Below are 57,671 nucleotides of genomic sequence, written 5' to 3'. Positions count from 1 at the left end.
AGCCTATAAGGGATTAGAACGATTTTTTCCTAAAGAAAAAATTAGAATTACAGGAAATCCAGTACGTCAAGATTTATTGAGTGTTACTGATAAAAGTGTTGAAGCTAAAAATCATTTCGATTTAAAGCATGGTAAATATACTTTATTGGTTTTAGGTGGAAGTTTGGGTTCAAGACGTATAAATCAATTGATTGAAAAAGAGCTCGATTTTTTGGATACTCAAAATGTGCAAGTTATTTGGCAATGTGGCAAGTTGTATTATCAACAATATAAGTTGCATGGAAACACTAATAATGTTCAGGTGTATGAGTTTTTAAATCAGATGGATTTGGCTTATGCGTCAGCAGATATTATTATTTCGAGAGCTGGAGCAAGTTCGGTGTCTGAATTATGTATTGTTGGAAAACCGGTAATTTTTATACCATCACCTAATGTTGCTGAAGATCATCAAACTAAAAACGCCATGGCAATTGTAAATCAGGACGCTGCGTTATTAATAAGAGAGAGTGATTTAGATGTTGATTTTGAAAACAAATTTTCACAATTAATAGCTTCGCAAGAAAAGCAAAAAGAATTAGGGAAAAATATTAGAACATTAGCATTGGTAAATGCTACAAATGAAATAGTTGACGAGGTAGAAATATTACTTAATAAATGAACTTAAATAGTGTACATAATGTCTTTTTTGTAGGTATCGGTGGTATCGGTATGAGTGCTTTAGCGCGTTATTTTAAATCTATTGGAAAGCATGTTTCGGGCTATGATAAAACACCATCTCAAATAACCAAAGATTTAGAAGTATTAGATATTTCTGTTCATTTTGAAGATGATATTAATAGAGTTGATAGTGTATTTCTAAATAGCGATAAAACATTAGTTATTTATACGCCAGCTATCCCAAAGCGGCATTCAGAATTAAACTATTTTATATCAAATGGTTTTAATGTGATGAAGCGTTCTCAAATATTAGGTTTAATTACAGAAAACACCTTTTGTTTAGCAGTTGCAGGAACTCATGGTAAAACTACAACTACCAGTATTTTAGGGCATTTGATGTATGAATGTGATGTGAAGCTAACTGCTTTTCTCGGTGGAATTAGCGAGAACTATAATTCGAATTTGATATTGAACGGAGATGAGGTTTCAGTAGTTGAAGCTGATGAATTCGATAGATCTTTTTTAACATTATCTCCAAATTTAGCCTGCATTACATCTATGGATGCAGATCATCTAGATATTTATGGGGATGCTTCAGAATTAAAAAAATCTTTTGAAGACTTTTCAAAAAAAATAAAACCTAACGGAAAATTATTTGTTAAAAATGGTTTACCCTTAAAAGGGGTTACATATGGTATTGAAGATGATGCAGATTATGCTGTTCAAAATATAAAAATAGAAAATGGAAGTTATGTTTTTGATTTAAAAACACCACAAACTGTTCTCAAGAATTTGAAATTTAACTTACCTGGGAGACATAATTTATCTAACGCTTTGATTGCTTTTGCAATGGCGTCGGAATATGGTTGTTCCAATCAAGGTCTTAGTGAGGCTTTAAAAACTTACAAAGGTGTTAAGCGTCGTTTTACTTATCAAATTAAAACAGATGATTTGGTTTTTATTGATGATTATGCACATCATCCCGAAGAAATTAATGCAGTTCATGGTGCTGTTCGAGAAATGTATCCTGGAAAAAAGTGTTGGCAATTTTTCAACCTCATTTATACAGTAGAACTAAAGATTTTATTGAGGAGTTTGCTAAAAGTTTAGCGCAATTTGATGAATTAATGTTGTTAGATATTTATCCAGCAAGAGAATTACCTATTGAAGGTGTAACATCAGGTTGGTTATTGAATAAAATTGATAATGCTCATAAAAAATTAGTAAATAAATCTGATTTAATTTCAGAAATAAATAAAAGCGAAGCTCAAATTATTCTTACTATAGGGGCTGGAGATATTGGAGAGGAAGTAAAACATATTAAAAAAGAATTAAGTATTGCGAGTTAACTGGAATTACATAAAAATGTTGGTTTTACTGCTATTGGTGGTAGTTTTGTATGCGTTTACTTCAGTCAGAAATAATAAGCGAGGAATTTCAAAGCCTAACATTTCATTTTTAGGCGATAACAATCTTTTTATAACTCATGAGACTGTTAGTAAATTGTTAATACAAAATCACGGTAGTGTTGAAAATGAGCCTAAAGAAACTTTAGATTTGAACGAATTAGAATCTGCCCTGAAATCTAATCCCATGATAAAATCGGCTGAAGTGTATGTTGCTGTAAATGGAGCACTTAACGCTGAAATTAAACAAAAACGACCTGTTGCGAGAGTAAGCACAAACGCATCATATTATATAGATGATGAAGGTAATTACATGCCTTTGTCATCAAATTATACTGCTCGAGTGCCTTTAGTTACTGGTTATGTTGAAAAAAACAACTTGCAACAAATTTTTAAAGTTGCACGTAAAATAGAGACGGACGATTTTTTAAAGCAACATGTTGTTGAGATTAATCAAAGCGCAAACGGAGCAATAGCTTTTAAAATTGAGACAATGCAATTTTATCGTGAATTTGGGAAGTTTAAAGCTGTTAGATAAAAAGATAAATAACTTAAAAGCGTTTTATAAAAAGAGTTTAAAAGAAAAAACGCTTGATAAGTATAGTAGAGTGAATTTGCAATTTGATAATCAAGTGGTTTGTACCAAAACGTAAAAAATGGAACATAATTTAGCAGTAGGTTTAGACATAGGAACCACAAAAATTGTGGCAATGATTGGTCGTAAAAATGAATACGACAAACTTGAAATTTTAGGTATTGGTAAATCTAAAAGTTTAGGTGTACACCGTGGTGTTGTAAATAATATTACGCAAACTATTCAGTCTATCCAGCAGGCTGTTCAAGAAGCAGAAGCAACTGCCGAACTTAAAATTGAAGAAGTTACCGTTGGTATTGCAGGTCAGCACATCCGAAGCCTACAGCATAGCGATTATATTACAAGGCCAAATTCTGAAACGGTTATTGATGAAGATGATATCGATAGATTAATCAATCAAGTGCATAAACTGGTAATGTTACCAGGGGAAGAAATTATTCATGTATTGCCTCAAGAATATAAAATTGATGGGCAAGCAGAAATAAAAGAACCTATTGGCATGTATGGAGGACGATTAGAAGCTAATTTTCATGTGGTTGTAGGGCAAGTATCGTCTATCAGAAACATTGGGCGTTGTGTCCAAAGTTCAGGTTTAAACCTTGAAGGTATCACATTAGAGCCCTTAGCTTCAGCAAATGCGGTTTTAAGTCAAGAAGAAAAAGAAGCAGGTGTTGCATTGATTGATATAGGTGGAGGAACAACAGATTTAGCCATTTTTAGAGATGGTATTATACGTCATACAGCAGTTATTCCTTTTGGTGGAAATGTGATTACTGAAGACATTAAAGAAGGCTGTTCTATCATAGAAAAGCAAGCTGAACTTCTAAAAATAAAGTTTGGTTCTGCATGGCCTGGAGAAAATAAGGATAATGAGATTGTTTCAATCCCTGGATTAAGAGGAAGAGAGCCAAAGGAGATAACACTTAAAAACTTATCGAGAATCATTCACGCTCGTGTAGTTGAAATTGTAGAGCAAATTTTTGCAGAAATTAAAAATTACGGTCACGAAGAGCAAAAGAAAAAATTAATTGCAGGAATCGTATTAACTGGTGGGGGAAGCCAATTAAAACACTTAAAACAATTAGTAGAATATATCACAGGTATGGATACTAGAATAGGTTATCCTAATGAACACTTAGCTGGCGATAGTGATAGTGATGTCACAAGTCCTTTGTATGCAACAGCAGTAGGTTTGGTGCTTGACGGACTAAAACGTAATGAACGTAAAAAAGTTGAAGAACACGAACAAGAAGTTTACGAAGAGCAAATAAAAGACGAGACAATTAGTGAAACCCAAATAGAAAAACCGGTAAAAGAGCGCAAGTCCTTTTTAGATAAATTAACTGAACGCGTTAAAGATTTTTTAGATAACGCGGAATAGTAAAAGAATTAACCATTGAATAATAGTAAAATTTAGAACCCCAGAAAAAAAGAATTTATGAGCAGCAAAAACGAATTCGAAAGCATTGCATTTGATCTACCTAAAAATCAATCAAATGTTATAAAAGTCATAGGTGTTGGTGGCGGTGGTAGTAATGCCATTAACCACATGTTTCAACAAGGTATTAAAGGCGTAGATTTTTATGTTTGTAATACTGATGCTCAGGCGTTACAAAGTAGCGGTGTGCCTAACAAAATACAATTAGGACTTAACTTAACCGAAGGGCTAGGAGCAGGTGCAAACCCAGAAATAGGAGAGCAATCTGCTGTTGAGAGTTTTGATGAAATCTCTCAAATGCTAGACAGTAATACTAAAATGGTATTTATTACCGCAGGAATGGGGGGTGGTACAGGTACTGGTGCTGCGCCAATTATTGCTAAAATGTCCAAGGATAAGGATATTTTAACTGTAGGGATTGTAACTATGCCATTTCAGTTTGAAGGAAAAATGAGGTTAGAACAATCTCAAAAAGGAATTGAAAGGTTAAGAAATGTAGTAGATTCTTTAATTGTGATTAATAACAATAAACTTCGAGAAGTTTATGGAAATCTTGGTTTTAAAGCAGGTTTCTCCAAAGCTGATGAAGTGCTATCTACTGCTGCTCGTGGAATAGCCGAAGTTATTACACATCACTACACTCAAAATATAGATTTACGTGATGCTAAAACAGTATTAAGTAATAGTGGAACTGCTATAATGGGTTCGTCTTTAGCTTCTGGTCAAAACAGAGCACAAGATGCTATTCGTAAGGCTTTAGATTCTCCATTATTAAACGATAATAAAATTACAGGAGCTAAAAACGTATTGCTACTTATAGTTTCAGGTTCTCAAGAAATCACAATTGATGAAATAGGTGAAATTAACGACCATATTCAAAATGAAGCAGGTCATGGTGCAAATATCATTATGGGTGTGGGCGAAGATGAAACGCTGGAAGAATCGATTTCTGTTACAATCATAGCAACAGGATTTAATATTGAACAACAAGATGAAATTTCAAATACTGAAACCAAGAAAGTAGTTCATGCTCTAGGAGAAGTATCTGAACCTAAAGCTAAACTTGAAACTAAAGAGCCAGTTGTTATTGAGCCAATTGTTGAACTAGAGAAGAAAGAGGAAACACCTGTTGTAAGACATACTTTAGATATTGAAGAGGTTGAGGAGGAAGTAACTTCTGCTGAAAAAATTGTTGTAGAAAAACCAAGAACGGGACAAGTGCCAAATGATATCACTTTAATTCCCACATCAGAATTAATAAAAAATATTGATGTTGTTTACGATGAAGTGAGAACCAATAATACTAAGGAAGAAGAAGATTTCATCATTAAACCAGTAACAACAATGGCTATTGATGAGCCTGAAACTGTTGAAACTGAAGATGAAGAGCAACAAATAACCTTAACTTTTGATTTGCCTTTATTTGCTGAAACTGAGGAAGAAGAAAAAGTAGAAGATACGGTTACTTTTAATTTAGATGATGATGCAAAAGATATTGCTGTAAACGATTTTGTAGAGCTTATTCCTGTAACCGAAACGAATGAAGAAGGTCGAGATATTCGTTATGCATTAGATGATTACATTGAAGCAGAATCGTCTATGAATAAGGTTGAAACAAATGTAGAGGAACTGGTTGAGGAAATTCCAGAAGATTTAGTATTTGAAAAAAAGGTTATTAAAGAAGAAACAGTCGAAGAATCTGTTGAGGAAGAGTTAGATCCAACTAATTTGCCAATTTCTGAAATTTTAAAACAACGCACAGCTGAACGTCGTCTTAAAATGAAAGACTTTAATTATAAATTCAATACATCAAAAATTGATGATATTGAAAAAGTACCTGCATACAAACGTCAAGGTGTTAATTTAGAAGAAAGTAAACATTCATCTGAAACTGATTTGTCAAGAACAAGTGTTGGCGTTGATGATAATGATGATATTCAGTTAAGAACAAATAATTCTTTTTTACATGATAATGTAGATTAATAAAGGCTATTACAAAATACTTCTGTGTTTAACCTCACTTTAGTTATGATCCCGAAAAGTAACCCTCATTCTTTTCGGGATTCTTTTTCTCTTAAGTCTAACTTCGCGCTTCTAACTTTTTGCTATCTTCGCACTTCTTTCAATTTAAAAATTATGAGTTTACAACAAGATATTATGTCGGCTTTAAAAGAAGCGATGAAAAGCAAGGATCAAACGGCTTTAACGGCTTTAAGAGCAGTAAAATCTGCCATTCTATTGGCGCAAACAGAAATTGGTGCAAAAGAAGACTTAACTGAAGCGCAAGAGCTAAAGATACTTCAAAAATTAGTAAAGCAACGTAAGGATAGTGCTGCTATTTATCTGGAACAAGACAGAAAGGATTTGGCATTACCCGAGATTGATGAAGCAGAGGTAATCAGTCAATTTTTACCCGAAGCCTTAAGTGAAGAAGAGATTGAAAAAGTAGTTGTTGCTACGATAGATCAAATTGGAGCTCAAGGTATGAAGGATATGGGTAAAGTCATGGGTATAGTGAACAAGGAATTGGCTGGACAAGCCGATGGCAAAACCATTTCTAACATAGTGAAGGCAAAGTTGTCATAATATTTATATCCACTTTGAGTGGTAAAAAAGGCTGCGTAGTTCAACTGGATAGAATATCAGATTTCGGCTCTGAGGGTTGGGGGTTCGAATCCCTTCGCGGTCACGAATTAATAGAAAAGCCAAAAACATTTTTTTGACTGAGCTCAAAAATGTTTTTGGTTTTTCTGTTTTCAAAGTTGAACCTTAAAAGTGATAAAAAAACCTAGGTGATTAAAATAATAGATTCCTAAAAAGTGAAAGGGATCTGGATCTCATCTATAAATGTTGTTAGCATAAATTATAGAGAATAATGAGTTGAAATTTTACACTATAGTGACCATAACACCTTTTTCTTCTAATCTTTTCTTGAAAGAAGAGGATATGCCATTGTCGGTAATAATTTCGTTAATAGCATTTAAATCACATATTTTTGCAAAACTCTTTTTTCCAAATTTAGATGAATCTGCTAAAACAATTGTTTTTTGAGCAGATGCTAACATTTTTTGGTTGAGTTGTGCTTCTTCTAAATTTGTAGTAGATAAACCGTAGTCTACATCTACACCGTCCACTCCTAAAAAGTTTGCTGCATGATACATTTTCTAAAATATGAGCTGCATAAGAGCCTATTACAGAAGCTGAACTATGGCGAATATAGCCGCCGAGTTGTAAAATTTCTATGTTTGTGTCATGAATTAAATGTAGTACTGCATAAAGTGATGATGTGATTACAGTTAGTTTATTTTTTGGTTTTATAAATTTTGAAAATGCTTGAACCGTAGTTCCTGAAGCAATCATTATAGAATCATTTTCTCTAATGCGTTTTGCAGCAGCTTGTGCGATGCCATTTTTTTCTTCAACCGAAATTTTTTCTTTTTCAACAACAGCTTTTTCGATGATATAAGGATTTTCTAAAGAAGCACCACCATGAGTTCTGAAAAGAAGTCCTTTTTCTTCTAAAAATTTTAAATCTTTTCGAATTGTAACGGCAGATACATTAAGTTGATTACATAAATCTAAAACTTCAACATGCTTCTCTTTTGATAGTATATTTAAAATGGTTTCGTGTCTTTGCATAAAACAAATATAATGAAATGAAAGAAAATAAAATGAAGCTATTCAGTTGTTTTTTTAATTTAAATATGAAAAATAAGTTTCGTTTAGTTTCGTTTTTTTATTATTTTTTAGTAAATTTGAAGCAAAATAAAATTAATCAAAACTAAAACAAGTTAATTTGTTCAATAGAAATACATTAATAAAGCAGTTACAGGAGCAGCCAAATTGGGATGTTGTAATTATTGGAGGTGGTGCTACAGGATTGGGAGTTGCGCTAGATAGTGCAACAAGAGGTTATAAAACGTTATTGTTAGAGCAGGTAGATTTCGCAAAAGGGACTTCTAGCAGAAGTACAAAATTGGTGCATGGTGGTGTAAGGTATCTAGCGCAAGGTAATATTGACTTGGTAAGAGAAGCGCTTTACGAAAGGGGGTTGATGCTCAAAAATGCTTCGCATTTAGTGAGTAATCAGTCATTTATTATTCCAAATTATAAATGGTGGGATAATTTGTTTTATACTGTTGGGTTAAAAGTATATGATTTTTTGGCTGGAAAATTAAGCTTTGGAAAATCTACTAGAATATCTAAAAGTCAAACTCAATTGCGTTTAGAAACTATAAAAAGTGAAAGATTAAAAGGGGGTGTTGTGTATCATGATGGTCAGTTTGATGATTCAAGATTAGCCTTAAATATTGCGCAAACAGCTGTAGAACAAGGTGCTACAGTTTTAAATCATTTTAAAGTAGAACAATTGCAGAAGGCAGATAACGGAACTGTTAATGGCGTTGTTGCAAAAGATATAGAGACCAATTCAATATATACTATAAAAGCAAAAGTGGTTATAAATGCTACCGGTGTTTTTACAGATGAAGTTTTAAAAATGGATAACACAGAGGCTAAGAATATAATTCGTCCTAGTCAAGGTGTGCATTTGGTTTTGGATCAATCATTTTTACCAGGAAAAGATGCTATTATGATTCCTAAAACCGATGACGGAAGGGTTTTGTTTCTAGTGCCATGGCATAGCAGAGTTGTAGTGGGAACAACGGATACGCTATTGGATAGTCATAGTTTAGAGCCAAAAGCGTTAGATGATGAAGTAGATTTTATTCTATCTACAGCTAATAAGTATTTAACAAAAACAGTAACTAAAGCTGACGTGTTAAGCATTTTTGCAGGATTACGACCTTTAGCGGTTCCAAAAGATAAATCTGAAAAAACAAAAGAGATTTCTAGAAGTCATAAAATTATTGTTTCAGAATCTGGTTTGGTAACTATTACTGGGGGAAAATGGACGACATATCGTCGTATGGCACAAGATACTATCGGTAAGGTTATTGAATTAGGAAAACTTAAATACAAGCCTTGTAAAACAGAAGGTTTATTGATTCATGGCGCTAATGGTGTTGTAGATGCATCAAATCATTTATATATTTATGGTACCGATAAAAAAGCCATTGAGGCACTTATCGAGGAATCTCCAGAATTAGGGGAAAAATTGCATCCAAGACTAGAGTTTTTAAAAGCAGAAGTAGTTTGGGCAATAAAAAACGAAATGGCAAGAACTATAGAAGATGTGTTAGCTAGACGAGTTAGGATTTTGTTTTTAGACGCCAAAGCTGCTATTGAAATTGCTCCAAAAATTGCTGCTTTTTTGGCAAAAGAATTAGATAAAGATAAAAACTGGGAGCAGCTACAAATTGCTGATTTTAGAGCAACAGCAAATCAATACATAATTAAAAATTAATTTATAACTAATAAAAAACCCTAGTTTAGTTTTCTTTTCAAGGGTAAGAGGTGCTTATATCATGGAAAAGTATATACTTGCATTAGACCAAGGTACTACTAGCTCTAGAGCTATAGTTTTTAATAAAAAGGGTAATGTTATTTCAGTAGCTCAAAAAGAGTTTACACAATATTTTCCAAAACCTGGTTGGGTAGAACACAATCCTATAGAAATCTGGTCAACTCAAGCAGGTGTTGCTACAGAAGCTATTGAGAAAAAAGGTTTAAATGTAGAAAACATCGCAGCAATTGGTATTACAAACCAGCGCGAAACTGTTGTTGTTTGGGATAAAAACACAGGAGAACCTATATATAATGCCATTGTATGGCAAGATAAAAGAACATCGTCATATTGTGACCAGCTCAAAAGCAAGGTTATGAAAAATCTATAAAGGAAAAAGCAGGATTGGTAATAGATTCCTATTTTTCAGGAACAAAAGTAAAATGGATTTTAGATAATGTTGAAGGCGCAAGAGCGAAAGCTGAAAAAGGCGATTTAATTCTAGGAACTATTGATACTTGGTTAATCTGGAATTTTACAAAAGGCAAAGTACATGTAACAGATGTTACAAATGCATGTAGAACATTAATATTCAATATAAATACAATGGGTTGGGATGAGGAATTACTTGAATTATTGACCATTCCAAAGAGTATGTTACCGAAAGTAAAACAATCTAGTGAGGTTTATGGTGAAACAAAATCTACATTTTTCGATGCTAATATTCCAATCTCTGGAATTGCAGGCGACCAGCAAGCTGCATTGTTTGGACAAATGTGTACTAAAAAAGGTATGGTAAAAAACACCTACGGGACAGGTTGCTTTATGTTAATGAATATTGGGGATAAACCTATTGTTTCAGAAAACAATCTATTAACCACCGTAGCTTGGAAAATAAATGGAGAAACCACTTTTGCGCTCGAAGGTAGTATATTTATAGCGGGAGCAGTAGTGCAATGGTTGAGAGATGGGTTGAAAATTATTAGAAATTCTTCAGATGTTGAGCAATTGGCTAGTTCAGTTGAAAGTTCAGATGGTGTGTATTTTGTGCCAGCTTTTGCAGGATTGGGAGCACCACATTGGAATCAGCAAGCTCAAGGCACTATGTTCGGATTAACAAGAGGTAGTACAGATGCTCACATTGCACGAGCTGCTTTAGAATCTATTGCTTACCAAACCATGGATATCTTAAAAGCTATGGAAGCTGATTCTGAAATTTCAATAAAAGAGTTACGTGTAGATGGAGGTGCGACAGTAAATAATATGCTGATGCAATTTCAATCAGATGTTTTAAATACTGAAACTGTACGCCCTAAAGTGATAGAGACAACGGCAATGGGAGCTGCATTTTTAGCAGGATTAGCAGTAGGATATTGGGATAACTTTGAAGAAATTCAAGAAATTTGGCAGACAGATAAACATTTTAAACCGGCTGAAGACAGATCAACTATTGATAAGAATATAAAAGGCTGGTATAAGGCTATTGATACTTTAGAATTTTGGTCGAAAAGTTAGTTTAAAACAAATAAACTTTAATTTTATTTTTAATAGAAATTAAGTTCTTTTGAGATTCAGTACTTGCTAATGAGATATTTAATACAATAATCATAAGTCCAAATAAAGTCTCAATTTTTATGTATTTTTAGAGAGCAAAAGGTAGATGTAATAGCACTTTTTCGTTGAAAATGTTAATAGATGACGTTCAGGTTTTTTAGAAAAAAGAATAAAAAGACAAAGTTTGTGTCTTTTTTATTCATAATTCTTAGTTTAAGTTTTACAAATTGTAAAAAAGATGCTAAACCTAATTTAGGAAATTCAAATGTAAACCTTAAAGTGATGACTTATAACATCCGATTGGATATTGCTTCGGATGGGGATAATGCTTGGGTACATAGAAAAGAATTTTTAAGCTCTCAAGTACAATTTTACAGTCCAGATATCATGGGTGTTCAAGAAGCACGTCCAAATCAAATGGAAGATTTAAATACAGCTTTAAAAAAATATAAAACCATAGGTGTAGGACGAGATGGAGATAATAAAGGTGAATTTTCAGCAATTTTTTACAACTCAAAAAAGTAAAAGTTGAAAATGAAAACACTTTTTGGTTGTCAGAAACACCAAATAAAATTTCAAAAGGTTGGGATGCTGCATACCCAAGAATTTGCACCTATGGATTGTTTACAATTCTAGAAACTAATCAAAAAATATGGGTGTTTAATACGCATTTAGACCACGTTGGTGCTGAGGCACAGTTGCAAGGCATTCAATTAATCCTCGAAAAAATAGAAGATTTAAATACTGAAAATATTCCAGTAATTGTGATGGGTGATTTTAATGTAGAGCCAGAGAGTCAATTAATTACAAGTCTTAAGCAAAGAATGTATGACTCTAAAGAACATGCGAAAGTTATATTTGGATCAAACGGTACATTTAACGGGTTTAAATTTCATGAACTTGTTGCTAGAAGAATTGATTACATCATGCTTTCAAAATCAAAAAAAATGAAAGTTGAAAAATATGGGGTGCTATCCAGTTCAGTAAATTTAAAATACCCATCGGATCATTTTCCAGTTTACATTGAATTAAGCTTTAATTAATTTTAATTAAAGACTTTATAGTCATCATAATTTCAAGATATTTTTCTTTTTCTATGGACTGATTTATAGGTTCTCTTGATAAAGTACTTTGTTTAGCTCCAGTTTTAGAGTGTAGATTCGTTTTATTTAGAGTTAGTACTTAATTATTAAAAAACTTAATTTATAGTAATAACAGGTCAATGTTATGTTCTGTTAGGTAGTTAGTCATTTTGTTTTTCTAAATATTATATATTTAATTTTCGAACCAACAGAAAGCAAAGAGTTTAATGGAAGTTAAGTCAACAAAACCAGCAACGAGAAAAAGATACAATATTTTGGTAATGATATTTATTACTGTTGTAATAAATTATCTAGATAGGGCAAATATTTCAGTTGCCGCTTTTGCTTTAAGAACAGATTTAGGTATAGATACTGAGCAAATGGGCTGGGTATTTTCAGCTTTTGGTATATTTTATGCTGCCTTGCAACTCCTGGTGGTATTCTTGCTGACAGAATTAAGTCTAGAATTCTCTACTCTATTATATTGGTACTTTGGTCTCTTGCTACTTTATTTCAAGGGTTTATAAATTCATTGGCAGCTTTAATTGGATTAAGAGCCAGCATTGGAGTTTTTGAAGCACCTTCGTACCCTATTAATAATTTAGTAGTAAGTAGATGGTTTCCAGAAAAAGAGAGAGCATCGGCTATTGCGGTTTACACATCAGGACAGTTTTTAGGACTAGCGTTTCTATTGCCGGTTTTAACATTAATTCAAGATGCTTTAGGGTGGAGAGGTTTGTTTATTGTCTCGGGAATCATAGGTTTAGTTTGGGCGGTAGTATGGTATTTCTTTTACAGGGACCCAAGAGATCATAAATCTGTAAGTGAGTCTGAAGTAGAGTATATAGAAAAGGGAGGAGGATTAGTTGGGTCTAAAACTAAAGATGAAGAAAAAAGAAGTTTAGTTGGGGGGATTTTAAGCAGGCTTTTATTTATAGAAAACTCTGGGGAATCTATATAGGTCAATTTTGTTTAGGTGCTATTACTTGGTTCTTTTTGACTTGGTTTCCTACATATTTAGTTGAGTTTAGGGGTTGGATTTTGTTAAGTCTGGTTTTTATGCTTCTGTACCTTATTTGGCTGCTTTTTTTGGAATACTTCTATCAGGTTTTACTTCAGATTTTTTAACTAAAAAGGGGTATTCAGTAGAAATATCAAGAAAAGCACCTATAATTATAGGAATGTTAATGACTGTTTTTATAATTGGTGCCAATTACACAGATGACATCTTCTTCATAATATTATTTTTAGCTTTAGCAGGTTTTGGAATGGGGTTAGCTAGTATTGCGTGGGTATTTGTTTCTTTAATAGCTCCTAAAGATAACTTAGGACTGGTAGGGGGCGCTTTTAATTTTATAGGAGGCTTGTCAGTTTTTATTCCAGCTATTATTGGGTATATTGTAGCAGATGGAGACTTTAGTCCTGCTTTAATGTTCATAGCAATAATTTCCTTAATAGGAGTGCTTTCTTATATCTTCATCGTTGGTAAAATAGAACGTATTGTTCCAAAAAAATAATATTAAATTTATATTATAAATGAAAATAACAGCAGTAAAACCTTACCCAATAAATATAGGTTCAGGAAGTCAATTAGTTGTTAAAATAGAAACAGATTCTGGTATATATGGATGGGGAGCATCTGGCTTATCTGGAAGAGAATATGCTGTAATTGGGGCTTTAAAACATTATGCGCCGTTAATTATTGGTCGGAACCCTATGCAAATTGGAGCCATTTGGCAAGATTTATATAGAGGTCAATATTTTGAAGGGGGTCGTGTTTTAGCAGCAGCAATTTCTGCAATTGATATAGCTCTATATGATATTAAAGGAAAAGCTCTAGGTGTACCTGTTTATGAATTATTGGGTGGCAAGCAACGTGATTTTGTACCATGTTTTGCATCGGTTCGCTTTTCAACATTTGATGCTTTGATAAATCAATCAAAAAAGTTGATCAATGACGGTTGGGATATGTTAAGATTAGCACCAGCTGAATTTGAAGATCAAGAAGATATTTCACGTTTTGAACCTCGAGAATCTGTAGCAAAAATTGCGGATTGGATGATTGCCTTGCGAAAAGAAGTTGGAACTTCCATTACCATAGGAATTGATTATCATTCCCGTTTAAGTGCTGCGGAAACGTATTCATTTATGAATCGTATGCCTAAAGGTACATTAGATTTTATAGAAGAACCTATTCGGGATGAAAACCCTGAGGCTTATGAGAGTCTAAGAAAAATGATAGATATACCTTTTGCAATAGGAGAAGAATTTGCCAGTAAGTGGCAATTTTTACCTTTTATAGAACGGAATATTACTCAGTATGCTAGAGTGGATGTATGTAATGTTGGTGGTATTACAGAAGCAATGAAAGTGGCTGCAATGGCAGAAACACATTATATTGATTTGATGCCTCATAACCCTCTAGGTCCAATTTGTACAGCAGCTACAATTCATTTAGCGGCAGCTTGCCCTAACTTTAGTTGGTTGGAAGAAGTAAATACAGGTGCTCATGTATTAACTAACGATCCAAAATTTTATCCTGTACAACCAAAATTAGACGGTGCAGGATATCATTTGCCAACAAGTCCTGGTTTAGGAGTAGAATTTAATGAGGAGTTGGCTCAAAATATAGAATTTGTTCCAGTTGAAATTCCTAGATTAAAAAGGAATGATGGCTCTTTCACTAATTGGTAAATAAAGATTTTAGAAAATATTTCAAGAAAATGAATAGAACAGAACTCGTTGAAATTATTGAGCGAGAAAAATTAGTGTTCGTTACGCGTTTAACAGATTATACAAAAACCCAATTTGTATTAAAAAGTTTAGTTGATGGTGGCGCTAAAGTAATGGAAATTACATCAAACACACCAAATTTTACTGATGAGATTTCTAAAGGAAGATCTACTTATCCAAATATTTTAATTGGAGCAGGAACCATTACTAATAAAAGACTAGCTAAAGATGCCATAGAAGCTGGTGCACAATTTTTAGTAACACCAAATAGTAATTTAGAACTAATTGATATTGCTCATCAGCATGATATTCCCATATTAATGGGGGCTCTAACTCCAACTGAGGTTTGTGCCGCTTGGGAAGCTGGAGCAGATTTCGTAAAGCTTTTTCCAGCAGATATCATGGGAATTCCTTATTTTAGATCGATTAAAGCACCATTAAATAATGTGAAACTGTTAGCAGTTGGAGGAATAGCATTAAATAGTGTCAAAGAATGGATGGATGCCGGTGCTCATGGAATAGGTATTGCTAGTGTTTTAAAAGAGCCCATTGAAAATGATGAAGATTATACAGCTATCAAAGAAAATGCTATCCGGTTTATTTCAGAAATAACTAAATATGGTTAAAAAATAATTACAACTATTATGAGATATTTTTTGTTGCTTTCTTTCGGAATTTTATTGTTTAGTTGCAAAGAATCTAAGGTTGGTTTGAAAAAACCTAATGTAATTCTTTTTGTTGTTGATGACCTCGGATGGACAGATTTGTCATCCTATGGAAGTGATTTGTACCAAACACCTAACGTTGATAAATTAGTAGCAAATGGGACTAAATTTACAAACGCTTATGCCTCCTGTACTGTATGTTCGCCTTCTCGTTCTAGTTTAATGACTGGAAAATACCCGGCAACAATTAACTGTACTGATTGGATAAGCGGACATCAAAAGCCATTTGCAAAACTAAAAATTCCGAATTGGACAGAGCAAGTTAATCTAGAGGAGGTAACACTTGCTGAAGCCTTAAAGAGTAGTGGTTATAACACAATCCATTTGGGGAAATGGCATCTTGGAGAAGAAGATAAGTTTTGGCCAGAACATCAGGGTTTCGATATAAATATAGGAGGATGGGCAGTTGGTGCACCTCAAAAGAAAAATGGAGGAAATGGTTATTTTTCACCTTATGCTAATCCGAGATTAAAAGATGGAGTAGAAGATGAGTATTTAACGGAAAGATTAACTAATGAAGCACTTGTATATTTAGAAACAACAAAAGAAGCCAACAATCCTTTCTTTATGAATTTTTGGTTTTATAATGTGCATACACCACTTCAAGCTAAAAAAGAAAAAGTTGATAAATATAATGCCTTAATTAAAGAAGGGGCTAACCATCAAAATGCTACCTATGCAGCGATGGTCGAACACATGGATGAAGCTATTGGAAAAGTAATTGCTAAACTAGAAGCTTTAAATATTTTAGATAATACCATTATAATTTTCACAAGTGATAATGGTGGTTTAATAGGGAATTATGGTTTTAATAGAAAAGTGACCTCAAATGCGCCATTAAGATCTGGTAAGGGAGATATCTACGAAGGTGGTGTTCGTGTACCTTTTATTGCACAATGGTTAAATAAAATTCCAAAAGGAAAAACAATAAATAGTCCAATTATTTCTCCCGATGTTTATCCAACAGTTTTAGGTTTGATAGGCGAAACTGGAAATAAAACTCATAACGAAAAAATAGATGGTGTTAATTTTTCAGATGCTTTAATAAACGGAGGTAAAGTAGAAAGAGAATCTGTTTTTTGGCATTATCCACATTATCATTTGGAAGGAGCGAAACCTTATAGTGCCATTAGAAAGGGAGATTGGAAACTTATAGAAGTTTTTGAAACTAATAGTTTAGAACTCTATAATTTGAAAGATGATATAGGAGAAACTACAAATCTAGTTCTTGAAAATCCCAATAAAGTCAAAGAATTAATGGGGGATTTAAATAATTGGAGAGATAAAGTAGATGCTCAATTACCAGAAAATAATCCAAACTTTCAAGAAGATTTTGAGGAGTATTATAAAAAGGGAAAGTGGTTACAAGTGTCTGATGAAGAGTATCTAGAGTATCTCAAAAAGAATAATTAAAATTTGCTTTAAGTTTTAATATCTCATCATTTGATTAGTATATCCAATTGATTGAACAGTATATTCATGGTTCAAAGTTTAATAATCAAATCGCTTTATATATATTTAATTCTTCAAAATATTTTCTATGAATAAAAGTTATTTTGGTTGTTTTAAAAGGATAGATGCTGTTTTTTACGCATTACTTTTTATGGTATTTAGTGTTAGTTGTGGGTCACCTAAAAAGGACAATAAACAACCCAATATCATCTTAATTATGGCTGATGATTTAGGCTTTGAGTGTATAGAAAGTTATGGAGGAACTTCATATAAAACACCAAATATTAATAAACTAGCAAAAACTGGTCTACAGTTTAATAATGCTTATGCACAACCTTTATGTACACCTACGCGGGTTGAACTAATGACTGGCAAATACAATTTTAGAAACTGGAAAGCGTTCGGGATTTTAGATCCTAATGAGAAAACATTTGGACATTTAATGCAGGATGCTGGTTATAGAACTTGTATTGTTGGTAAATGGCAATTACAGAGTTATGATACTATTGGGCATTCTGGAGCTGAATACAGAAGGGGCTCAGGAATGAAGGTTGAAAATGCAGGCTTTGATGAATATAGTTTATGGCATACAGGACATACTGAAGATAAAGGTTCGAGATATCCAAACCCTCGAATTTTAAAAAATGGAACCTTTATAGAAGGGGCGAAAGATAAATATGGACCTGATCTTTTTTCAGACCATTTGAATGAATTTATTAATAAAAAAGATGATAAGCCATTTTTTGTTTACTACCCGATGGCATTAACTCATGATCCTTTTTCTCCCACTCCTGATAGTGAGGCTTGGGCTGATTATGAACAAAGATTCGAAAACCATCCAAAGCATTTTGGAGATATGGTGGAATATATGGATAAAATAGTTGGAAAAATTGTTAATAATCTTGAAGAGAAAGGCTTAAGGGAAGAAACACTAATACTTTTTTATTCTGACAATGGAACACATCAAAAAGTAACATCACTTTTAAATGATAAACCATATAAAGGAGGAAAAGGATTAACTATAGAATCTGGCATTAAGGTACCATTTATCGCCAATTGGACTAATCATATAAAGCAAGGTTCTAAAACAGATGAATATATTAGTGCAGTAGATTTTTTACCAACAGTTATGGATGCTGCAGGAGTTTCATTGCCTCAGAATTTACAAACTGATGGTCAAAGTTTTTTGTCAACACTTAAAGGAAGTTCAACTGATAGAAGACATTGGGTTTATATTGGGTATAATCCAAAGCCTGGAATAGGTAAAGAGAACTTTGAACTATCAGAATTTGTATTGAATTCAGATTATAAACTATACCATGATAGTAGATTTTACAACACTAAAAAGGATGTTTTAGAAAAGCATCAACTAAACAATAATAGTATTTCAGATAACGAAAAAACTATCAAAGATAAATTCAAAAAAGTATTAGACTCTCTTAATAAGTATCCGCCATATGGATATATTGAAAGATTAGACCCTTCATTAGATGAAATAGTTTCTAAAAATGTGAAAATTGAATTAGTAGCAAGAGGTTTTACTTGGTCTGAAGGGCCAGTTTGGTTAGAAAAAGAACAAAAGGTTATATTTTCTGACGTTCCAAATAACAAAATTCATCAATGGAGTGAAAAAGACGGTTTAAGTTTATATATGACACCATCTGGATATACTGGAAAAGCACCAAAAAAAGGAGGTATAGGTTCTAATGGTTTGGTTTTAGATATGGATGGTGACTTGATTATTTGCCAGCAAGGGGATAGAGTTATTAGTAAATTAGTGTCTTTAAAAGATTCTAAAAGTCCAAAGTTTGAACAACTCATTACCAATTTCGAAGGTAAAAAATTTAACTCGCCAAATGATGCCATTTTTGATAAAAAAGGTAACATGTATTTTACGGATCCTTCTTTCGGATTAGGAAAAGAAAAAAGTGAAATCGGGTTCAACGGTGTTTATTTTTATAGCAAAAATGGAACGCTCACTTTGGTTGATAAAACAATTGATAAACCAAACGGTATTGCAGTTTCAAATGATGGTAAGACATTGTATGTTACTGATTCTAATTTTGATAGACCATCAATTTGGGCATTCGATATTATTTCAGAAGGAAAAGTAAAAAATAAAAAACGTTTTTTTGATGCCACAAAAGCTTTAAATAGAAGTATAGATAAGCAAAAAGCAGATGGTATGAAGATAGATAATAAAGGAAATATATTTTTTGCTGGACCTGGAGGTGTTTTGATAATCAATCCGGAAGGCAAGCATTTAGGGACTATAACTCTTGATAAGCCTACTGGGAATTGTGAATTCACAAGCGATAAAAAATATCTATTTATAACCTCAGGTAATTATTTGTTGCGTGTTGATTTAAAACCTTAGAATCAGTAAAATTATTTTCAACTTAACTAAATGAATAAGATAATCTACATAATTTCACTTATTACAATTATAGTTTTGTTTTCATGTAAAAAAAGACTAAAAATATTTCGAAGAGCACAACTTCTTTTAAATCACTTGAAAAGGAATATTCTGGTATTGATTTTTCTAATAATATCATCGAGAATGACACATTGAATTATTTTACATTTCCATACATGTATATGGGGGGCGGTGTAGCTATTGGCGATATTAATAATGATGGGCTGTCTGATGTTTATTTAACTGGAAATATGTCTGAAAACAAGTTATACCTCAATAAAGGTAATATGCAATTTGAAGATATATCGAAGGCGGCAGGAGTTTCTGGTGATGATAGGTGGTATACAGGAGTTACCATGGCAGATGTAAATGCTGATGGTTGGTTAGATATTTATGTTTCGGTTTCAGGAATTTTTGGAACTACTAAAAATCAGTTATTCATTAACAATCAAGATAATACCTTTAGTGAAAAAGCTGAAGCATATGGGTTGAATGATGAAACTGCCTCAATACAAGCTACTTTCTTTGATTATAATAATGATGGTTTACAAGATGTTTTTGTTGCTAATTATCCAGTAGTTGAGGTTAGTCAAGGAAACAGGTACTACCATCAAAAAATGCAAGAAAATAGACCAGAAGATTCAGGTCATTTGTATAAAAATAATGGAGATAACACATTTACCGATGTTACAAAACAATCTGGTGTTCAGGATTTTGGAATGACACTAGGTGTTGTCGCTGCCGATTATAATAATGATGGTTTGCAAGATTTATACCTTTCAAATGATTTTAATGTGCCAGATTATTTTTATTTGAATAATGGAGATGGAACATTTAGAGAAGTTGCAAAAGACGCTACCAATCATACTGCTATGTTTGGAATGGGAATTGATGTAGCAGATTTTAATAATGATAATTTGTTAGATATTATTCAATTGGATATGACTCCAGCAGACTATAAAAGATCTAAAACTAATATGGCTAGTATGAATCCCAAATCTTTTTATGAAGCTATAGATTTAGGATTACATTATCAATATATGCAAAACACATTACAAGTAAACAATGGTGTTAATGAAGAAGGAATACCATTTTATGCAGATATATCTCGATTAGCAAATTTAGCAACTACTGATTGGAGTTGGGGAACATTATTTGCAGATTTCGATAATGATGGTTTAAAAGATATTATTATTACTAATGGTATGAAAAGAGACGTTAATAATAATGACGTTAATCAGCGTACCAAAATGAATGATTTTGCTGATTTTAATAAATCTATTGATTATAAACAATATCCTAGTACACCATTAGATAATTATATTTTTAAGAATGAAGGAGATTATGCTTTTTCCAAAGTAAATGATACATGGAATATACATTATAAAGGGTTTTCTAATGGCGTATCTTATGGAGATTTAGATAATGATGGCGACTTAGATATTGTAATAAATAATCTAGGTGATATTGTATCCATTTTTGAAAATGAAAAGAATAATCAAATTGAAAACAACTATTTAAAAATTAAATTGAACGGTTCTGAAAAAAATCCATTTGGATTTGGAGCTAGAGTTTCTATAAGCTCAGGCTTAAAAAATCAACTACAAGAGTTTACACTTACAAGAGGTTTTCAGTCTAGTGTAGAGCCTATTTTGCATTTTGGTTTAGGAAAAAATACAATTATTGATACACTTTCTATTTTATGGGCTAACGGAAAAGAGCAAATAATTACTAATATAGAAACGAACCAATTGCTAAAAATAGATATAGCGAATGCTAAGGAGGTTTCCAAAACAGAATCATATAAAACTCAAATTTTTGAAGATATTACTGAACGAGTTGGAATAAATTTTAAGCATATTGAAGATAATTTTGATGATTTTGCTTTGGAACCATTATTGCCTCACAAAAATTCTCAGTTAGGTGCTGCTCTTACGGTAGGAGATGTTAATGGAGATGGATTGGAAGATTTCTTTGTTGGTAATGCTGCTGGAAGTAAGGCGAGTATGTATATTCAAAACAGGTCGGGTGGCTTCGAAATTATTCACGGTCCGTGGAATAAAGATTTCAAAAAAGAAGATACAGGAGCATTGCTTTTTGATGCAGATGGCGATTCAGATTTAGACTTGTATGTGGTGAGTGGAGGAAATGATCCGTCAAAATCAAGTGATTATTATCAGGATAGACTTTACATAAATACATCAAATGGTTTTGTGAAAACTTCAAAATCATTACCCGTTATTAATTCAAGTGGAATGACTATTGTTTCTGAAGATTATGATAATGATGGTGACTTAGATTTATTTGTGGGAGGAAGAATTGTTCCAGGGAAATATCCATTTCCTGCTCAAAGCTATATCTTAAGAAATGAAGGAGGGGTAGATGAATCTGTTTATTATACCGATGTTACAAAAAGTGTTTTACCAGAGTTGGTAGAGGCAGGTCTTGTAACTTCTGCACTTTGGGATGATTTTAATAATGATGGAAAAATAGATTTAATTGTTGCAGGAGAATGGATGCCTGTTCGGTTTTTTGAAAATGAAGGACAATCATTCAATGAAGTTACCAATAAATTTGGGTTGGAAAATAATACCGGTTGGTGGAATAGTTTAGAAAAAGTCGATTTAGATAATGATGGTGATTTTGATTATCTCGTAGGGAATTTAGGTTTAAATTATAAGTACAAAGCAAAAAAAGAAGCTCCTTTTGAAGTTTTTGCAAATGATTTTGATGAAAACGGTCGTATGGACATCGTTTTAAGTTATAAGAAAAAAGGTGTTCAACTTCCATTAAGGGGAAGAGAGTGCTCGTCCCAACAGGTGCCAGCTATAAAGCGCCGTTTTGAAACTTTTGAGTTGTTTGCTAATGCAAACTTGGCGGATATATATGGTCAAGCAATGTTAGATAAGTCTTTGCACTACCAAGCAAACACCTTTGCTAACTCATGGATTGAAAACAAAGGGAATGGAAATTATACAATGCATAAATTACCAATGAAAATGCAATTTTCTTCAATTAATGATATGGAAGCATTTGATTTTGATAATAGCACAGCCTCTCATATTATCGCTGGAGGTAATCTATATCAATCAGAAGTTGAAACACCTCGAAATGATGCAAGTTATGGTATGTTTTTTTCGATAAATTCAATAACAAATAGTGTTATAAATGAAAATATTGATGAAAGTGGTTTGTTTATTAAAGGAGAAATAAAAAGTATCAAATCTATTCGTATTGGTAAAGATAAAAAGTTAGGATTTCTATTTGCAAAGAACAACGATAGTTTAAAACTTCTTCAAGTAAATATCAAAGAGTAAGCTAACAGTATTTCTTTTTAAAATTAAATTGTCTAAATTTTGAAATTTTCAAAAAACATATAGATATTTTATTAAATATACTGTTTTAGGGGGCTATTGAATGTGTATTCCTAAAATTTGACACGATATTACCAATTCAAAATTTAATAAATCGGTTACTTTGATACAGGTGTAGTCAATGGCTTCGCCAACCAACAAATTCAAACTAAATTAATTAAACTTAAACTTTATGAAGGAAAAACTATTTTTCAGATTTTTTAAAAGTGGGGCTATGTTAACATTGTTTTTTGCGATTGTTAGTATGCAACACTTAAACGCGCAGACCATATCTGGGTCTGTTGTTGACGAAAGCGGTATTGAAATTCCGGGCGTTAACATCATTGTCAAAGGTACTACAACTGGTGCTGTATCAGATTTTGATGGTAACTTTAGTATAGCTGCTAAAAATGGCGACGTTTTGGTAGCATCTTATTTGGGTTATGCAACTCAAGAAATTTCTGTTGGAACACAGAAAAGCATAAAAATTACTTTAAAACAAGATTTAGAAAGTCTAAATGAAGTGGTTATTGTCGGTTATGGTTCACAAAAGAAATCAGATCTTACTGGTGCGATAGCAACTGTAAGCGCTAAAGACATTGATAATTTTACATTTACGAGTGCTTCCCAAACATTACAAGGTAGAATGGCTGGCGTTAGTGTACAGTCTACTGGCGGTGCGCCTGGTTCTGGTGCTAATATTGTAATTAGAGGAGCTTCTACATTTACCGACATTGGACCTCTTTTTGTTATAGATGGTATGATTACTGGAAATATGAATACTGTTAATCCAGGAGATATTGAATCAGTTTCTGTTTTGAAGGATGCATCAGCATTAGCAATTTATGGGTCTCGAGCTGCAAATGGAGTTGTTATAATTACGACTAAAAAAGGAAAAAAAGGAAAAATAAGCATCGATTTAGATACTAGCTATGGAGTACAAGATGTAATTAATACCATAGATTGGGCAGATGCAAGACAGTATGCAGATATTGTAAATAGAGCTAGAGATAATGATGGTCAACCTAGATTTCCAGCTAATGATACACAATTTGATCCTAATTATACTAGTAATTTATATGATGAGTCAACGCAAACTGCAGCAATTCAGAATACAAATTTAAGATTAGCAGGAGGTGGAGAACATACCTTGTTTAGTCTCTCATTTAGTGATTATGATGAAGAAGGTGTAATTAAATTTTCTAATTTTAAAAGAAGTACAGTAAGAGCTAATGGAAGTTTTACTAAAGGAAGGTTCAAATTAGAAAGTACTATTGGGTTAACAAGAACTGTAAACAATCCAAATGGGTATTTCAATAAGGAAAGAAACTTAATTCCTACAATTAGATTGCGTAATGATGCAGGAGAGTGGAGTGCAGATGATAGAGCAGATAGAGGTATTACAGGAGTAGCTTATGGTGCTTTTTATGGTCCAGGTACTAACACCAATGAATTAGCTTTTGCAGCTTTAGAAGATAGAACACGAACGAGAAATACAATTTTAGGAAACGTAGCTGGTTCTTTTGAAGTTATTGATGGATTAACAGCAAAAATTAATTTAGGTTTAGAGAGTTATGCCGATAATAATTACAGATATAGTCCTGAGGCACAAGTTATTTTTGACGGTTCTAATAGAGCATTTTCAGAGTTAAGTGAAACAAATGATAACTTTTTGTCAACTTTAGTTGAGACTACTTTAAATTACAAGAAAACTTTTGGGAAACATACTGTTGATCTTGTAGGAGGTGCTACTGAGCAAATAAATAATGCAAGAAACTTAGGAGCTAATGCTATTAATTTTCCAACAAATGAAGTTCGTGTAGCTTCTGCGGGAGAAATTCAAAGTGTAAACTCAAGAGATAATACATCAGTAATCCAATCTTATTTTGGTAGATTAAATTATACTTTTGATGATAGGTATATTTTAACAGCGTCAATTCGTCGTGATGGATCATCACTATTTAAAGATGGCTTAAGATGGGGGTCTTTCCCTTCTGCAGCAATAGGGTGGAATATTAGTAACGAGCAATTCATGGAGAATTTTGATGCTCTAACGAACATTAAGTTACGTTTAGGTTATGGTGAGATAGGATCTAATAATGTACCAGTTTATAGTACAGATCCTACATTAAACTTGTTTAGTGATTACGTTTTTGGAGGTAGTAGAGTTAACGGGTATGCGATTACTAGAAGTGTAAACCCATTTATAACTTGGGAGACTACTAAAACTACTAACTTTGGTTTAGAATTTAATGCATTGAACAGTAAGTTAAGCGTTACTATGGACTACTATATCAAAGAAACTGAAGATATTCTAGTAGCAACACCATTTTCATTCATTACTGGTACTGGTAATCCTGTTCCTGCAAATAATGGTAGTATAGAGAACAAAGGTTTTGAGTTTTTGGCAAACTATAGAGATCAAATAGGAGAGGTTAAGTTTAGTGCGTCATTAAACTTTTCTACACTTAAAAATGAAGTAACTTCTATTGGAGGAGGAGCGGCAATTAGACAAGGTTCATTTACATCAAACACTATAAATAGTACAAGAACTGATGTAGGTCAACCCATTGCTTCTTTCTATGGATATGTTACAGATGGAATTTATCAGACAGATGCAGAAGCTACAGCAGCAAACGATCAGCCAGGAAATCCAAGGGCTGGAGATTTAAAGTTTAAAGATATAGGTGGCCCTGATGGAACCGGACCAGATGGAATTATTGATGAAAATGATCAAGTTTATCTTGGTTCTGGAATACCAACTTTTGAATATGGTATTAATTTAAATGCTGAATATAAAAATTTCGATATAAGTCTATTCTTTAATGGCGTTTCTGGTAATGAATTATTAAATGGAACAAAGTATAGAGGTTATTTTGATTTTAATGGAAATTATTTTGCTGATGCATTGAATGCATGGACACCTTCGAATACAAGTTCAAATATTCCTAGAAATACTCAGGCAGATCCTGGATTTAATAGAAGAATGTCTGATTTTTATTTAGAGAATGGTTCTTTTTTCCGTTTGAGAAATGCACAAATAGGATATTCACTTCCTGATACTGTTTTAGATAAAATAAAACTTCAAAAAGTTAGATTATATGTGTCTGCAATTAATTTATTTACAATTACTGATTATACTGGGTATTATCCTGAAGTAGGAAGAAATGGAAGAGGTGCAAATGGCAGAAGTATATTCAATACAGGTGTAGATGAAGGATCTTATCCAACACCTAGAACGTTTCAACTTGGTTTACAAGTTTCTTTTTAAAAAATTAATATGAAAAACATGAAAAACATGAAAAAATTAAAGAACTCAGTTAAGATTGCGTTGGTAATATTAGCAGTTTGCTTTATCAACTTAAATTGTTCGGAAGACAAACTAAATCAAGTAAATCCGAATTCAATTACACCATCTTCTTTCTGGAAAACAGAGACAGATGCAACGAAAGGTGTAATTGGTGCATATGCACCATTTACAAACATTTGGTACTATACCAGATTTGAAATTTTTACATCCGACTATAGGGATGATGTAATTAATGGGTTCAACACATCTGAAAGAACGGCAGTAGGTTATTTTAGTGGAACACCAGATAGTAATGCAACTTTTTGGGTATGGCAAGCTATGTTTCAAGGTGTGGCAAGAGCTAATGAAGTTATTTTTAGAGTACCAACTATTGAAAATATGGATGCTACTTTAAGAGATAACATTACAGGAGAAGGTTATTTTATAAGAGCTTATAATTACTTCAATCTCTTAAATAGTTGGAGAAATTTGCCTTTAATAACTGTTCCTACATCAGAAATTGCAGATTTAACTGCGATTCCTCAAGAAGATCCAGCAGTAATTTGGGGACAGATAGAGGCTGATTTAAAACAAGCACAAACTTTATTACCTGATTCATGGCCAGCAGATCAAGCAGGAAGAATTACTTCTGGAGCAGCTACAGGAATCCTTGGGAAAGCATATCTATATCAAGGCAAGTATGCTGAAGCAAAAGCTGAATTTTTAAAGGTTATGGATGGTCGTTATCAATTAATGGATGATTATGCCGCTAACTTTACTGAAGAATTTGAAAACAATGCTGAGTCTTTATTTGAAATTCAATTAGTTGCTGATGGTATTGGTGGCTGGGGAGCAGATAATGCCAATTCTGGAAAAGGTTCTGCATACCAAGCAGATTTAGCACCAGTTGGTTATACCAATCAAAATACCATGAGGGTAAATCAATGGGCTCTAGATTTGTTTTTAGATGAGCAAACAATAAATGGAGAAATTGATCCAAGGACATACTCAACATTCTTCTGGAATACTGATGAAAGTACCACATATGAAGGTAAAACTTTATTTTCTAGAACATTTGAAAATGCTTCATATGCTGATGCGTTTTCTCCTACGGGGACTAATATTTACGGAAATAAATATATGGACTGGGAATTTAGTGGAAGATCTCAATCTCGCGATGGAGGTTGGCATGGAGCAGGTAATAACTTAAGAATTTTGAGATATGCAGATGTACTTTTAATGTTTGCTGAAGCTGATGTTATGGACAATGGAGGAAACTCAACACAAGCAGCTGTAAATGCTGTAAACGAAGTAAGAAAACGTGTTGACATGCCAGAATTTACAAGTGTTACTATGCAAGACATAGAAGATGAAAGAGTTAAAGAGTTAACTTTTGAGCGTACCAGATATTTTGATTTATTACGTTGGGGAAGGGTTAAATCTAGAATAGTAGATAATCCTGATTTAAAATCAGAAAGCGCAGGCACTCAAGCATATAAGCCAGGTAGAGAATATATCGCAATTCCTCAAAATGATATAGATAGAAATCCATTATGGTCACAAAACGAAGGTTATTAATTAGTCAGATTTCATATATATTGTTAGTTTAGTTTGAAAAGGCGACTCAAGAAAAATTTTCATGGGTCGCTTTTTTTAATTTATTATATTATTTTTAGATTTAATGATACTCTTTTATGCTCTTCTTAAGTTAGGCTCTAAAGCGAAAATTGGCATTTTTACTATGTTGCTTCTTTGTTTCAGTTTTGAGGGGGTAATAATAGCTCAAAATTCTATTTCTTTTGAGCGTATCACAACTGATGATGGTCTCTCTCAAAGTGATATTAATGTTATTCATCAGGATAAAAATGGCTTTATGTGGTTTGGAACACATGATGGTTTGAATAGATATGATGGATATTCATTTGAAATATACAATCCAATCCCTAACAACTCTGAAAGTATTTCAAGTAATTTGGTTTTCGATTTAGAAGAAGATCAAAATGGTGATTTTTGGATAGCTACTACGGGAGGTGGACTTGTTTATTTTGATAGATTAACTGAAAAGTTTAAAAGTTTTAAGTATGATAAGAATAAAAGTAAAAGTATAAATAGTAATTATATAGCTACGGTTTATATTGATAAAGAAAATAGGTTGTGGGTTGGTACAGGGTTAGGTTTAAATATGGTAGATTTAAAAAGCCAAAGTAAGCCAATAGAGGAGTTAGAGTTTACTAGATTTAAGGTAGAACAGGAGCCTCTTTTGTTAGATAGAAATGTAAGGGCGGTAACAGAAATTTATGAAGACAAAAATGGTCAAATCTGGACAGGTGGTTATGGAGGCATTTATAGACTTTCAAGGGAACCTAAAGGAGGTATGTATTTTAAATGCGTTAACAAGGTAATTGGACTTCCTTATATACCCGTTAATGACATATCAGAAATAAACGGAGGTTTGCTTATAGCAGGTGATGGACTTTATTATCAGAAAAAAGGGGTGGTTTTTCAGGGAGTGGAAAAACTTCTAGACGGTAGGTTTAATAAAATATTGGTAGATAATAATATAATTTGGGCAGGAACAACTAATGGTTTGTGGAAAATAGAATTATCATTTAGTAGTTCAAAAATTTTAAAGGTTGATAAATTTGTTTATGACCCTGAAGCTAATAATAGCTTAAGCAAGAATAATGTAACATCTTTGTTTAAAGATAGAACTGGAATAATATGGGCAGGAACAAATGGAGGAGGGGTTAATAAATATGATCCTAATAAAAACATATTTCAACACATCCGAAAAACTTTAAACCCAAATAGCCTTAGTTATGATAAAATTCGAGCATTTTTCGAAGATAGTGATAACAATTTATGGGTTGGAACAGAAGGTGGAGGACTAAATTTATTAAGTAATAAGTCAACTAATGAAGATTTTATTAAGTTTAAAACAATACCTAACATATATGCAATTGAAGAAATAAAGACAGATTCTAAAAAAATACTTTTGTTTGGAGGTCAAGGTACTCCTGCAATGTATCAAAAAGATATATCAACGCTAGATAAAATAAAACACAGTAAAATTATTCCAATTACAGAGTTTAGTAATAGTATATTTTCGTTATTAGTCGATAGTAAAAAAAATGTTTGGATAGGAACTTATGGTGGTGGAATTTACAGGTGGCGGTTAAACGATAGTAAAAAAGATTTTATAAAAGATAATTTTGTTAATGATGCCAATGATTCTAAAAGTATTTCTAGTAATATTATAAGAAATATTTATGAAGATAGTAAAGGTAATATTTGGTTTGCAACTAGTGATGGCTTAAGTCTAATGTTGGAAAACCAAATAGATAAAAAACACCCCAAATTTAAAGTTTTTAGAAACATTTCGAAAGATTCTACTGCTTTGAGTCTCAACTATATTATGTCTATACATGAAGACAGAAATGAAAATATTTGGGTAGGTACTATGGGAGGAGGACTCAATAAGTTCATTCCTAAACAAGGCTATCAAAATGGTGTTTTTAAATCCTATTCAAAAAAAGATGGGTTACCAAATAATGTTATAAAAGGAATTTTAGAAGATGATGAAGGTAGTTTATGGTTGTCAACTAATAGAGGACTTTCTAAGTTCAACCCAGAACTAGAGATCTTTAAAAATTACGATGTGAATGATGGATTACAGAGTAACGAGTTTCAAGAGTTAGCATATATGAAAAGAAAAAATGGTGATTTTCTTTTTGGAGGTGTAAACGGATTCAATATTTTTCAACCAAATAATCTTACTGAAAACACTTATTTTCCTGAAACAGTAATTACTAAATTTTATATATCCAATAGAGAAGTTGCTGTAAGAGAGCAAATTGAGAATCAAGTTATTCTAGATAAAATAGTAAGTGAAACCAGTCAAATCAATCTTAAGTATTTTCAAAATAATATTTCTTTTGAGTTTGCAGCACTTCATTACGCAGCTCCAGAGAAAAATAAATTTCAATATAAACTAGAAGGGTTTGATGATAATTGGCAACTTACTTTATCTGATAAACGTTATGCGGCATACACTAATCTTTCTCCTGGGAATTATACTTTTAAAGTAAAATCTTCCAATAACGATGAGTTATGGAATGAATCATACGCTTCAGTTAATATATTTGTTAGTTCTCCATTTTGGTTGACTTGGTGGGCTTATTTATTATATGGGTTAATTGTGTTAGGTATCTTGTGGAGTATTCAATCGTATTTCAATCTAAAATCTCAACAAAAAGCATCTCTAAGAGTTCAAAAAGAAATTGAACAAGTAAATAAATTAAAGCTTCAATTTTTTACAAATATATCTCATGAATTTAAAACACCAATAACATTAATTTTAAACCCAATAGAAGAAATATTAGAATCAATAGGAGAAAATTTATTTTTAAAGCCAAAGCTCAAGATAGTAGAGAGGAATGCTAATACATTATTAAGGTTGGTTCATCAACTTATGGAATTTAGAAAAATAGAGGTTGGAGAGACTAAACTGGGAGTCTCTAAAGCTAATATTGTAAATTTTGTTAGAGAAATTACATTTTCATTTAGAACTTCAGCAAAAAAAAGTAATGTTAATATTTCGTTTGAAAGTGATTTATATGCCTTAGATGTTTGGTTTGATTGGGATAAACTGGAAAAAATCCTTAATAATTTAATATACAACGCAATTAAGTTTACACCATCTGGTGGGCAAATTACTGTTAACATTCTTAAATCTAATCTAAATGAAGAATTAGAAATTTTGGATAGAGGGGTAAGAACAAAATTTGTACAGATTGAAATTAGAGATACTGGTTTTGGAATTGATAAAAATGAACTCCCTTATGTATTTCAGAGATTTTATCAAGTTACTTCAACTAGAAATAAAAAAAACAAGGGTTCAGGTATTGGATTGGCAATTACTAAGGATTTAGTAGATCTACATCATGGGAAAATTGAAGTAGAATCAGAAAAAGGAAAAGGCACTTGTTTTAAAATTAAGTTGCCTGTAGGAAATACTCATTTGTTACAAGAGGAAATAATTGAAATAAAAACATCTGAACTGTTGGATGAAGCAGAGTTAGATTTAAATTTCGTTCAAGAACATTCAAATACTCAAATTAATAGTGATAAATACAAGAACACAATATTAGTTGTAGATGATAATGCAGATATTAGGGAATTAGTAAAAGATGGGCTGTTAAAGCAATACAATGTGCTTGAGGCAGAAAATGGAAAAGAAGCATTAAGTATTGCTCTAAAAGAAATACCAGATTTAGTTATTAGTGATGTGCTAATGCCAGAAATGGATGGTGTGGAATTTTGTAAAGCATTAAAAACAAACATCAGAACAAGTCATATCCCTATTATTTTACTAACTGCTTTAAATTCTGTAGAACATCGTATTGAAGGTTTAGAATCAGGTGCTGATGCTTATATTCCTAAACCTTTTAAAATGAAACTACTTTCAGTTAGGGTAGATAAATTAATTGAGTCAAGAAACTTAATGCGTAAACGATTTCAAACTGAAAAGGAATTGACTCCTGAGAAGATAACTTTAAATTCTATAGATGAAGAGTTCTTAAAGAAAATTATGGATCTAATGGAGGCTAATATGAGTAATGAATCTTACTGGGTAGATGAATTAGCGGCTGATATGAATTCAAGTCGTTCAACATTCTTTCGAAAGTTAAAAAAGTTAACAGGCCAACCTCCAAATGATTTTATGCGAATTGTTAGATTAAAACGTGCCGTACAATTATTGGAGCAGAATGAATTAACAATTGCGCAAATTAGCTACATGGTAGGGTTTAGTGATCCTGGTTATTTTGGTAAATGTTTTAGAAAAGTTTATGGAGACTCCCCATCCAACTTTATTAAAAGAAAAAGTTTTTTAAAAAGAAACACCAGTTTACGATAAATAAGCTGATTTATCTTAAAGACTTTGCGGTACTGATGACTACAAATTTGTTGTATTAAATCAATAACTAATAGCCTGTAAAAAGTCATTATTATTGCCTACTAGAAGAGCATTTTTACCTTTTATTTTGATTTTAGTCATAGACTTTGCATTATTTGGAGTGTAGAATCCGCTTTCAGTTAATGGAATTGATTTGAAATTACCTTTTGCATCCCCCTTTAAAAATAATCCGAAACCAGCATCATTTCTTGGTGTTTCAATTTCTGAACCGTATAAGTTACCTGAGATTGTGATGTCTTTTTGTCCATCATTATCAAAATCATCAATTACAATATTATTGATGTTAGAAATTTGCGCCAACATAGGTAATTGATGCTTTATAAACGACTTCCCGTCTACATTTTCAATATAGTATGAAGCAAAAGTAGAGGCCTTTAAATTTAGTGCGTTGTTTAAATCGTTACCGTAAATATCTGCCAAATTTGAGCCCCCAAATGATTGGTATGTAGGGAATTTTTTAGCTAGTGATGGAATTTGCTTTGTAGAACATGACTTTCCTCTAACAGGATACACCTGGCCATGATCGTAATAACTTAAAACGATATCTAGAGAGTTGTTTTTATCAAAATCGTAGCTATGTACCTGAAAAGGTTGGTTTTTAGAGGCTTTGTATTTGTAATTTAATCCAAGGTTTCCAACAATTAAATCCATATCTCCATCGTTATCCATGTCTCCATGTTTTACATCAAAATACCAGCCTTCAGTATGTTCTAATCCATTAAATTCTTCTCTTTTTAACCTCCCATTAGTATTCATAAAAATAGTTAGAGGCATCCATTCGCCAACAAGAATAAGGTCTAATGCTTGGTCATTATTTATATCTAACCATGACGCAGATGTAATTAGTCCAATTTCATTCAATTCAGGAATAATGGAATTAGTGACGTCAACAAAGTACCCATTTCTGTTTTCAAGAAGTTTACTATTTGCTGGATGTGGGTATTTTTGAGGTGTTAAACGTCCCCCAATAAACAAATCTATATCGCCGTCATTGTCATAATCACATTTTTCAACTATCGAGCCGCTAGTTAAATAGTTAGGTAGTCGTGTTTCTTCTTTTTTAAAGTTTCCATTGCCATCGTTTATGTAAATTCTGTCTTGATACTTTATATCATTTGGCTTGAATTCATTTCCACCACTTGCTACAAATAAATCTAGATCATTATCATTGTCAATATCTATAAAACAACTTCCAGCGTCTTCAGAATTTTTATCAATAGACCATCCGCCTTCGTTTTTAATTAAAAAAGTACCATCAGTATTCTGCAAGCACAATTTACCTGAATAACCTGCTGAACCGCCTAAATAAAAATCGTCTAAACTATCACCATTAACATCGCCAACAGCTATGTAAGGACCAAATTGAGACATTTTGTGGGGAAGCAAAATTTCCTTTTTATAATCGTCATAATAGTTTTCTTCATGTTTTAGGTTGAGATTGATGTCTTGAGTAATATCTTGAAACAATTTGCTCCCTTTCTTGCTTAAAGGAGGTTTAAATGCCTCTCCTTTTCTTGATGATAATTTTAAAACTTGGTTTGCATTAATATTTTCAAGAATAGTTTTTTTTCCATTAGACCAAGTAATAATTGCTTTTTCTATTTTAGAGTCGTTACCTAATCCAAAATGAGCAATATCTTCACTTTTAGACATGTAGCCTCTATTGTTAGTTAACTCTACCATTTGCCAAAGCACATCATTTTTAAATATTGTAACCCTTGTCCCGTAAATACTAGTGTTAATTTCGGATTTTAGTTTGAAACGTATAAAATTTCCCTGATTTCGTTCAACAGTATTGTTTTTATAAACAAATGCTTTTTCATCAATATTGCTTACAACAATATCTAAATCTCCATCGTTGTCTAAATCGGCATAACAAGCACCTGTAGAAAGTGTGTTTAGGTTAAATCCCCAATCTTCTATTTTATTTTCAAATGTTAAATTTCCATTATTTTTAAAAGCGTAGTTTTTTAGTTTGTCAGTAGGAGCCATTTTTGCTAGTGCTAAAACATCTACAATATCTTGAAAGCGTTTACCTTGTTTTTTTGCCTCTATCTCTAAGCTATCCAAAATGATTTCATATGTATTGTTTACATCGCTAAAACGCATATTCCGTTTAATCCCATTTGTAACAAAAATGTCTTTTAAACCGTCATTATCAAAATCAGCAATTAAAGGTCCCCAGCTCCAATCGGTATTGGAAACACCTGCGAGTTGTGCAATGTCACTAAAGGTATTATTGCCATTATTTTTATGCAGAGTATTGAACATGTATTGGTAATGCCATCCTCTATCAACAATTGCCCAAAAGTCTTTAGGATTCATGCCTCCCATATTAGTCTTCATGCGCTTATGGTCTTCTGCAACCATATCAACCACCATAATATCAAGGTTGCCATCATTGTCAAAATCGGCAATGTCACTTCCCATACTAAAATTAGAAATGTGTTTAAATGAAGTGTTTATGGTGTTTTCAAAAGTGCCATCTTTTTTATTTAGATATAAAAAATCAGGTTTGTCATAATCATTTGTAATGTAAATATCAGGCCAAGCATCATTATTAATGTCTCCAATACTGGAAGATAATCCATGGGCTAAATTTTTTGTTTTCGCAATATGAGAGACTTCAATAAAGCCTTTATTGCCGCCTAAATTTCTAAATAATTTATCACTGAATTTTGGGTTTTGATATTTTAAAGGTGCTTGTCCATCTACTCTACTACCATAACTAGGGGGTTGATTTACTATATAGATGTCTGGTAAACCATCCTTGTTATAATCTAAAATATTGGCTTGAATAGAATATCCTGAATCATCTACTCTTAAGGTTTTACCCATTTCGGTAAATGTTAGATTTCCATTGTTAATGTAAAGTTGATTATTGGTTGTGCTATTTTTTTTACTTGCGCTTTTACAAACATATATATCTTGTAGCCCATCAGAATTAAAATCTGCAAAAGTAACTCCTGTTGACCAAGATTTATCTTTGTTTATGCCAGATTTTACTGAGATATCTTCGAAAATTAAATTGCCTTTATTTAAATATAACTTGTCGTTTACTTGGTTGCCTGAAAAGTATATGTCAGGTAGACCGTCATTATTAATGTCGCCAATAGCAACACCTGAACCATTTACAAAATTTTCGTTTAGAAGGTGATTTTCTTCAGCACTCTCAATTAATGTATTGGAAAAACTGATTTGCGTATGACTTGAATTCACTAGAGTAAAGTGTTTGTCGTCATCACTTAACGTATAAGGAGCTTCTTTAATACAGCTCAAATGAATTATAAAGACCAAAACTAAATATCTATAACAAGGCTTTTGCATGTAAATTATTGTGTAAGTAAAATCATTTGTTTATCCCTAATCAATATGTCAGCCACATTAAAAATTAAAACTCTTAAAATGGACAATTCTAAAAAATGAAATTAGTAAATATTTGTAAAATGATTATTCATTTCATTACAAATAACGCAATTGATTAATTTTTACTCATGGTTGAATTAAATTTACTCTTTAGAAGTTTGGTTAAAGTGTAATTTGCGCAACATAAACGAAGGTTTTGTTTCAAATATAAATTTTATACTTAAAACAGGATTTATATATGAAACAAATTAGTTACCTAAACTGGGAAGTGAAACCTAAAAAGTAATTAACTAAATTATTAACTAAACTAAACTAAATTATGAGGAAAAATTATTTTTTCAGATGCCTCTTCGACAAATTTAAGTTTACTAACAAAAAGAGCCTATTATGTGGTTTCTTTTTGGTTAGTGCTTTTATGTTGAATGCACAGAACATGACAGTAACAGGAATTGTTACTGATGAATCAAGCCAACCATTAATTGGCGCAAACATTATTGTTAAAGGAACAACAACTGGGGCTGTTACAGATTTTGATGGTAATTACTCTATATCTGTTAATCAAGGTGCTGTTTTGGTAGTATCTTACACTGGGTATCAAACCAAAGAAGTAACGGTTGGTTTGGATTCTAACATTAATATTCAATTAGCAGAAGACACACAATCTTTAGATGAAGTAATACTTATTGGTTATGGAAGTAGAAAGAAAAGTGATGTTGTTAGTGCTGTAAGTACCGTGGACAGTGACTTTATTACAGCCCAACCTTCTGCAGATGCTACAAGAGCATTACAAGGTAGTGCTTCGGGTGTTACAGTAGTTGCTTCTGCAAGACCAGGCCAACAAGCTCAAATTAGAATAAGAGGTTTGGGTAGTATAAATGGCAACTCTCCTTTATTTATTGTAGATGGAGTTATTGGAGGTGCGGCACCACCGCCAGACCAAATTGAATCTATGCAAGTGTTAAAGGATGCCTCTTCTACAGCAATATATGGAGCAAGAGGAGCAAGTGGTGTAGTTTTAATCACTACAAAATCTGGTCGTAGAAATCAGGCACCAAAATTTCAATTTAATGTTAGAACTGGATTTGGAAAAAGTAATGCCAAGTATGATTTGGTTACAGATCCTGAGTTAATTGGTCAAATGCTCTGGTTAGAGCAAACGAATGATGGAATAACGCCAACACATCCTCATTTTAATTTTGATCCTAATGATATTATGGGAACTACTGTTAACGATTATTTGTTTCCAAATGGAGCTTCTGTTGGAGATCCTTCAACTGATCCTTCATTGTATGTGCCAAGAGATTATCCTATTACATTAACCAATAGAAATGGAACAGATTGGATAGACGAAAGTTTTAGAAATGCATTATTGCAGGACTATAACATGGCAGTATCAGGTGGTTCTGAGAAAACTGTTTATGCTTTTAACGCTAGTTTTTTTGATGAAGAAGGAGTATTTAAGTATAATTCTTTTAACAGATATGCCTTTAGATCTAATGTAGAATCAGAAATTACTAGCTGGTTAACTATTGGAAAGCGACTAGGAGCTACGCTTACTGAAAGTAAGGGTAATACAACAGGTTTTAATAGATATGTTGAAACAAGTCCATTAATACCATTGCGCGATATTGCTGGCAATTATGCTGGTGGTATTGTTGGAGGGGGTTTGAATGACGGACCAAATCCAGTAGGAACTCTTTTTAGAGAGCGAAGAGATTTAAGAAAAAATTTGAATCTAGTTGGTAATTTTTATATTGAAATAGAACCAATTGAGAATTTAAAGTTTAAATCATTATTTGGTTATAATATGAATTGGTTTAAGAACCATAACCCGGTTTTTGCTGATCCTGAAAACACTAATGGAGCTACATCGGATGCTTTAAATGAAACTAGAAGTGATAATTTAACATGGAATTTCTCTAACACCATTAATTATACTAGAACTTTTAATGATATTCATAACCTTGAAGTATTAGTAGGAATGGAATCTACAAAAGCTCATTTTGATCAAATTACAGCTGGACGAACAGATTTCCTTTCAACAAATGAAGATTTCTTTTTGTTAAGTTCTGGATCAGCTGATGGAGTTACAAATGGGTCAGCAGCTTGGGAATGGTCTTTATTTTCTTTATTTTCAAGAGCTTTTTATTCTTATGATGACAAATATATGATTGAAGGAACTATTCGTCGTGATGGGTCTTCAAGATTTGGTGCTAATAATAGATATGGTTATTTTCCTGCAGCTTCTGCTGGTTGGATGATTTCTAAAGAGAACTTTATGGAAGATGTTGACTGGGTAAATAGGCTAAAATTCAGAGCAGGTTGGGGGCAATCAGGAAACGACCAAATTGGAAACTATAATGGTTTTACAACCTTTGGTTCGGGAATAGGGAACTCGTTTTATGGTATCGGGGGTAACGATAACATAATTTCATTAGGGTATCAGTCAACTGCATATGGTAATCCTGATGCTAAATGGGAAACTACAGAATCTACTAATTTTGGTATTGATGCAACACTTTTTAATAGTTTAGATATAAGTGTAGACGTTTGGAAAAAAACTACCAGAGATATGTTGTTCCGTACTACAATTCCTAATGTTGTTGGACAAGCGCAAGCACCATTCGTTAATGTAGGTACCATGGATAATAAGGGATTAGACATTGAGGTAACTTATAGAGGTACTGTAGGTGCAGATTTAAGTTATAGCCTAGGTGTAAATGTATCTACTTATACTAATGAAGTTACCAAGTTATCATCTTCAGAAGGCGATTTCCTTATTGGTAGATCAGAGCGTGGACAAACTTATACTAGGGTAGAAACAGGTAGGTCTTTTCCTGAGTTTTTTGGATATGTTACTGATGGTATATTCCAGACACAAGCTGAAGCCGATGGGCATCCAACAAATGGCACTTATAATCAACCAGGTAATTTAATTATTCGTGATGTTAACGGCGATGGTGAAATTACACCTGATGATCGTACTTGGATTGGAAATCCACACCCAGACTTTACAGCAGGTATCAATATTGGTATTCAATACAAGAATTTTGATTTAACATCTATTTGGTATGCTAGTGTAGGTAACGATGTAGTTAATTACCTGAATCGTTTTACACGTTGGGGATTATTTCAAGGGCCAAAATCTGCTGATCGCTTATACCGCTCATGGGGTAGCCCTTATTTAGCTAATAATGCTGATGCCGTTTTACCTAAAGCATCTGGATCTACAAGTTTTGAACAAAACACTAATAGCGAGTTTATTGAAGATGGTTCTTTTTTAAGAATGAAAAATATTCAATTAGGGTATAACCTACCTGATGCCGCTATAGATAAATTAGGGTTAACAAGCTTACGTTTATATGTAATGGGAACTAACCTTGTTACTTTATTTGATACGTATTCAGGTTTAGATGTTGAAGTTGCACCTGCAAATGAAATAGATAGAGGTTTTGACAGAGGAACTTGGCCAGCACCTAAACAAATAATATTTGGAGTAAATATTGGTATATAAAATAAAAAAATGAATTATGAAAAAAGTACATTTAAAAATTAGCTTATTAGCTGCAATGCTAATAGTATGCTTTTCTTGTAAAGAAGAGTTTTTAGAAGAGAACCCAAAAGGACAGGTAGACATAAATGCTCTATCTGATGAGGCTGGTGCAGACTTACTGTTAATAGGAGCCTACTCACTTATTGATGGCGTATCTCAAGGCGGTCCAGGAGGGGCGGGAGAAGCTTCTGCTACCAATTGGGTTTGGGGAGATGTGCCCTCTGATGATATGCATCGTGGTGACCAAACTGGAGGCTGGAGTGCAATAAATTTAATAGAACGTTATGAAGTAGATCCTGCTAACCCTTGGTTAGAAGGTTTGTGGTCTGCCAACTATGACGGTGTAGCAAGGGCTAATGACGTTATAAAAGTATTGAGAAATGCTGGAGATCAAATACCAGCAGATAAGGCTAGACAGTTTGAGGCTGAAGCAAGATGGTTACGTGCTTGGTTCCATTTTCAATTAAGAACTAAAATTGAAAGAATACCTTATATTACTGAAGATGTAAACCCTGCTGAAGTAACTAATGATAGAGAGGTATGGGATGATATTGAAGCCGATTTGCAATGGGGTATTGATAATAATATGGCTGAACAACCCTCAGATGTGGGAAGAGCATCGCGTTGGGCAGCAAAAGCTCTAAAAGCAAGAGTACATATGTTTCAAAATGAATTTGCTCTAGCAAAACCATTATTAGACGATATCATTGATGATGGGCCTTTTTCATTGATGCCTCATTTTTATGATAATCATGATGAAGAAAAGCAGAATAATGCTGAGAGTATTTTTGAAGTACAATATACTGTAAATGATGGAAGTTCTGGAGGTTGGAATGCTGGTGCTGATCATAGAACACTATTCCCAAGAGGGTCTGATGTTGGCCTTTGTTGCTCTTACAGCTGCACCTAGCTTCGACTTATTTAATGCATTTAAAGTAGATGCTGATGGATTACCTCTTTTAGATACTTTCCAAGATGATTTATTATTAGAAGATTATCAAATATTAGATACCGATGAATTTACCCCAACTGATGAGTTGCTTGATCCAAGAGTGGATTGGACTATTGCAAGACGAGGAATTCCATTTTTAGATTGGGGACCAATGAGTGGTAGTGATTGGATGTTAGATCCATCAGGTATGGGGCCATTTTTGAATAAGAAAATAATGTGGTATCAGAGAAACAGAGGAGAAATTTCAATAGCAACTCGTACTTGGTCTAGAGGTATGAATGGTAACAATTGGAGACTATTTAGGTTAAGTCATATTATGTTATGGCGTGCCGAAGTTGCCATTGAAGAGAATGATCTAGGGACTGCTGTAGATTTAGTCAATGAGATACGTGAGCGCGCTCAAGACGACATTGTTATGGGTAAAGTAGCAAATACTAAGTTTGGTGCTTCAGATCCTATTGTAATTGATGATACTCAGCCTGCTGCCAATTATATGTTTGGGCTTTATCCATCATTTCCAGATCAAGATTATGCAAGAAAAGCAGTACGTCACGAAATTCGCTTAGAATTTGCTCTTGAGGGTATGCGTTTCCCAGACTTAGTGCGTTGGGGTATTGATGCAGATGTTATATCTAAGTATATACAATCTGAATTATCAGGTGATAGGTTGCCTTGGATTCAAGGTGCTTCATATAATGCTGGACAGGATGATCATTGGCCAATTCCACAATCTCAAATAGATTTACAACCTGAGGTTTTAATTCAAGATCCAGCATATTAATTAGATTGTTTTAGTCACAGTTTTTTATATATTGTTTAGTTGAAAAATGGCAATTGTTTCTTATTGAAACAATTGCCATTTTGTCTAAACAAAGTAAAATCTATTTTGATGAAATTAGTTATTTAAGTTAAAAAGTATATTTATTATAAATTGATTAAATTGTATCAATCTGTTATATTGATGTATAATTCAACTCATATAAAATTCCGAAACATTTGTTTTAAATTAATGCTATTGTTGCTAAGTCTCAATTTTGCATTAATATTAAATGCTCAGAATTCAAATTTAAAGTTTGAACACTTTATTGATGATAAGGGATTTACTCAGCATTCAGTAATGAAAATTATTCAAGATTTGGATGGTTTTATTTGGATTGGAACTTTAAATGGACTTTATAAATATGATGGACAAAAATTTACAGTTTATAGGCATCAACTTAATAATGCAAATAGTCTAGTAAGTAATTCTATTTATGAACTTGAGTTAGACGTTGATGGTAATATTTTAATAGGTACAGGTAAAGGTCTTAGTAAATACAATAGAATTACTGAATCATTTACAACGTATCCTATTGCATTACAAAATTCTAGAATAGCAAGTATTTGTGTGCAAGAAAATGGAGATTTATGGGTAGGAACATTGCATTCTGGATTATATTATTTTAAGTATGGTGATGTTAAAGGAGAAAATCCAATACATTATTTACATAAACCAAATCAAGAATCCAGCCTATTAAGTAATCAAATACATTCACTCATAAAAGATACCTATGGAGATATATGGGTAGGAACTCTTGAAGGTTTAAACAAAATTGTAGTAAATAATGGAGTTACTGAATTTGTTCGTTTTGAAAACATTAGCGATAGCATTAAACTATTATTTGTAGATAGTACTGGCACACTATGGCTATCAACTACAGGACACCGTCTTATTAAAATTAAAAGCCCCAAACGGTTTAATAATCCTTCTCAAAAAGATTTTGAAGAATATTTTTTTAATGTTGGAAAACCTGACACAAAAGAATCAGGAGGAATAATTACACTATTTGAAAATCATGATGGTAACTTGCTATTTGGTATTCATGGTTTTGGTCTCTATTTTTTTAATACAAAAACAGGAAAATATACTAAGTATGTTCACGATCTAGCAATGCCTAAAAGTATAAGTAGTAATAATATAGAAACAATACTGGTAGATAAAACCAATGTGCTTTGGGTTGGGACAGAAGGAGGTGGGTTGAATAAATGTGATTTAAAGCAAAAAGAGTTTCTTTTTTTAATCAAAATATACTTTCTGAAAACTCATTGAGTAATTCGTCTGTTAATTTTATAGTAAAAGACGATGATAGTTTTTGGGTTGGTACTCAAGATGGATTGAACAGAATGGAATTTAAGAATGGTAGTTATAATGAGCCAAGTTTTGAGCATTTTTATATTAGTAGGAGTGGAAAATCTAATCATTTTAAAACCCAAGATTACACATGGTCTTTTTTAAAAGATAGTGATAATGACTGTTGGATAGGTAGTACTCAAGGATTAGTACATATGCAAAAAGACAAAAAAACTAATAAAGTTGTTTTTGGGCATACTGATATTAAAATGGTAGAAATTCTCTCGTCCATTGAAGATAAAAATGGTGTTTTGTGGTTTGGTTCTTTAATAGATGGCTTAATAAAATGGCCTAAAAAGAAAAGAGATATTTATGTAGAGTTTGATTTTTCTAATCGAATATATTATTTGCCAGACAAGGATGATAAATATAGTATAAGTGCCAAAGAAGTCACTTGTCTATATGAGGATAGTAATGATAATATTTGGGTTGGTACACTTCAAGGAGGCTTAAATTTAGTTGTTCCAGATAAAACAAATGGGCAAGATCAGTTTGTGTCATTTCAGCATGACCCTAGTACCCCTAATTCTTTAAGTCATAATTCGGTTTTTTCTATTTTAGAAGGTAGGGGTGGCGAATTTTGGATTGGAACTTTTGGAGGAGGTCTCAATAAAATGATCTTACCAAGTCAAGGTAATCCAGATCCAATTTTTAAACATTATACAGAAGAAGATGGTTTAGTAAATAATGCCGTTTATGGTTTACTAGAAGATGATAACGGCGATTTGTGGATTAGTACAGATAATGGGATTTCCCATTTTAACCCTGAAACTGAAATATTTAAAAACTTTAAGAAAGAAGATGGATTGCAGGGTAATAATTTTAGAATGAATGCCTATTTTAAAAACAATGATGGCTATTTGTTTTTTGGAGGACATAGGGGACTAAATGTTTTTCATCCAGATAATTTGAAAGAAAATGATATTCCTGCGTCAATCAAAATTACTGGATTTAAAATAAAAAATGAACCTATAAGTATAGGTGAGAATTATAATGGTAGAATAGTATTTGATAAAAGTCTTACTGTATTGTCTAAACCTATTAATTTAAAGTATCATGAAAACACCATAACTTTTGAATTTGCAGCGCTTCATTTCGCCGCCCCTAAGAAAAACAAATATAGGTATAAGCTAGAAGGTTTTAATAATAACTGGGTAGAGTCTAAAGAATTACCATTTGCCCACTATACTAATTTATCTCCAGGTAATTATACATTTAAAGTAAAGGCTTCAAATAATGATGGAGTATGGAATGATGTTCAAGCAAGCATAAAGCTAAATATTAAAGCACCTTTTTGGCTAACTTGGTGGGCGTATATCTTATATGCGTTATTGCTATTTGGAATCATTTGGGGATTTTATTTGTATTTTAATTTAAAATCTGAACAACGTGCTTCCATTAAAGTGCAAAAAGAAATTGAGCAGGTAAATAAACTGAAACTACAATTTTTCACTAATATTTCACATGAGTTTAAAACTCCAATTACTTTAATATTGAATCCTGTAGAAGATCTAATAGAGTCTATTAGTGAAAATCCTAGTATTCAATCTAAGTTGAAGGTTGTAAAGCGTAATGCAGATTCCTTGTTAAGATTGGTGCATCAACTCATGGAGTTTAGAAGGATTGAGGTTGGTGAGACAAAGTTAGGGGCTACAAAATCTAACATTGTTAATTTTATTAAGGAAATAACCTATTCTTTTCAGGTATCGGCAAAGAAAAAGGGTGTAGATATTTATTTTGAGAGCAAGTTAGGGGAAGTCCAAGCTTGGTTTGATTGGGATAAACTAGAGAAAATACTAAATAATTTGATATATAATGCAATTAAATTTACTCCAGTTAATGGTAAAATAAAAGTTAAAGTAAGTAAGTCTAAAATAGATGAAAAGATACAAATTATTAACAGATCTGTTAGTGCAAGATATTTACAAATTGAGATAGAAGATAACGGTGTTGGTCTGGATAAGGCTCAGCTGCCTTATGTGTTTCAAAGATTTTATCAGGTGGATCAATCGAATAAAGCCGCTAATAAAGGGTCTGGTATAGGATTGGCTATAACTAAAGATTTGGTGGATTTACACCATGGTAAGATAGAAGTTGCTTCACAGAAGAATAAAGGCACTATTTTTACCATAAAACTTCCACTTGGTAATACCCACTTACTGCCAGAAGAAATTATAGAAATTATTACCAAAGAACCAGTAAATAAAGAAGCAACTGATGATGAGTTATTGTTAAATAAAAGTTACCTGAATTCAGAAATAACAATAAAAAATGGTGGAGATAGAAATGTAGTTTTGGTAGTGGATGATAACCAAGACATACGGGAGTTAGTTAAAGAAGGACTCAGCCAGAATTATAGAATAATAGAGGCTGAACATGGAAAAGAGGCACTTAATTTGGTTTTAAAGGAAATGCCTGATTTGGTAATAAGCGATGTTTTGATGCCTGAAATGGATGGGGTAGAATTATGCGTAATCAGTTAAAAACTAACATACGCACTAGTCATATTCCTATTATATTACTTACAGCTTTGAATTCGGTAGAACATAGAATAGAGGGGTTAGAGTCTGGAGCTGATGCCTACATTCCAAAACCGTTTAAAATGAAACTTTTATTGGTACGTGTAGAAAAGCTTATAACGTCAAGAACACTAATGAGAAAGCGCTACCAGACAGAAAAAGAACTAACTCCAGAAAAAAATTACCTTGAACTCAATTGATGAAGAATTCTTAAAAAACGTTATGAATTTTATGGAAACCAATATGGGTAATGAAACGTATTGGGTTGATGAACTGGCATCAGATATGAATATTAGCCGATCTACATTTTTTAGAAAGCTAAAAAGTTAACAGGGCAAGCTCCTAATGATTTTATGCGGATGGTAAGATTAAAACGGGCAATACAATTATTGGAACAGAATAAGTTAACTATTGCTCAAGTAAGTTATATGGTTGGGTTTAGTCACCCTAACTACTTCGGAAATGTTTCAGAAAGGTCTATGGTGATACTCCATCTAATTATATAAAGTCAAGACTTAAAAATAAAAAAGTGTTATGAGCAAGAGATTATTTTACTTTATAACATCATATTTATAATAATAACTTTTGCTAAAGGTTTTAATATGAAATCTATAATTAAAAATTTACTTTTTATTACAGTATTATGCATGTTTTATTCTTGTAAAACAAAAAGTGATAGTTTGAAAATTTATTTAGATCAAAGCATATCAAGGAGTAATATTGAATATGGAATTCGAATTTTAAAACAACAATTGGCTAACCAAGAAATCAATTTTAGCTATACCAATAATAAAAGTAAAGCTGATTTTATCATAGAAAAACTAAAAACTAATTCTCATTCTGATGGTTTTCAACTTAGTAATAACAAATCTGTTTTAAGCCTAGTATCAGAAAGCAAACGTGGTTTAGTTTATGGTTTACTAGATATAAGTTCGCAACTTAAAAAAGGGAAATCTCTTTCTAATATTGAAGCAAAAGATGTAAAAGCACATTACCTTTTAGAGCAATTAAATTCAATCTACCATGGTTTTCATACAGAAGTGGTGAAAACCTATCCTTCATTATGAGACCTGTCGTGATTTAAAGTTTTGGGAATCTTTTTTAGACATGATGGTTGAAAATAAGTTCAACGCCTTAACACTTTGGAATTTGCATCCATATATTTTTATGGTAAAACCAACCAACTTTCCAAAGGCGTCTCCATTTACCGATGAAGAAATGGTAGAATGGAAAAACTTCTTTAAGACACTTTTTAAAATGGCTAAAACTAGAGGTATTGATACTTATGTCGTGAACTGGAATATATTTGTGTCAGAAGAATTTAGTAAGGAATATGGTGTTGCAGATTATTCTAATGCAGCGGGTTTTTGGGGAGAAGGGGAAACAAATGAACTTATTGAGCGATATACTCGAGAAATTGTAACTCAAACCATTAACGAATATGAAGATTTAACAGGGATAGGAATTACTCTTGGAGAGCGTATGGGAGCATGACCTCTGAGCAACGCAAGATTGGATTGACAGAACCATTATTGCAGGTTTGAAAAATGCAGATCAAGAAGCACGATTAATCTATAGAGCGCCACTTTCAGCAGGAAAATCTAGTGAAGGTACTGTTAGCGTCTCTACAGAAGAGTTGACAAGGGAAGCAATTGAAAATATCGGGCTGGAAGAGGATGTACTTGTTGAATTTAAATTCAATTGGTCTCATGCCCATTCTTCTCCTAAAGTTTCAATAGTTCATGGCGGTATTTTAACAGATACCTATTGGAAGCCAGAACCAAAAAACTACAAAGGTATTTGGACTATGCGTAACGAAGATTTTTTCGCACTACGATGGGCTCAGCCAGATTTTATTAGAAGTTTTATCAATTATAACAGTCAGTCTTATATTGGTGGGTGTATAATTGGGTTGAAACCTATATTCCTGCAAAAGATTATATCTCAAAAGAAGAATTTAGAACTTGGGATTATGCTTTTGAAAGACAATGGTTATTTTACAAAATTTGGGGGAATTTGTTGTATAATAAGGATGCCAAAGATACTTATTTTGCTGAGGCGATTAACGATAAATTTCACACGGAAAAAGGCGATGAGATTTTAAAAGCATGGAAATTAGCTTCAATGAATGCTAATAGATTAGCTAGTTTTTATCAAGGTACATGGGATGCTACTTTATACACAGAAGGTTTTACGACAGTAGGCGGTAAGTTTATTGATATTGAAAAATTAATCAATCAACCTGTTCTAGATTCTTCATACGTTAATATTAAAGATTTCGTTAAAGGCGATTTTATAGAAGACCAAATAACACCATTGAAATTGGCAACTATTGCCGAAAAAGAAAGTAAGCAAGCTCTTGCTATTCTAGATGATATTGAAGAAAGCGATATTCAAACTAGACTTAAAATTGAGCTGAACGATATAAAAGCTTGGAGTCATTTTGGATTATATTTTGCAGAAAAAATAAGAGGAGGTGTGGCTTTGGAACGATATAGATTAACTAATCAAAAAGAACAACAAAAGTTGGCAATTGCATATTTAAAAAATGCATTAAATGAATGGGTGATTTATACGGAAACTATGGAAATGTATAATGTTTCTGAAATGCCATATCAGTTTGATGCTAATTTTTCTTGGCGGAAACATATAAAAGATGCAGAACGAGATATAAATATAGCTTCACAATAAACAATTTTAAGAGTTACTTTTATGAAATATACATTAAGTTTACTTCTAAATTGAAGTACAATAAATGATATTAATACCAACACTCCTAGAAAGCAATTACTCCTTTACCGGAAACATAATCTTAGGTATTCTTTTATGTGCTGTCCTTTTTTTAATATTCTTATTCATCAGAAAAATAATCACAACTATTTTAGATGGCATAGAAATGTTTTATGCCTTATTTACAAAGCGTCCAATATTTATTCATTTTTATCTTTTCAAAAGAAAACTAAATCGAAATCAAATACATGTTTTAAGCAAACAATTCTCTTTTTATAATAGACTACAAAAAAAGCATCAAACTTATTTTGAACATCGAGTAGCAACATTTATTAAAAAGAAAAATTTTGAAGGTAAAGGCAGTTTTATAATAACTGATGAATCTAAAGTTTTAGTTTCAGCAACTGCAGTAATGCTCACTTTTGGTTTTAGAAATTTTTTAATTGAATATATTAAGAACATCATTATTTATCCTCAAGCCTATTATTCAAACATTTCTAAAGTATATCATAAAGGCGAATTTAATCCAAGACTTGAAACGCTAGTATTGTCTTGGGATAATTTTGTTGAAGGCTTTAAAATTGAAGATGATAAATTGAATTTAGGAATACATGAATTTGCACACGCCATTCATTATAATAGTATAAAGCAAGAAGATATTAATTCTGTACTATTTGTAGACACTTTTAATGAGTTAAGAACTATGTTAGTTTCGAACAAAAAACTAAAAGCAGATTTAGTAGCTTCAGAGTTTATTAGGACTTATGCTTTTACTAATGATTCTGAATTGTTGGCAGTAGTAATAGAAACTTTTATCGAATCTCCAACAGAGTTTAAAAAACTATTTCCAGAGATATATAACAAAGTAAAACAAATGCTAAATTTTAACTTTTCAGGTTATTAGGGTTTTTGTCATGACTTTTGTCATAATTTTTCTTCATTTTGATTCGTAATTTAGAGGTAACTAAACTAAAATATTTAGAAAATGATACGAAAATCACCAGTTTCGATGATAATGACTGAGAACGTCATTACATTGAAAAAAGACGACCATTTAGAAAAAGCAGAGCATTTGTTTAAGCACCACAGAATAAGACATATTCCTGTTGTTAATGAAGATGTTATCATTGGTATGTTAAGTTATACTGACCTTTTAAGACTAAGTTTTGGAGATGTAACAGATACTAATAGTAACGAAGCAGATATAGCCGTGTATAATATGTTTACTATTAATCAGGTTATGAATAGAAAAACAGTAACGGTATCATCATCAAACTCTATTAAAGAAGTAGCAGAAATATTGGCAACTAGAGAGTTTCATGCTTTACCAGTAGTTGATAATAATAAGTTAGTAGGTATTGTGACCACAACAGATCTGATTAAGTATTTACTTCTGCAATTTTAATGGGACTAAATTTTTAGTATAGAAGTTTTGAAGCTGATTTTTATCATTAACTCTACCTTAAAACAGTATTAATTTTGTTTAGTAATTTAAAAATCATAAATTATGAGAGAGCCAGTACTTGTTTCAGATATAATGACAAAAAATGTAGTTGGTTTAACCCGTTCAGACGATTTAAAACGGGCTAATATGTTGTTTAATAGACATAGAATAAAACATATTCCAGTAGTCTCAGGCGAAACTATTATTGGTATGTTGAGCTTTACTGATTTAATGAAAATAAGTCAAGTAGAAACATCTAATAATGATGATAAAACAATAAGCTTGGTGGTGCAAAATTCTTACACTATTGAGCAAGTTATGGAAAAAGAGCTAGTTACAATAACAACAAATACCACTATAAAAGCAGCCGCGAAAATTTTAGCAAATAGAGAGTTTCATGCCCTCCCAATTACTGAAGATGGTACGCTAGTTGGAATTATTACAACCAGAGATTTATTGAAGTATTTAGTAAAACAGCTTTAAGAGTTTGCAATCGTTTTTAGGTTTTTTATGGTTTCAGTTTGGTTATTGCTTTTAAACACGTGGCTACCAGCAACAAAAACATCTGCACCTGCATCTGCCAATTGTTTAATGTTTTTATCAGTAACACCACCGTCAATTTCAATACGTGTATTTAAGCCTTGATCGTTAATCATTTTTCTAAGTTTTTTACACGGTTGTAAGTCATGTCTTCAAATTTTTGACCACCAAAACCAGGGTTAATAGACATTAATAAAATCATAAAACATTCTGGTAAAATATCTTCTAAAACAGATACAGGTGTTGTAAGATTAAGGACTACTCCAGCTTTACAACCTGCATCTTTAATTTGTCTTAAAGTACGGTGTAAATGCACAGTAGATTCATGATGAACCGTAATAATATCTGCGCCAACTTTTGCAAATTCTTCAATATAACGCTCGGGTTTTTCAATCATTAAATGCACATCCAAAGGTTTTGTAGCATGTTTTTTAATAGCTTGAATTACAGGCATGCCGTAAGAAATGTTGGGTACAAAATGACCATCCATAACATCAATATGAAACCAATCAGCATCACTATTGTTAACCATTTCTGTATCACGTTGTAGGTTGCCAAAATCGGCAGCAAGCATTGAAGGTGCAATTAATTTAGAAGCCATTTATCTGAAGTTCTTTTTAGTTTTTGCAAATGTAATTAAAATGCGAAGATTAATTGTTTTTTTTGAAAGAAGACACGTTGAAAAGTATCTTCTTTTCGGGAAGACAAAAGATGAGAAAAAAGTGAACCCCCGGTAATCAGCCGAGGGTTCTTTCATCAATCAAAAAAACGAACAGTTATGTTGTAACTGTTGTTACCTTAATTTAGTCGTAATTCTTTCAAATTACTATCCTAAATATGTTTTTAATATTTTACTTCTAGACGTATGTTTTAATCTACGAATGGCTTTTTCTTTAATTTGTCTAACACGCTCACGAGTTAAATCGAAAGTCTCTCCAATTTCTTCAAGAGTCATTGGATGTTGGTTTCCTAAACCAAAGTATAAACGAATCACATCAGCCTCACGAGGTGTTAATGTTTCTAAAGCACGCTCAATTTCTGTACGTAAAGATTCGTGTAATAATTCTTTATCAGGGTTTGGCGACTCTCCAGAGTTTAATACATCATATAAGTTAGAATCCTCACCCTCAACTAAAGGCGCATCCATACTTACATGTCGACCAGAGTTTTTCATAGATTCCTTAACATCGTTAATCGTCATATCCAACTCTTTTGCTATTTCTTCAGCAGAAGGTGGACGCTCATGACTTTGCTCCAAGAAAGCAAATGTTTTATTAATCTTGTTAATAGAGCCAATTTTATTTAATGGTAAACGTACAATACGCGATTGTTCAGCCAAAGCTTGAAGAATCGATTGACGAATCCACCAAACCGCATACGATATAAATTTAAAACCACGTGTTTCATCAAAACGTTGAGCAGCCTTAATTAAACCTAAATTACCCTCATTAATTAAATCTGGTAACGTAAGCCCTTGGTTTTGGTATTGTTTCGCCACAGATACAACAAAGCGTAAATTAGCCTTAGTTAATTTCTCTAAAGCTATTTGGTCGCCAGCTTTAATACGTTGTGCTAATTCAACTTCCTCATCGGCTGTAATTAAATCAACCTTACCAATTTCCTGTAGATATTTATCTAACGAAGCGGTTTCTCTATTGGTAACCTGCTTCGTAATTTTAAGTTGTCTCATCTAATGTCTCCTGAATTTAATTGTGAATAAATAGGTCGTTCAATAGTTATACGTATAAACGTTACATTTTGTTACAAAAAAAGCCAAACTATTTTTAACTCTTTGTTATTTAGACACGTAACTATTTAAAAAGTCACTTAAGTATTATGTTTTGGGCATTACCAATATCCTGAATTTAGTTCAGGATATTGGTCGGGCTTTCACTACTCGCTCCCTCCTAAAAAGTCGGGGAGCTCAAACATGCCGTTCAATCCCTAATGCGCTTACTCTTGTGGCTCACTCAAATTGCGAAACCAAAATAAATTATTTGAGATATATTGGTTTGTCAAAAATTTTCAGTCTTGTTAGCTGAGGACAAAAGTTTCGAGTCAACATGTAAGAATTCACTACTTTTTATATGTTATATCCTCATGTTGCGCTTTCGTTTTTTTATTTAGTTTTTGTCAGTTTCGTATAATACTTTTCATATTCATCATAAAATTCAGCCAATTTTGGTGTCATCAATTTTCTGATTTCAGCCATTTCGTTTGCACATTTCCCCAGCAATAATGATTCGCAATATGAAACATTCAGCGCATTTATTAATTCAGAATTCAGTCTGTCAATCCGAGATTCTTGAAATTCAAAACAGCGCTTTAATTCCGAGTGATTTTTAGTTTTTATCTGCTCAATATTATAGTCCGAAAATCTTTCCATTCTAAAGTGAACCATTTCTGGTTCTTCATCTTCTATTTCGTTTTTCAGAATAGGAAATTCAGTTATCAACTCCGAATAATATTCATTTGGATTCATTTTTCCATCATCAGAATTTATCCAATTTTTACTTTTCATTTTGATTCCTTTTGAGTGAGTTCAAATGACACACAACGTGTTTGTGTATGGTTAGTTGCGTGTTTCAGCAACTAATTTAGTAAACAAAAACTTGCGCGAGAAAATTCCAAAGGAATTTTCAAAATAAGCACTAGCCAAAGCAATTAATTATACACGGCTTAAGTTTACAATTCATTAAATTTAGAATATAAACAGAAAAGACAAAAGAGAGGAATAAGGTTATTATATACGCAGAAGCAAAAGACTTCGTCAACATAGACAATCCCCTCTCTTTTCTACACAGATTTCGTACAGTTCTATGAGGCTTTTTAGACCTCGCTTTTAAGTCGTTGAAACTCGCGTAGATTGTCCTTTCAAAAAATAGTTTCTTATGAATAAAGATATTAAATATTTTGGACTTGACATCAGTCATTTAGTTTTCGATGTTACCGATTCTGATGGTAATTATTATCAGTTTAAAAACAATGAATTTGGCTTTAAGAAGTTTACAAAACTCTTAGATTGTGATAGCCATTATTGTAATGGAAGCTACAGGTTACTATCATTATCAGTTGGCTTATCACTTGCTAGAATCAGGTATAAAAGTATCTGTAGAGAATCCATTAGCTGTAAAACGATTTATACAAATGAAGTTGTCAAAAATTAAGACAGATAAGAGCGATTCTAAACTTATATGTGATTATGCAGAGCAGGTTGAATTAAAGTTATGGCAAGGTAATTCTAAACACGAAACAGTATGTCTTCAAATTGTCAGAGCCCTTTCTGTATATACAAAACAAAGCACGATGTTAAAAAACAAATTACACGGTGAAGCAGTTTTAGGACATCCAAGTAAAGATGTTTTGAGATCCTTAAAGCGTAGTTTAAAGCATCTTGAGAAAGAGATAAAAACCTTAGAAGATAAGTTATTGGATTTGGTAAAACAAGTACATCAAGATTTGTTAACGCGTTTAAAAACTATTCCAGGTATTGGTCCTAAAACAGCAATTATGTTAGTGGTTTTAACAGGTGGCTTTGATCGTTTTACAAACGCAAGCGAATTATGTAGTTATGCTGGTTTAACACCAGTAATTAGACAAAGTGGAAGTAGTGTAAATGGACGACCAAGAATTAGTAAAATAGGAAATCAGAAACTGAGAAATTTATTATTTATGTGCAGTTTTAATGCTTGTAAATACAACAAAGCTTGCCGTGATCTTTATGAGCGAATAGTAGCCAAAGAAAAGAGTAAAAAATTAGCATTAATAGCTGTCTGTAATAAGTTGCTAAAACAGGCCTTTGCTATCGCTAAATCAGGATTAATATATGATGGTGAATATAAAAGTACTTTAGTGAAAAATTAATGAATTTTTACTTGTTTTTTACCACAGTACTTTGTTGTGTGTAGTTTTTGTTAATAGATTATTGAATCTAAGGCAGTTCCATTGTCGTAATCAACAATTTTTGTTAAAATACCCTTTTCATTAAAATATTTCAATTTACCATGATAAAACCCTTTATTGACATACCCTTCAAGTTTCTTTATTCCAGAATCATAATATGTTATACAAGAACCTTGATGTTTGTTATTTCTTTTTTGTGAACGCTCTATTATTGTACCATTTTCATTGTATAGAATAAAATTGCCATGAGCATTGTAATCAACTAAATCAGCCTTTGCTTTTAATTCGCCATTTTTAAAATAGATATAAATTTTACCAGATGATTTCAAAGTCAATGTGTCTAAGTTTATTATTTGAACCCTCTCAATATTTCCATTATCAAAAAAGTTTTGCATGTATCTTTTCTTTTCCCGTTCCAGTAATTTCTATAATGTTCAACTTGTCCATTTTTATAATAACTTGTCATGTGGCCATGAAGTACATTATTTTTTAAAAAATTCATTTCTTCTAATTCTCCACTTTCAAAATAGTGTGAAGATTTTCCATTTTGTTTTCCTTTTATATTTGTTGCTTTACTTTTTAGATTTCCATTTTCCCAATAATCTTCTCTAATTCCGTGTAAAGTGTCATTAACATATTCCACGATTTGTTTAATAGTTTCTCCATCTTTGTAGTAGAATTTCCATTTGCCTTGATACATATTATTTTCAAACAAACCTTCTGATTGTAGTAACCCAAGATTTGAATGATAGCCTCTATAATTTCCATTTTCAAAGACCTTACTGACAATTGAATCTGATTTGAATTTGATTGTTCTAATTAGCTTATCTTCTTTGTTAAAGTATTTAATAATTCGATTAGGAAAGCTGTCAATAACTTTTAATTCAGCGTATCTACTTCCATTTGGAAAGAAATAGGTCGAATACGATTTAGGCAGTTTTATTTCTAATTCAGGGTTTATTTTTTGCCATTTTCCAGCTTTGCCATTTTCTTGGTAGAAAACATAATTTTCATTCCGAAAATTCCCATTAGAAATATCGTCTTTGCAAGAAGAAAGAATGATTAAAAGAAGTAATAAATATCTTATTTTCAATTCAGTAGGTTGGTTTGGTTAAATTACACACAACGGTTGAGCTATGAACAGTACGGGAGCAAACTAGCGTTTACTTTCCGCCACGCACATAGCAAAATCTTTTTGTTTTGTTTTTTCTTTTCCTTGTTTAAAGCAAAATCCAAAAGATTTTGCGGACTTCATAAAAATACGCAAATCATTCGTTTAAGCCCGATGCCCGTATTGTTTATAGGTTGTGTTGTACACAGTTATTTCCCCGCAATTTGTTTAAAATCAAGTATTTCAGACAAATATATTTCATTCAAATACTCGTTGTAATAGTCATCTCTTTTGTAAATGAAAGATTTTTCGGCTTTGTCTATATGAATTTTAGCTAAATTAAAATCACCAAGTTTTTGATATGTTTTAGCCAAACCAAAATGAGCTTCACAAATATTTTCGGATTGCTTTAATGCCCTTTGAAATTCTGAAATAGCTTTTTCTAGGTTTCCTAATTCGTATTCACAAAGACCTAAATACACGAAAGTGTGAATATCCGCCCAATCTTCCTCTTGGTTTATTACACTTTGATTGAAAGCTTTAATTGCATTTTGATAGTCTTTGTTTCCATAATGGCACTCTCCGCGAAGAAAGTCGATATCCTCACCCCATGGCGCGTCAACAACATTTGGTGTTAAGCTATCAAGTCGGTCAAAATCTATCAAAGCTTTATCGTAATCGCGCAATTTTCTTAATCTTATCCAACCTCGGTAGCCTAAGTGCTTTACTGGTTCTAGTTCTACGGCTTTGTTCAAATACTCGAATCCTTTGCTGAAATCTCCAGCTTTGTTAATCAATACAGAGCGTTCCATCCAGGCATCGCTATTATCTTGATTTAATTCAATTGCCTCATCATAAGCGTGAGCGTCGACCATTAGATTTGATTTTTCGACATCAGTTCTCGTAGTCCACCAAATTCCAACACCAATAATCGTTAATAGAATTATTGAGCCAAGTCCGATGAATAAATATTTAAAAAATTTCTTCAATTTTTCCGTTTTTTATTTTTAGTCTGATAAGGTTGTAGGTTTTATAATCTTTGTCTTGTTTCCAGTCCGTTAATCCAACTGCAATTTGCTCAAGTTTTTTTATTAACTCTCCGTTGTTAAATTCCGTGTTATCGTAATTTTCGTCAATTTGGAAGGTTTCAATATCACAGAATTTTCCAGTTTTCGTTACATTCAATCTCAATGTTATAAATCCATTACTCGGTGAGATATTTGTTTCGGATAATTGAATTTCTCCAAATACCTTTCTTAAAGTAGGGCCCTCTCCTTCAATTCGGCTATTAATTCCGTTTGCCCAATATGGCATTATATCTTCATCGCATTCATTTTTGTCTTGTGAAAAGGATAGAAGTGTAAATAATGTTATTAAAACTAAAATTTTCTTCATAATTGTGTACAACGGTTATGTATAAGATTAGTGGCGTGTTTTAACAACTAATTTAGTAAACAAATACTTGCCAGCGGAAAATTCCACAGGAATTTTCCAAGTAAGCTAGAACTAGCCATTAATTTTATACTTTGTTGTGTGTAGTTTTTGTTAATAGATTATTGAATCTAAGGCAGTTCCATTGTCGTAATCAACAATTTTTGTTAAAATACCCTTTTCATTAAAATATTTCAATTTACCATGATAAAACCCTTTATTGACATACCCTTCAAGTTTCTTTATTCCAGAATCATAATATGTTATACAAGAACCTTGATGTTTGTTATTTCTTTTTTGTGAACGCTCTATTATTGTACCATTTTCATTGTATAGAATAAAATTGCCATGAGCATTGTAATCAACTAAATCAGCCTTTGCTTTTAATTCGCCATTTTTAAAATAGATATAAATTTTACCAGATGATTTCAAAGTCAATGTGTCTAAGTTTATTATTTGAACCCTCTCAATATTTCCATTATCAAAAAAAGTTTTGCATGTATCTTTTCTTTTCCCGTTCCAGTAATTTCTATAATGTTCAACTTGTCCATTTTTATAATAACTTGTCATGTGGCCATGAAGTACATTATTTTTTAAAAAATTCATTTCTTCTAATTCTCCACTTTCAAAATAGTGTGAAGATTTTCCATTTTGTTTTCCTTTTATATTTGTTGCTTTACTTTTTAGATTTCCATTTTCCCAATAATCTTCTCTAATTCCGTGTAAAGTGTCATTAACATATTCCACGATTTGTTTAATAGTTTCTCCATCTTTGTAGTAGAATTTCCATTTGCCTTGATACATATTATTTTCAAACAAACCTTCTGATTGTAGTAACCCAAGATTTGAATGATAGCCTCTATAATTTCCATTTTCAAAGACCTTACTGACAATTGAATCTGATTTGAATTTGATTGTTCTAATTAGCTTATCTTCTTTGTTAAAGTATTTAATAATTCGATTAGGAAAGCTGTCAATAACTTTTAATTCAGCGTATCTACTTCCATTTGGAAAGAAATAGGTCGAATACGATTTAGGCAGTTTTATTTCTAATTCAGGGTTTATTTTTTGCCATTTTCCAGCTTTGCCATTTTCTTGGTAGAAAACATAATTTTCATTCCGAAAATTCCCATTAGAAATATCGTCTTTGCAAGAAGAAAGAATGATTAAAAGAAGTAATAAATATCTTATTTTCAATTCAGTAGGTTGGTTTGGTTAAATTACACACAACGGTTGAGCTATGAACAGTACGGGAGCAAACTAGCGTTTACTTTCCGCCACGCACATAGCAAAATCTTTTTGTTTTGTTTTTTCTTTTCCTTGTTTAAAGCAAAATCCAAAAGATTTTGCGGACTTCATAAAAATACGCAAATCATTCGTTTAAGCCCGATGCCCGTATTGTTTATAGGTTGTGTTGTACACAGTTATTTCCCCGCAATTTGTTTAAAATCAAGTATTTCAGACAAATATAAAAGGAAAACAAAATGGAAAATCTTCACACTATTTTGAAAGTGGAGAATTAGAAGAAATGAATTTTTTAAAAATAATGTACTTCATATTATAACAAGTTGTTATAAAATGGACAAGATGAACATTATAGAAATTACTGGAACGGAAAAAAAGATACATGCAAAACTTTTGACAAATATAAATCTTGAGTTTCAAATAATAAACTTAGACACATTGACTTTGAAATCATCTGGTAAAATTTATATCCTTATTTTAAAAATGGCGAAACAAAAGGCTGTTGGATTGATTACAATATGCATGATATACAATGAAAATGGTACAATAATAGAGCGTTCACAAAAAAGTAACAAACATCAAGGTTCTTTAATAACATATTATATTCTGGAATAAAGAAACAGCAG

43 protein-coding genes, 1 tRNA gene and 5 pseudogenes (1 of these 49 running past the window's edge) are annotated in these 57,671 nt (G+C 32.2%); 39 read left to right on the top strand and 10 right to left on the bottom strand.

From position 1 onward, the window contains the following. From murG to AC0L5U_RS10260, 7 genes and pseudogenes are all read left to right on the top strand, one after another. A protein-coding gene (gene murG / locus AC0L5U_RS10290) for an undecaprenyldiphospho-muramoylpentapeptide beta-N-acetylglucosaminyltransferase (RefSeq protein ID WP_473416324.1) crosses the window boundary here: on the top strand, positions 1-658 show its 3' portion. 446 nt of this gene lie to the left of the window's left edge; only the last 658 of its 1,104 coding nucleotides appear in the window; its start codon lies off the left edge, out of view; its stop codon occupies positions 656-658. Further along, positions 655-2,006: pseudogene (gene murC / locus AC0L5U_RS10285) on the top strand (UDP-N-acetylmuramate--L-alanine ligase). The gene murG and the pseudogene murC overlap by 4 nt, the downstream one beginning before the upstream one ends. 16 nt (positions 2,007-2,022) lie before the next feature. Beyond that, positions 2,023-2,601, top strand: coding sequence for a cell division protein FtsQ/DivIB (locus AC0L5U_RS10280; protein ID WP_473416323.1), 579 nt, complete (start codon positions 2,023-2,025; stop codon positions 2,599-2,601). A 118-nt stretch (positions 2,602-2,719) separates the two neighbouring features. Then, the gene (gene ftsA, locus AC0L5U_RS10275) at positions 2,720-4,039 is read left to right on the top strand and encodes a cell division protein FtsA (protein WP_473416322.1); all 1,320 of its coding nucleotides are present in this window, start codon (positions 2,720-2,722) and stop codon (positions 4,037-4,039) included. Positions 4,040-4,096: 57 nt separating this feature from the next. Further along, positions 4,097-6,079 (top strand): cell division protein FtsZ, encoded by a 1,983-nt coding sequence (gene ftsZ / locus AC0L5U_RS10270; protein ID WP_473416320.1) that lies wholly within the window; start codon positions 4,097-4,099, stop codon positions 6,077-6,079. Between the two features lie 153 nt (positions 6,080-6,232). After that, on the top strand, positions 6,233-6,682 hold the full coding sequence (locus AC0L5U_RS10265) for a GatB/YqeY domain-containing protein (protein WP_473416318.1): 450 nt from the start codon (positions 6,233-6,235) through the stop codon (positions 6,680-6,682). Between the two features lie 29 nt (positions 6,683-6,711). Further along, a tRNA-Arg gene (locus AC0L5U_RS10260) sits at positions 6,712-6,785 on the top strand. Between the two features lie 199 nt (positions 6,786-6,984). Here the strand turns inward: AC0L5U_RS10260 and AC0L5U_RS10255 are convergent. Further along, positions 6,985-7,735, bottom strand: a pseudogene (locus tag AC0L5U_RS10255) (DeoR/GlpR family DNA-binding transcription regulator). 157 nt (positions 7,736-7,892) lie between these two features. On the opposite strand from AC0L5U_RS10255, the gene AC0L5U_RS10250 reads away from it, so the two are divergent. From AC0L5U_RS10250 to AC0L5U_RS10180, 15 genes and pseudogenes are all read left to right on the top strand, one after another. Then, the gene (locus tag AC0L5U_RS10250) at positions 7,893-9,461 is read left to right on the top strand and encodes a glycerol-3-phosphate dehydrogenase/oxidase (RefSeq protein WP_473416317.1); all 1,569 of its coding nucleotides are present in this window, start codon (positions 7,893-7,895) and stop codon (positions 9,459-9,461) included. A 61-nt stretch (positions 9,462-9,522) separates the two neighbouring features. Further along, positions 9,523-11,015: pseudogene (gene glpK / locus AC0L5U_RS10245) on the top strand (glycerol kinase GlpK). Positions 11,016-11,240: 225 nt separating this feature from the next. After that, complete coding sequence (locus tag AC0L5U_RS10240) at positions 11,241-11,579, top strand: endonuclease/exonuclease/phosphatase family protein (protein ID WP_473416316.1); 339 nt, start codon at positions 11,241-11,243, stop codon at positions 11,577-11,579. Between the two features lie 26 nt (positions 11,580-11,605). Then, positions 11,606-12,097: an endonuclease/exonuclease/phosphatase family protein gene (locus AC0L5U_RS10235; RefSeq protein WP_473416314.1), complete on the top strand. Its 492-nt coding sequence runs from the start codon at positions 11,606-11,608 to the stop codon at positions 12,095-12,097. A 266-nt stretch (positions 12,098-12,363) separates the two neighbouring features. Beyond that, on the top strand, positions 12,364-12,663 hold the full coding sequence (locus AC0L5U_RS10230) for a hypothetical protein (protein WP_473416310.1): 300 nt from the start codon (positions 12,364-12,366) through the stop codon (positions 12,661-12,663). After that, positions 12,546-13,097 carry an MFS transporter gene (locus AC0L5U_RS10225; protein ID WP_473418263.1) on the top strand — a complete coding sequence of 184 codons (552 nt, stop codon included), beginning with the start codon at positions 12,546-12,548 and terminating at the stop codon, positions 13,095-13,097. The genes AC0L5U_RS10230 and AC0L5U_RS10225 overlap by 118 nt, the downstream gene beginning before the upstream one ends. A 73-nt stretch (positions 13,098-13,170) precedes the next feature. After that, positions 13,171-13,653, top strand: coding sequence for an MFS transporter (locus AC0L5U_RS10220; protein WP_473416307.1), 483 nt, complete (start codon positions 13,171-13,173; stop codon positions 13,651-13,653). 19 nt (positions 13,654-13,672) lie between these two features. Further along, entirely contained in the window at positions 13,673-14,830 is a 1,158-nt protein-coding gene (locus AC0L5U_RS10215) for a mandelate racemase/muconate lactonizing enzyme family protein (protein WP_473416305.1), read from the top strand. A 29-nt stretch (positions 14,831-14,859) separates the two neighbouring features. Continuing rightward, positions 14,860-15,495, top strand: a complete 636-nt coding sequence (locus AC0L5U_RS10210; RefSeq protein ID WP_473416303.1) for a bifunctional 4-hydroxy-2-oxoglutarate aldolase/2-dehydro-3-deoxy-phosphogluconate aldolase — start codon at positions 14,860-14,862, stop codon at positions 15,493-15,495. Between the two features lie 18 nt (positions 15,496-15,513). Beyond that, complete coding sequence (locus AC0L5U_RS10205) at positions 15,514-17,007, top strand: sulfatase (protein ID WP_473416300.1); 1,494 nt, start codon at positions 15,514-15,516, stop codon at positions 17,005-17,007. A gap of 127 nt (positions 17,008-17,134) precedes the next feature. Continuing rightward, positions 17,135-19,423 carry a sulfatase-like hydrolase/transferase gene (locus tag AC0L5U_RS10200; RefSeq protein ID WP_473416298.1) on the top strand — a complete coding sequence of 763 codons (2,289 nt, stop codon included), beginning with the start codon at positions 17,135-17,137 and terminating at the stop codon, positions 19,421-19,423. 191 nt (positions 19,424-19,614) lie between these two features. Next, positions 19,615-22,779: a VCBS repeat-containing protein gene (locus AC0L5U_RS10195; RefSeq protein WP_473416297.1), complete on the top strand. Its 3,165-nt coding sequence runs from the start codon at positions 19,615-19,617 to the stop codon at positions 22,777-22,779. Between the two features lie 229 nt (positions 22,780-23,008). Then, positions 23,009-26,086, top strand: a complete 3,078-nt coding sequence (locus tag AC0L5U_RS10190; RefSeq protein WP_473416295.1) for a SusC/RagA family TonB-linked outer membrane protein — start codon at positions 23,009-23,011, stop codon at positions 26,084-26,086. Between the two features lie 27 nt (positions 26,087-26,113). Next, positions 26,114-27,682 carry a RagB/SusD family nutrient uptake outer membrane protein gene (locus AC0L5U_RS10185; protein WP_473416293.1) on the top strand — a complete coding sequence of 523 codons (1,569 nt, stop codon included), beginning with the start codon at positions 26,114-26,116 and terminating at the stop codon, positions 27,680-27,682. 163 nt (positions 27,683-27,845) lie between these two features. After that, positions 27,846-32,021, top strand: coding sequence for a hybrid sensor histidine kinase/response regulator transcription factor (locus tag AC0L5U_RS10180; protein ID WP_473416292.1), 4,176 nt, complete (start codon positions 27,846-27,848; stop codon positions 32,019-32,021). Positions 32,022-32,081: 60 nt separating this feature from the next. On the opposite strand, the gene AC0L5U_RS10175 is transcribed toward AC0L5U_RS10180, so the two are convergent. Beyond that, positions 32,082-35,408 (bottom strand): VCBS repeat-containing protein, encoded by a 3,327-nt coding sequence (locus AC0L5U_RS10175; RefSeq protein ID WP_473416291.1) that lies wholly within the window; start codon positions 35,406-35,408, stop codon positions 32,082-32,084. Between the two features lie 472 nt (positions 35,409-35,880). Here AC0L5U_RS10175 and AC0L5U_RS10170 point away from each other — a divergent pair, with 472 nt between their 5' ends. The 15 genes from AC0L5U_RS10170 to AC0L5U_RS10100 all read left to right on the top strand — a co-directional run bounded on the left by AC0L5U_RS10170 (position 35,881) and on the right by AC0L5U_RS10100 (position 49,298). Next, positions 35,881-38,961 carry a SusC/RagA family TonB-linked outer membrane protein gene (locus tag AC0L5U_RS10170; protein WP_473416289.1) on the top strand — a complete coding sequence of 1,027 codons (3,081 nt, stop codon included), beginning with the start codon at positions 35,881-35,883 and terminating at the stop codon, positions 38,959-38,961. Positions 38,962-38,977: 16 nt separating this feature from the next. Further along, positions 38,978-39,910 (top strand): RagB/SusD family nutrient uptake outer membrane protein, encoded by a 933-nt coding sequence (locus AC0L5U_RS10165; protein ID WP_473416288.1) that lies wholly within the window; start codon positions 38,978-38,980, stop codon positions 39,908-39,910. Next, entirely contained in the window at positions 39,876-40,733 is an 858-nt protein-coding gene (locus AC0L5U_RS10160; RefSeq protein WP_473416287.1) for a RagB/SusD family nutrient uptake outer membrane protein, read from the top strand. Before AC0L5U_RS10165 ends, AC0L5U_RS10160 begins: the two co-directional genes overlap by 35 nt. A gap of 234 nt (positions 40,734-40,967) precedes the next feature. After that, on the top strand, positions 40,968-42,041 hold the full coding sequence (locus tag AC0L5U_RS10155) for a ligand-binding sensor domain-containing protein (protein ID WP_473416286.1): 1,074 nt from the start codon (positions 40,968-40,970) through the stop codon (positions 42,039-42,041). Next, positions 42,038-44,605 carry an ATP-binding protein gene (locus tag AC0L5U_RS10150; protein ID WP_473416284.1) on the top strand — a complete coding sequence of 856 codons (2,568 nt, stop codon included), beginning with the start codon at positions 42,038-42,040 and terminating at the stop codon, positions 44,603-44,605. Before AC0L5U_RS10155 ends, AC0L5U_RS10150 begins: the two co-directional genes overlap by 4 nt. Then, positions 44,590-44,841: a response regulator gene (locus AC0L5U_RS10145; protein WP_473416282.1), complete on the top strand. Its 252-nt coding sequence runs from the start codon at positions 44,590-44,592 to the stop codon at positions 44,839-44,841. The genes AC0L5U_RS10150 and AC0L5U_RS10145 overlap by 16 nt, the downstream gene beginning before the upstream one ends. After that, a complete protein-coding gene (locus AC0L5U_RS10140) occupies positions 44,828-44,971 on the top strand; it encodes a hypothetical protein (RefSeq protein WP_473416281.1) in 144 nt (47 codons plus the stop codon). The genes AC0L5U_RS10145 and AC0L5U_RS10140 overlap by 14 nt, the downstream gene beginning before the upstream one ends. 23 nt (positions 44,972-44,994) lie before the next feature. Next, entirely contained in the window at positions 44,995-45,147 is a 153-nt protein-coding gene (locus AC0L5U_RS10135) for a helix-turn-helix transcriptional regulator (RefSeq protein WP_473416279.1), read from the top strand. 174 nt (positions 45,148-45,321) lie between these two features. Then, positions 45,322-45,708: a hypothetical protein gene (locus AC0L5U_RS10130; protein ID WP_473416277.1), complete on the top strand. Its 387-nt coding sequence runs from the start codon at positions 45,322-45,324 to the stop codon at positions 45,706-45,708. Between the two features lie 40 nt (positions 45,709-45,748). Next, positions 45,749-46,135, top strand: a complete 387-nt coding sequence (locus AC0L5U_RS10125; protein WP_473416276.1) for a hypothetical protein — start codon at positions 45,749-45,751, stop codon at positions 46,133-46,135. Between the two features lie 46 nt (positions 46,136-46,181). Then, positions 46,182-46,745 carry a hypothetical protein gene (locus AC0L5U_RS10120; RefSeq protein WP_473416275.1) on the top strand — a complete coding sequence of 188 codons (564 nt, stop codon included), beginning with the start codon at positions 46,182-46,184 and terminating at the stop codon, positions 46,743-46,745. Then, positions 46,658-47,332 (top strand): hypothetical protein, encoded by a 675-nt coding sequence (locus AC0L5U_RS10115; protein WP_473416274.1) that lies wholly within the window; start codon positions 46,658-46,660, stop codon positions 47,330-47,332. Before AC0L5U_RS10120 ends, AC0L5U_RS10115 begins: the two co-directional genes overlap by 88 nt. A gap of 64 nt (positions 47,333-47,396) precedes the next feature. Beyond that, positions 47,397-48,275, top strand: a complete 879-nt coding sequence (locus AC0L5U_RS10110) for a zinc-dependent peptidase (RefSeq protein ID WP_473416273.1) — start codon at positions 47,397-47,399, stop codon at positions 48,273-48,275. An 81-nt stretch (positions 48,276-48,356) separates the two neighbouring features. Then, on the top strand, positions 48,357-48,776 hold the full coding sequence (locus AC0L5U_RS10105; RefSeq protein ID WP_473416272.1) for a CBS domain-containing protein: 420 nt from the start codon (positions 48,357-48,359) through the stop codon (positions 48,774-48,776). 102 nt (positions 48,777-48,878) lie between these two features. After that, positions 48,879-49,298, top strand: coding sequence for a CBS domain-containing protein (locus AC0L5U_RS10100; RefSeq protein ID WP_473416271.1), 420 nt, complete (start codon positions 48,879-48,881; stop codon positions 49,296-49,298). Here AC0L5U_RS10100 and rpe read toward each other — a convergent pair. From rpe to AC0L5U_RS10085, 3 genes and pseudogenes are all read right to left on the bottom strand, one after another. Then, a pseudogene (rpe, locus tag AC0L5U_RS10095) lies at positions 49,295-49,956 on the bottom strand (ribulose-phosphate 3-epimerase). The gene AC0L5U_RS10100 and the pseudogene rpe sit on opposite strands and share 4 nt — an antisense overlap. A 225-nt stretch (positions 49,957-50,181) precedes the next feature. Further along, positions 50,182-51,045: a sigma-70 family RNA polymerase sigma factor gene (locus tag AC0L5U_RS10090; protein WP_019387909.1), complete on the bottom strand. Its 864-nt coding sequence runs from the start codon at positions 51,043-51,045 to the stop codon at positions 50,182-50,184. A gap of 429 nt (positions 51,046-51,474) precedes the next feature. Continuing rightward, positions 51,475-51,876: a DUF7674 family protein gene (locus AC0L5U_RS10085; protein WP_473416268.1), complete on the bottom strand. Its 402-nt coding sequence runs from the start codon at positions 51,874-51,876 to the stop codon at positions 51,475-51,477. Positions 51,877-52,246: 370 nt separating this feature from the next. Between AC0L5U_RS10085 and AC0L5U_RS10080 the strand changes: the two are divergent. After that, positions 52,247-53,219: pseudogene (locus tag AC0L5U_RS10080) on the top strand (IS110 family RNA-guided transposase). A gap of 50 nt (positions 53,220-53,269) precedes the next feature. Here the strand turns inward: AC0L5U_RS10080 and AC0L5U_RS10075 are convergent. The 5 genes from AC0L5U_RS10075 to AC0L5U_RS10055 form a co-directional block, all read right to left on the bottom strand. Then, entirely contained in the window at positions 53,270-53,587 is a 318-nt protein-coding gene (locus AC0L5U_RS10075) for a toxin-antitoxin system YwqK family antitoxin (protein ID WP_473416266.1), read from the bottom strand. Between the two features lie 20 nt (positions 53,588-53,607). Further along, positions 53,608-54,351 (bottom strand): toxin-antitoxin system YwqK family antitoxin, encoded by a 744-nt coding sequence (locus AC0L5U_RS10070; protein WP_473416265.1) that lies wholly within the window; start codon positions 54,349-54,351, stop codon positions 53,608-53,610. A 227-nt stretch (positions 54,352-54,578) separates the two neighbouring features. Further along, positions 54,579-55,358 carry a tetratricopeptide repeat protein gene (locus AC0L5U_RS10065; protein ID WP_473416264.1) on the bottom strand — a complete coding sequence of 260 codons (780 nt, stop codon included), beginning with the start codon at positions 55,356-55,358 and terminating at the stop codon, positions 54,579-54,581. Then, on the bottom strand, positions 55,342-55,764 hold the full coding sequence (locus AC0L5U_RS10060; RefSeq protein WP_473416263.1) for a hypothetical protein: 423 nt from the start codon (positions 55,762-55,764) through the stop codon (positions 55,342-55,344). The genes AC0L5U_RS10065 and AC0L5U_RS10060 overlap by 17 nt, the downstream gene beginning before the upstream one ends. Positions 55,765-55,914: 150 nt before the next feature. Next, complete coding sequence (locus tag AC0L5U_RS10055) at positions 55,915-56,997, bottom strand: toxin-antitoxin system YwqK family antitoxin (protein ID WP_473416262.1); 1,083 nt, start codon at positions 56,995-56,997, stop codon at positions 55,915-55,917. Positions 56,998-57,387: 390 nt separating this feature from the next. On the opposite strand from AC0L5U_RS10055, the gene AC0L5U_RS10050 reads away from it, so the two are divergent. Beyond that, complete coding sequence (locus tag AC0L5U_RS10050; RefSeq protein WP_473416260.1) at positions 57,388-57,660, top strand: hypothetical protein; 273 nt, start codon at positions 57,388-57,390, stop codon at positions 57,658-57,660. The last annotated feature ends 11 nt before the right edge of the window (positions 57,661-57,671 follow it).

Source organism: Jejuia sp. G7-7, from assembly GCF_055808955.1.
This window is presented reverse-complemented; position numbering and strand designations above follow the sequence as displayed.

Bases quoted from the DNA above. Each gene is read 5' to 3' on its own strand.
- AC0L5U_RS10280 (WP_473416323.1), top strand. From the start codon at position 2,023: ATGTTGGTTTTACTGCTATTGGTGGTAGTTTTGTATGCGTTTACTTCA.
- ftsA (WP_473416322.1), top strand. From the start codon at position 2,720: ATGGAACATAATTTAGCAGTAGGTTTAGACATAGGAACCACAAAAATT.
- ftsZ (WP_473416320.1), top strand. From the start codon at position 4,097: ATGAGCAGCAAAAACGAATTCGAAAGCATTGCATTTGATCTACCTAAA.
- AC0L5U_RS10265 (WP_473416318.1), top strand. From the start codon at position 6,233: ATGAGTTTACAACAAGATATTATGTCGGCTTTAAAAGAAGCGATGAAA.
- AC0L5U_RS10230 (WP_473416310.1), top strand. From the start codon at position 12,364: ATGGAAGTTAAGTCAACAAAACCAGCAACGAGAAAAAGATACAATATT.
- AC0L5U_RS10215 (WP_473416305.1), top strand. From the start codon at position 13,673: ATGAAAATAACAGCAGTAAAACCTTACCCAATAAATATAGGTTCAGGA.
- AC0L5U_RS10210 (WP_473416303.1), top strand. From the start codon at position 14,860: ATGAATAGAACAGAACTCGTTGAAATTATTGAGCGAGAAAAATTAGTG.
- AC0L5U_RS10205 (WP_473416300.1), top strand. From the start codon at position 15,514: ATGAGATATTTTTTGTTGCTTTCTTTCGGAATTTTATTGTTTAGTTGC.
- AC0L5U_RS10200 (WP_473416298.1), top strand. From the start codon at position 17,135: ATGAATAAAAGTTATTTTGGTTGTTTTAAAAGGATAGATGCTGTTTTT.
- AC0L5U_RS10190 (WP_473416295.1), top strand. From the start codon at position 23,009: ATGAAGGAAAAACTATTTTTCAGATTTTTTAAAAGTGGGGCTATGTTA.
- AC0L5U_RS10185 (WP_473416293.1), top strand. From the start codon at position 26,114: ATGAAAAAATTAAAGAACTCAGTTAAGATTGCGTTGGTAATATTAGCA.
- AC0L5U_RS10180 (WP_473416292.1), top strand. From the start codon at position 27,846: ATGTTGCTTCTTTGTTTCAGTTTTGAGGGGGTAATAATAGCTCAAAAT.
- AC0L5U_RS10175 (WP_473416291.1), bottom strand. From the start codon at position 35,408: ATGCAAAAGCCTTGTTATAGATATTTAGTTTTGGTCTTTATAATTCAT.
- AC0L5U_RS10170 (WP_473416289.1), top strand. From the start codon at position 35,881: ATGACAGTAACAGGAATTGTTACTGATGAATCAAGCCAACCATTAATT.
- AC0L5U_RS10165 (WP_473416288.1), top strand. From the start codon at position 38,978: ATGAAAAAAGTACATTTAAAAATTAGCTTATTAGCTGCAATGCTAATA.
- AC0L5U_RS10160 (WP_473416287.1), top strand. From the start codon at position 39,876: ATGTTGGCCTTTGTTGCTCTTACAGCTGCACCTAGCTTCGACTTATTT.
- AC0L5U_RS10145 (WP_473416282.1), top strand. From the start codon at position 44,590: ATGCGTAATCAGTTAAAAACTAACATACGCACTAGTCATATTCCTATT.
- AC0L5U_RS10135 (WP_473416279.1), top strand. From the start codon at position 44,995: ATGCGGATGGTAAGATTAAAACGGGCAATACAATTATTGGAACAGAAT.
- AC0L5U_RS10125 (WP_473416276.1), top strand. From the start codon at position 45,749: ATGATGGTTGAAAATAAGTTCAACGCCTTAACACTTTGGAATTTGCAT.
- AC0L5U_RS10110 (WP_473416273.1), top strand. From the start codon at position 47,397: ATGATATTAATACCAACACTCCTAGAAAGCAATTACTCCTTTACCGGA.
- AC0L5U_RS10105 (WP_473416272.1), top strand. From the start codon at position 48,357: ATGATACGAAAATCACCAGTTTCGATGATAATGACTGAGAACGTCATT.
- AC0L5U_RS10100 (WP_473416271.1), top strand. From the start codon at position 48,879: ATGAGAGAGCCAGTACTTGTTTCAGATATAATGACAAAAAATGTAGTT.
- AC0L5U_RS10090 (WP_019387909.1), bottom strand. From the start codon at position 51,045: ATGAGACAACTTAAAATTACGAAGCAGGTTACCAATAGAGAAACCGCT.
- AC0L5U_RS10085 (WP_473416268.1), bottom strand. From the start codon at position 51,876: ATGAAAAGTAAAAATTGGATAAATTCTGATGATGGAAAAATGAATCCA.
- AC0L5U_RS10060 (WP_473416263.1), bottom strand. From the start codon at position 55,764: ATGAAGAAAATTTTAGTTTTAATAACATTATTTACACTTCTATCCTTT.
- AC0L5U_RS10050 (WP_473416260.1), top strand. From the start codon at position 57,388: ATGAACATTATAGAAATTACTGGAACGGAAAAAAAGATACATGCAAAA.